The 56,288-nt window shown below is 71.6% G+C and carries 51 protein-coding genes and 3 pseudogenes (1 of these 54 running past the window's edge); 26 read left to right on the top strand and 28 right to left on the bottom strand.

All coding sequences use genetic code 11. The annotated features are described in order from the left end of the window. Together AB0903_RS24960 and AB0903_RS24955 are read left to right on the top strand one after the other, a co-directional pair. Positions 1–568 carry the 3' portion of an SAM-dependent methyltransferase gene (locus AB0903_RS24960; RefSeq protein WP_366706330.1) on the top strand. The gene continues 386 nt to the left of window position 1, outside the view, so only the last 568 of its 954 coding nucleotides appear in the window; its start codon lies off the left edge, out of view; the stop codon is at positions 566–568. A gap of 23 nt (positions 569–591) precedes the next feature. Further along, the gene (locus AB0903_RS24955; protein ID WP_366706328.1) at positions 592–1,734 is read left to right on the top strand and encodes an NADH-quinone oxidoreductase subunit D; all 1,143 of its coding nucleotides are present in this window, start codon (positions 592–594) and stop codon (positions 1,732–1,734) included. Between the two features lie 78 nt (positions 1,735–1,812). Here the strand turns inward: AB0903_RS24955 and AB0903_RS24950 are convergent, their stop codons facing one another. The 4 genes from AB0903_RS24950 to AB0903_RS24935 form a co-directional block, all read right to left on the bottom strand. Next, positions 1,813–2,916, bottom strand: coding sequence for a hypothetical protein (locus AB0903_RS24950; protein WP_366706326.1), 1,104 nt, complete (start codon positions 2,914–2,916; stop codon positions 1,813–1,815). A gap of 83 nt (positions 2,917–2,999) precedes the next feature. After that, positions 3,000–3,974: an ABC transporter substrate-binding protein gene (locus AB0903_RS24945; RefSeq protein WP_366706356.1), complete on the bottom strand. Its 975-nt coding sequence runs from the start codon at positions 3,972–3,974 to the stop codon at positions 3,000–3,002. Between the two features lie 54 nt (positions 3,975–4,028). Further along, positions 4,029–4,709 (bottom strand): ABC transporter permease, encoded by a 681-nt coding sequence (locus tag AB0903_RS24940; RefSeq protein ID WP_366706324.1) that lies wholly within the window; start codon positions 4,707–4,709, stop codon positions 4,029–4,031. Further along, positions 4,709–5,422 carry an ABC transporter permease gene (locus tag AB0903_RS24935; RefSeq protein ID WP_366706322.1) on the bottom strand — a complete coding sequence of 238 codons (714 nt, stop codon included), beginning with the start codon at positions 5,420–5,422 and terminating at the stop codon, positions 4,709–4,711. Before AB0903_RS24935 ends, AB0903_RS24940 begins: the two co-directional genes overlap by 1 nt. A 151-nt stretch (positions 5,423–5,573) precedes the next feature. Between AB0903_RS24935 and AB0903_RS24930 the strand changes: the two genes are divergently transcribed. The 7 genes from AB0903_RS24930 to AB0903_RS24900 all read left to right on the top strand — a co-directional run bounded on the left by AB0903_RS24930 (position 5,574) and on the right by AB0903_RS24900 (position 11,916). Then, positions 5,574–6,791, top strand: coding sequence for a betaine/proline/choline family ABC transporter ATP-binding protein (locus AB0903_RS24930; RefSeq protein WP_366706320.1), 1,218 nt, complete (start codon positions 5,574–5,576; stop codon positions 6,789–6,791). A 211-nt stretch (positions 6,792–7,002) separates the two neighbouring features. Then, positions 7,003–8,904 (top strand): phosphatidylglycerol lysyltransferase domain-containing protein, encoded by a 1,902-nt coding sequence (locus AB0903_RS24925; RefSeq protein ID WP_366706318.1) that lies wholly within the window; start codon positions 7,003–7,005, stop codon positions 8,902–8,904. Beyond that, positions 8,901–9,758 carry a dihydropteroate synthase gene (gene folP, locus AB0903_RS24920; RefSeq protein ID WP_366706316.1) on the top strand — a complete coding sequence of 286 codons (858 nt, stop codon included), beginning with the start codon at positions 8,901–8,903 and terminating at the stop codon, positions 9,756–9,758. Before AB0903_RS24925 ends, folP begins: the two co-directional genes overlap by 4 nt. Next, positions 9,755–10,201, top strand: a complete 447-nt coding sequence (locus AB0903_RS24915; RefSeq protein ID WP_366706314.1) for a nuclear transport factor 2 family protein — start codon at positions 9,755–9,757, stop codon at positions 10,199–10,201. The genes folP and AB0903_RS24915 overlap by 4 nt, the downstream gene beginning before the upstream one ends. 192 nt (positions 10,202–10,393) lie before the next feature. Further along, a complete protein-coding gene (gene folB / locus AB0903_RS24910; protein WP_366706312.1) occupies positions 10,394–10,753 on the top strand; it encodes a dihydroneopterin aldolase in 360 nt (119 codons plus the stop codon). Beyond that, positions 10,750–11,349, top strand: a complete 600-nt coding sequence (gene folK, locus AB0903_RS24905; RefSeq protein ID WP_366706310.1) for a 2-amino-4-hydroxy-6-hydroxymethyldihydropteridine diphosphokinase — start codon at positions 10,750–10,752, stop codon at positions 11,347–11,349. The genes folB and folK overlap by 4 nt, the downstream gene beginning before the upstream one ends. A 75-nt stretch (positions 11,350–11,424) precedes the next feature. Continuing rightward, positions 11,425–11,916 carry a DUF3180 domain-containing protein gene (locus AB0903_RS24900; protein ID WP_366706308.1) on the top strand — a complete coding sequence of 164 codons (492 nt, stop codon included), beginning with the start codon at positions 11,425–11,427 and terminating at the stop codon, positions 11,914–11,916. A 200-nt stretch (positions 11,917–12,116) separates the two neighbouring features. Here AB0903_RS24900 and folE read toward each other — a convergent pair whose 3' ends face one another. From folE to dacB, 6 genes are all read right to left on the bottom strand, one after another. After that, a complete protein-coding gene (folE, locus tag AB0903_RS24895) occupies positions 12,117–12,722 on the bottom strand; it encodes a GTP cyclohydrolase I FolE (RefSeq protein ID WP_366706306.1) in 606 nt (201 codons plus the stop codon). Positions 12,723–12,839: 117 nt separating this feature from the next. Continuing rightward, the gene (gene ftsH, locus AB0903_RS24890; protein ID WP_366706304.1) at positions 12,840–14,873 is read right to left on the bottom strand and encodes an ATP-dependent zinc metalloprotease FtsH; all 2,034 of its coding nucleotides are present in this window, start codon (positions 14,871–14,873) and stop codon (positions 12,840–12,842) included. A gap of 161 nt (positions 14,874–15,034) precedes the next feature. Then, positions 15,035–15,574, bottom strand: a complete 540-nt coding sequence (gene hpt, locus AB0903_RS24885) for a hypoxanthine phosphoribosyltransferase (RefSeq protein ID WP_366706354.1) — start codon at positions 15,572–15,574, stop codon at positions 15,035–15,037. Between the two features lie 38 nt (positions 15,575–15,612). Then, positions 15,613–16,656 carry a tRNA lysidine(34) synthetase TilS gene (tilS, locus tag AB0903_RS24880; protein WP_366706302.1) on the bottom strand — a complete coding sequence of 348 codons (1,044 nt, stop codon included), beginning with the start codon at positions 16,654–16,656 and terminating at the stop codon, positions 15,613–15,615. A gap of 242 nt (positions 16,657–16,898) precedes the next feature. Next, positions 16,899–18,050 carry a zinc-dependent metalloprotease gene (locus tag AB0903_RS24875; protein ID WP_366706300.1) on the bottom strand — a complete coding sequence of 384 codons (1,152 nt, stop codon included), beginning with the start codon at positions 18,048–18,050 and terminating at the stop codon, positions 16,899–16,901. A gap of 88 nt (positions 18,051–18,138) precedes the next feature. After that, positions 18,139–19,551, bottom strand: a complete 1,413-nt coding sequence (gene dacB, locus AB0903_RS24870; protein WP_366706298.1) for a D-alanyl-D-alanine carboxypeptidase/D-alanyl-D-alanine-endopeptidase — start codon at positions 19,549–19,551, stop codon at positions 18,139–18,141. Between the two features lie 103 nt (positions 19,552–19,654). Between dacB and AB0903_RS24865 the strand changes: the two genes are divergently transcribed. Together AB0903_RS24865 and AB0903_RS24860 are read left to right on the top strand one after the other, a co-directional pair. Continuing rightward, the gene (locus AB0903_RS24865; RefSeq protein ID WP_005314187.1) at positions 19,655–20,149 is read left to right on the top strand and encodes an inorganic diphosphatase; all 495 of its coding nucleotides are present in this window, start codon (positions 19,655–19,657) and stop codon (positions 20,147–20,149) included. Between the two features lie 139 nt (positions 20,150–20,288). Then, positions 20,289–21,968, top strand: a complete 1,680-nt coding sequence (locus AB0903_RS24860; protein WP_366706296.1) for a threonine/serine exporter family protein — start codon at positions 20,289–20,291, stop codon at positions 21,966–21,968. 75 nt (positions 21,969–22,043) lie between these two features. Here AB0903_RS24860 and AB0903_RS24855 read toward each other — a convergent pair whose 3' ends face one another. The 4 genes from AB0903_RS24855 to AB0903_RS24840 form a co-directional block, all read right to left on the bottom strand. Then, on the bottom strand, positions 22,044–22,181 hold the full coding sequence (locus tag AB0903_RS24855) for a hypothetical protein (protein ID WP_366706294.1): 138 nt from the start codon (positions 22,179–22,181) through the stop codon (positions 22,044–22,046). Beyond that, positions 22,178–22,726 carry a transmembrane transport protein gene (locus tag AB0903_RS24850; protein ID WP_366706293.1) on the bottom strand — a complete coding sequence of 183 codons (549 nt, stop codon included), beginning with the start codon at positions 22,724–22,726 and terminating at the stop codon, positions 22,178–22,180. The genes AB0903_RS24855 and AB0903_RS24850 overlap by 4 nt, the downstream gene beginning before the upstream one ends. Then, positions 22,723–23,271, bottom strand: coding sequence for a sigma-70 family RNA polymerase sigma factor (locus tag AB0903_RS24845; RefSeq protein ID WP_366706291.1), 549 nt, complete (start codon positions 23,269–23,271; stop codon positions 22,723–22,725). The genes AB0903_RS24850 and AB0903_RS24845 overlap by 4 nt, the downstream gene beginning before the upstream one ends. 247 nt (positions 23,272–23,518) lie before the next feature. Then, the gene (locus AB0903_RS24840; RefSeq protein WP_366706289.1) at positions 23,519–24,220 is read right to left on the bottom strand and encodes a VTT domain-containing protein; all 702 of its coding nucleotides are present in this window, start codon (positions 24,218–24,220) and stop codon (positions 23,519–23,521) included. Between the two features lie 132 nt (positions 24,221–24,352). Here AB0903_RS24840 and AB0903_RS24835 point away from each other — a divergent pair, with 132 nt between their 5' ends. Further along, positions 24,353–24,718, top strand: coding sequence for a YbjQ family protein (locus AB0903_RS24835; RefSeq protein ID WP_366706287.1), 366 nt, complete (start codon positions 24,353–24,355; stop codon positions 24,716–24,718). A 50-nt stretch (positions 24,719–24,768) separates the two neighbouring features. Here the strand turns inward: AB0903_RS24835 and AB0903_RS24830 are convergent, their stop codons facing one another. Continuing rightward, on the bottom strand, positions 24,769–25,527 hold the full coding sequence (locus AB0903_RS24830) for a MerR family transcriptional regulator (protein ID WP_366706285.1): 759 nt from the start codon (positions 25,525–25,527) through the stop codon (positions 24,769–24,771). A gap of 86 nt (positions 25,528–25,613) precedes the next feature. Between AB0903_RS24830 and AB0903_RS24825 the strand changes: the two genes are divergently transcribed. Further along, on the top strand, positions 25,614–27,038 hold the full coding sequence (locus AB0903_RS24825; protein ID WP_366706352.1) for a glutamate decarboxylase: 1,425 nt from the start codon (positions 25,614–25,616) through the stop codon (positions 27,036–27,038). A gap of 85 nt (positions 27,039–27,123) precedes the next feature. On the opposite strand, the gene AB0903_RS24820 is transcribed toward AB0903_RS24825, so the two are convergent. After that, on the bottom strand, positions 27,124–27,765 hold the full coding sequence (locus AB0903_RS24820; RefSeq protein WP_366706283.1) for a PadR family transcriptional regulator: 642 nt from the start codon (positions 27,763–27,765) through the stop codon (positions 27,124–27,126). Positions 27,766–27,808: 43 nt separating this feature from the next. Here AB0903_RS24820 and AB0903_RS24815 point away from each other — a divergent pair, with 43 nt between their 5' ends. Next, positions 27,809–28,510: a VOC family protein gene (locus AB0903_RS24815; protein WP_366706281.1), complete on the top strand. Its 702-nt coding sequence runs from the start codon at positions 27,809–27,811 to the stop codon at positions 28,508–28,510. A gap of 29 nt (positions 28,511–28,539) precedes the next feature. Here the strand turns inward: AB0903_RS24815 and AB0903_RS24810 are convergent, their stop codons facing one another. The 3 genes from AB0903_RS24810 to AB0903_RS24800 form a co-directional block, all read right to left on the bottom strand. Next, on the bottom strand, positions 28,540–29,094 hold the full coding sequence (locus tag AB0903_RS24810; protein WP_366706279.1) for a DinB family protein: 555 nt from the start codon (positions 29,092–29,094) through the stop codon (positions 28,540–28,542). A 134-nt stretch (positions 29,095–29,228) separates the two neighbouring features. Next, a complete protein-coding gene (locus AB0903_RS24805) occupies positions 29,229–30,686 on the bottom strand; it encodes an aldehyde dehydrogenase family protein (protein WP_366706277.1) in 1,458 nt (485 codons plus the stop codon). 62 nt (positions 30,687–30,748) lie between these two features. Continuing rightward, positions 30,749–31,669, bottom strand: a complete 921-nt coding sequence (locus AB0903_RS24800) for a helix-turn-helix transcriptional regulator (protein ID WP_366706275.1) — start codon at positions 31,667–31,669, stop codon at positions 30,749–30,751. A gap of 328 nt (positions 31,670–31,997) precedes the next feature. Between AB0903_RS24800 and AB0903_RS24795 the strand changes: the two genes are divergently transcribed. Next, positions 31,998–32,492: an ATP-binding protein gene (locus tag AB0903_RS24795; protein ID WP_366706273.1), complete on the top strand. Its 495-nt coding sequence runs from the start codon at positions 31,998–32,000 to the stop codon at positions 32,490–32,492. 181 nt (positions 32,493–32,673) lie between these two features. Here the strand turns inward: AB0903_RS24795 and AB0903_RS24790 are convergent, their stop codons facing one another. The 3 genes and pseudogenes from AB0903_RS24790 to AB0903_RS24780 form a co-directional block, all read right to left on the bottom strand. After that, positions 32,674–32,910 carry a DUF397 domain-containing protein gene (locus AB0903_RS24790; protein ID WP_366706271.1) on the bottom strand — a complete coding sequence of 79 codons (237 nt, stop codon included), beginning with the start codon at positions 32,908–32,910 and terminating at the stop codon, positions 32,674–32,676. Positions 32,911–33,186: 276 nt separating this feature from the next. Continuing rightward, positions 33,187–33,381 (bottom strand): 30S ribosomal protein S18, encoded by a 195-nt coding sequence (rpsR, locus tag AB0903_RS24785; protein ID WP_366706350.1) that lies wholly within the window; start codon positions 33,379–33,381, stop codon positions 33,187–33,189. Positions 33,382–33,414: 33 nt separating this feature from the next. Further along, positions 33,415–34,187, bottom strand: a pseudogene (locus tag AB0903_RS24780) (GTP-binding protein); the annotation flags it as partial. Between the two features lie 77 nt (positions 34,188–34,264). Between AB0903_RS24780 and rpmB the strand changes: the two are divergent. The 3 genes from rpmB to AB0903_RS24765 are packed head-to-tail and all read left to right on the top strand — an operon-like array spanning position 34,265 to position 35,331. Beyond that, the gene (gene rpmB / locus AB0903_RS24775; RefSeq protein ID WP_264245973.1) at positions 34,265–34,501 is read left to right on the top strand and encodes a 50S ribosomal protein L28; all 237 of its coding nucleotides are present in this window, start codon (positions 34,265–34,267) and stop codon (positions 34,499–34,501) included. After that, positions 34,501–34,806, top strand: coding sequence for a 30S ribosomal protein S14 (gene rpsN / locus AB0903_RS24770; RefSeq protein ID WP_366706269.1), 306 nt, complete (start codon positions 34,501–34,503; stop codon positions 34,804–34,806). Before rpmB ends, rpsN begins: the two co-directional genes overlap by 1 nt. A 39-nt stretch (positions 34,807–34,845) precedes the next feature. Beyond that, entirely contained in the window at positions 34,846–35,331 is a 486-nt protein-coding gene (locus AB0903_RS24765; protein ID WP_366706267.1) for a hypothetical protein, read from the top strand. Positions 35,332–35,436: 105 nt separating this feature from the next. Here the strand turns inward: AB0903_RS24765 and AB0903_RS24760 are convergent, their stop codons facing one another. From AB0903_RS24760 to AB0903_RS24750, 3 genes are all read right to left on the bottom strand, one after another. Then, positions 35,437–37,584 (bottom strand): FUSC family protein, encoded by a 2,148-nt coding sequence (locus tag AB0903_RS24760; protein WP_366706265.1) that lies wholly within the window; start codon positions 37,582–37,584, stop codon positions 35,437–35,439. 269 nt (positions 37,585–37,853) lie between these two features. Continuing rightward, on the bottom strand, positions 37,854–38,996 hold the full coding sequence (locus tag AB0903_RS24755) for a DUF2786 domain-containing protein (protein WP_366706263.1): 1,143 nt from the start codon (positions 38,994–38,996) through the stop codon (positions 37,854–37,856). 324 nt (positions 38,997–39,320) lie between these two features. Beyond that, on the bottom strand, positions 39,321–40,001 hold the full coding sequence (locus AB0903_RS24750) for a lipoprotein (protein WP_366706261.1): 681 nt from the start codon (positions 39,999–40,001) through the stop codon (positions 39,321–39,323). Positions 40,002–40,144: 143 nt separating this feature from the next. On the opposite strand from AB0903_RS24750, the pseudogene AB0903_RS24745 reads away from it, so the two are divergent. Together AB0903_RS24745 and AB0903_RS24740 are read left to right on the top strand one after the other, a co-directional pair. Then, positions 40,145–40,374, top strand: a pseudogene (locus tag AB0903_RS24745) (maltose acetyltransferase domain-containing protein); the annotation flags it as partial. 213 nt (positions 40,375–40,587) lie between these two features. Next, positions 40,588–42,276 (top strand): bifunctional 3'-5' exonuclease/DNA polymerase, encoded by a 1,689-nt coding sequence (locus tag AB0903_RS24740; protein WP_366706348.1) that lies wholly within the window; start codon positions 40,588–40,590, stop codon positions 42,274–42,276. Between the two features lie 264 nt (positions 42,277–42,540). Here AB0903_RS24740 and AB0903_RS24735 read toward each other — a convergent pair whose 3' ends face one another. From AB0903_RS24735 to AB0903_RS24725, 3 genes are all read right to left on the bottom strand, one after another. Next, positions 42,541–43,815: a hypothetical protein gene (locus AB0903_RS24735; protein WP_366706259.1), complete on the bottom strand. Its 1,275-nt coding sequence runs from the start codon at positions 43,813–43,815 to the stop codon at positions 42,541–42,543. Between the two features lie 77 nt (positions 43,816–43,892). Beyond that, positions 43,893–44,402, bottom strand: a complete 510-nt coding sequence (locus AB0903_RS24730) for a SigE family RNA polymerase sigma factor (protein WP_366706257.1) — start codon at positions 44,400–44,402, stop codon at positions 43,893–43,895. Positions 44,403–44,554: 152 nt separating this feature from the next. Then, positions 44,555–44,707: a hypothetical protein gene (locus AB0903_RS24725; protein WP_366706255.1), complete on the bottom strand. Its 153-nt coding sequence runs from the start codon at positions 44,705–44,707 to the stop codon at positions 44,555–44,557. Between the two features lie 394 nt (positions 44,708–45,101). Between AB0903_RS24725 and AB0903_RS24720 the strand changes: the two genes are divergently transcribed. The 6 genes and pseudogenes from AB0903_RS24720 to AB0903_RS24695 all read left to right on the top strand — a co-directional run. Further along, a complete protein-coding gene (locus tag AB0903_RS24720; protein ID WP_366706253.1) occupies positions 45,102–47,669 on the top strand; it encodes a polysaccharide lyase family 8 super-sandwich domain-containing protein in 2,568 nt (855 codons plus the stop codon). An 80-nt stretch (positions 47,670–47,749) separates the two neighbouring features. Next, on the top strand, positions 47,750–47,956 hold the full coding sequence (locus AB0903_RS24715) for a hypothetical protein (RefSeq protein WP_366706251.1): 207 nt from the start codon (positions 47,750–47,752) through the stop codon (positions 47,954–47,956). A gap of 636 nt (positions 47,957–48,592) precedes the next feature. Next, positions 48,593–48,841 (top strand): hypothetical protein, encoded by a 249-nt coding sequence (locus tag AB0903_RS24710; RefSeq protein WP_366706249.1) that lies wholly within the window; start codon positions 48,593–48,595, stop codon positions 48,839–48,841. Positions 48,842–49,174: 333 nt separating this feature from the next. Beyond that, positions 49,175–50,041: a DUF4132 domain-containing protein gene (locus AB0903_RS24705; RefSeq protein ID WP_366706247.1), complete on the top strand. Its 867-nt coding sequence runs from the start codon at positions 49,175–49,177 to the stop codon at positions 50,039–50,041. Further along, positions 50,038–54,939, top strand: coding sequence for a DNA-binding protein (locus AB0903_RS24700; RefSeq protein ID WP_366706245.1), 4,902 nt, complete (start codon positions 50,038–50,040; stop codon positions 54,937–54,939). The genes AB0903_RS24705 and AB0903_RS24700 overlap by 4 nt, the downstream gene beginning before the upstream one ends. Positions 54,940–55,077: 138 nt before the next feature. Beyond that, positions 55,078–55,371 (top strand): annotated as a pseudogene (locus tag AB0903_RS24695) (AAA family ATPase); the annotation flags it as partial. Positions 55,372–56,288 lie beyond the last annotated feature (917 nt).

Genomic DNA, 56,288 nt, shown 5'->3' with positions numbered 1-56,288 from the left:
GCTGGACAACGTCCCCGTCGACGTCGCGGAGGCGGACGCCGACGGGCAGGTCCGCCGGGTGCTGGTCCGCGACGACGGCGAGGAGCGTCTCGGCGAGAAGGTCACCGGCCCGGACGCCTCCTGGCTCGACCGCTGGTGGCCGCTGACCGAACCGGGCACCCGCGCGGAGATCGGCGTGACCAGGGACGAGGCGTGGCGGGCGGCGGCGGGTGCGCTGGGCGCGGGCCTCGCCGTGGCCGTCGACTACGCGCACACGGCCGGGTCCCGCCCGCCGTACGGCACGCTGACGGGCTTCCGCGACGGTCGCGAGGTGCGCCCGGTGCCCGACGGGAGCTGCGATCTCACCGCGCATGTGGCGCTCGACGCGTGTGCCGGGCCGGGGGCGGAACTGGTCGGCCAGCGGGAGGCGCTGCAAAGGCTGGGCGTGAGCGGGGAGCGGCCGCCGCTCGCCCTGGCGTCGTCGGACCCGGCGGGCTACGTCCGCGCGCTCGCGCGCGCCGGTGAGGCCGCGGAACTGACCGCCCGGGGCGGGCTCGGTGACTTCACCTGGCTCATGCAGCACGTGTGACGGGCTCTGAGAGACTGGTGCGCATGACGGAGACGACGGTCGGCATCGGCGGCGCTGCGGAGAGCACCGACATGGTGCTCAACATCGGGCCCCAGCACCCCTCCACGCACGGTGTGCTCCGTCTCCGCCTGGTGCTGGACGGCGAGCGCATCCGGCAGGCGGAGCCGGTCGTCGGGTACATGCACCGCGGCGCGGAGAAGCTTTTCGAGGCCCGTGACTACCGGCAGATCGTGGTACTGGCGAACCGGCACGACTGGCTCTCCGCCTTCTCGAACGAGCTCGGTGTCGTGATGGCCGTCGAGCGGATGCTCGGCATGGAGGTCCCGGAGCGTGCGGTGTGGTCCCGTACGCTGCTCGCCGAGCTGAACCGGGTGCTCAACCACCTGATGTTCCTCGGCTCCTACCCGCTGGAGCTGGGCGGGATCACCCCCGTCTTCCACGCGTTCCGTGAGCGCGAAGAGCTGCAGACGGTGATGGAGGAGATCTCCGGCGGCCGGATGCACTACATGTTCAACCGGGTGGGCGGCCTCAAGGAGGACCTTCCCGCAGGCTGGCTCGGCCGGGCCCGCCGGGCTGTCGCGGACGTCGGCTCCCGGATGGACGTGTACGACCGCCTCGTCCTCGGCAACGAGATCTTCCGCGGCCGGACCCGGGGCGTGGGCGTGCTCTCGCCGGACGCCGTGCACGCCTACGGCGTCAGCGGCCCCATCGCCCGGGCCTCCGGGGTCGACTTCGACCTGCGCCGGGACGAGCCCTACCTCGCCTACGGCGAACTGCGGGACACCCTCAAGGTGGTGACCCGGCAGGAGGGCGACTGCCTGGCCCGCTTCGAGGTGCTGCTGGAGCAGACGCGCAACGCACTGGAGCTGGCGGACGCGTGCCTCGACCGGATCGCGGAGCTGCCGTCCGGTCCGATCAACCAGCGGCTGCCGAAGGTCCTCAAGGCGCCGGAGGGCCACACGTACGCCTGGACCGAGAACCCGCTCGGCATCAACGGCTACTACCTGGTCTCCAAGGGCGAGAAGACGCCGTACCGCCTCAAGCTCCGCTCGGCGTCGTACAACAACATCCAGGCGCTGGCCGTGCTGCTGCCGGGGACGCTGGTCTCGGACATGGTCGCGATCCTCGGGTCGCTGTTCTTCGTCGTCGGCGACATCGACAAGTAGCGGCGACCCGCAGGGTGCAGTGGCGGGGCAGGCGCCTCCGCCGCCCCGCGCCCGCCGCGGGCGGCGCCAACGCCGGCGCTACGACACCGCGTTGCGCAGCTCGGCGACGTCCAGCTGCTCGGTCTCGTCGTGCGCGGTCAGGTCGATGACCTTGCCGACCGCACGGGGGCCGCCGACCCGCTGTGCGGCGAGGGTCTCCTCGCCCACCACGTCGGCGAGGTCCTCATGCTGCGCGGCCTCGATCGCCTTCTGGGTGCCCGGGGCCTCGATCGCCCTCATGGACCCGCTTCCCGCCGCGGTGGCCCCGGCGCGGCCGCCGGTGGCGGGGGCCCGGGAAGCGCCGTCGGCGCCGGTGGCGGGAGGCCGGGAAGCACCGTCGGCGCCGGTCGCCGTCCCGAAGAAGTCGAAGCCGCCCTCGGGCCGCTTCACGCGGGACCGCCGGGCGCCGTAGGGAGCTATCGCGGCCGCGGCCGGTACGGGACGGGCGGGGAGGGCGGACGACGGGCGCACACGCTGCTCGGCCCCACCGCCCGCCGCGTGCTTCCCCTGCGGCTCGTCCGCCTCCCGGGCCCGCTCCGCGATGTCCCGGCGCCGGGCTTCCTCCACGACGCGTCCCGCCTCCTGGGCCGCGGCGTTGCGCGACAGGTCCTCCAGCGCCTTGGCGGCGCGCAGGAACGTCGACGGGGTCGGCGTGGAACCGGCGGGCGGCAGCTCCTTCGTGGGTGCGGCCGCCTCGATCGCGAGCTGCCTGCGGCCCTCCAGCGCACTGGCCCGCTCCGTCTCCGCCGTGGCGTACCGCCGCAGCAGCGACGCGTGCTCGTTCCGCAGCGCGGCCAGCTCCACCCTCTTGGCGCGGAGCTTGGCGTCGAGCTTGAGGCGAAGCTCCCGGGACTCCTCGACGTCCGCCTCGAGCTCGGCGATCCGCTCCTCCGCCTTCCACTGGTCGCCGGCGCGACCGCGGGTCAGCTCGGCGACCCTGCGGCCGGCGCCGCGGTCCCAACTGCGCATGAGGACGGCGCCGGTGACGGCAGCGGCCGCCGCTGCCGCGACCAGCACGCGCAGCACGACCGCATGGCCGACGAACCACGCGCCGAGGGCGCACAGAACCGACGCTCCGGCCACTGCCGAGGGAGGCAGCAGCTTGTGCAGGGGAGGGGAATGGCGGTGGCGTCCTCGTGGCATGGCCCGAAATTTACCGTGCGTAGCCTCCGAATGGGGTGTCGGCCCGGCAAATCTCTGGTCGAGAACGCCGGGCCGCCCGCCGGCTACTTCCGAAGAAGCCCTTCCGACTCCAGATAAGCCTTCGCGACGTCCTCCGGCTTGGCCCGCTCCCCGTCCGCCTTGCGGTTCATCTCGGCGAGATCTTCCGTGGTCAGCGCCTTGGTGAGCTTCGCGAGGACATCGGCGATCTCCTGACTGCCGGCGTCCTTCGCATTGACCACGGGAAGGACGTTGTCCGCGTTCTGGAGCTTCTTGTCGTCCTCCAGGACCACCAGGTCGTAGCTCGCGAGTGTGCCGTCGGTGGTGTAGGTCAGCACCATCTGGTTCTCACCGTCCTTGACGGACTGCTTGGCCTGGGGAGTGCCGACGCCCTTGGGGTCGATGCCCGCCACGTCGATGCCGTACGTCTTCTTCAGGCCCGGTGCGCAGAAGGGCCGCACCTCGCACTCGTCACCTGCCGCGATCTTGACCTTCAGCTGCGAACCACCGAGATCGGAAAGCGTCTTGAGCTTGTTGCTCTCCGCGAATTCCTTCGTCACCGCGAAGGCGTTCTGATCGACGGCCTCCCCGGCGGGCAGCACCTTCAGTCCGCGCGGTTCGGCGAGCTCGGTGAGCGCCTTCACGGTCGCGTCGACATCGCCCGACGCGACGGGCTTCTCCTCGGACGCCTTCGGCCCGTTCACCTTCGCGTTGAGGAATTCGGCGAGCGTCGCCGCGTATTCCGGTACGACGTCGATCTCGCCCTTCTCCAGCGACGGTTCGTACAGCTCGCGGTTCTTCACCGTGGTGATCGACGTCTTGTAACCGGCGTCCCGCAGCAGCTGCGCGTACAGCTCGGCGAGCACCTTGGACTCCGTGAACGCGGCGGCCCCCACGACGAGGGTGCCCTTCTTGCCGGATCCGCTCTGCGAAGAGCCGTCCTTCTCCCCTTCGAGGGATGCGCCGCCGCATCCGGCGAGGGAGCCCGCCAGGGCCACCACGGCCAGTGCAGCGCCCGCGATGCGCGAGGTCTTGGTCATCAGGATCTCCGTCCACAGCGACATGGAAGCAGTACGAAAAGGAACGAGACGCCGTCAGCCGGACGACGGCACGGACGTGCGCAGGGGATTCAGCAGCCGGTCTGCGGCCACCAGCACCCCTTCCACCAGCAGGGCCAGCAGCGCCGCGAGCACAGCGCCCGCGACCACCTGCGGTGTGTCGTAGGTGTTGAACCCGGCGGTGATGATGCGGCCGAGACCGCCCTGTCCGACCATCGAGGCGATCGTGGCCGTCGCCACCACCTGGACGGCGGCGGACCTCAGCCCGGTCATCAGCAGCGGATACGCGAGCGGCAGCTCGACCCGCAGGAAGACCTGGCCGCCCGACATGCCCATGCCCCTGGCGGCCTCCACCACCGCACGGTCCACCTCGCGCATGCCCACGTACGCGTTGGTCAGCAGCGGAGGCACCGCGAACAGCACCAGCGCGATGATCGTCGGCACGTACCCGGCGCTGCGCAGCGGTGTGAGCATGAACAGGGCGAGGACCGCGAACACGGGGACCGCCCGGCCGGCGTTGGAGATGTTGACCGCGAGGGCGCCGCCCTTGCCGATGTGCCCGAGCCACAGGGCGACCGGCAGCGCGATCGCACAGGCCAGGGCGAGCGCCGCACCGCTGACGTACAGATGCTCGACGAGCCGGTGCCAGGCGCCGGACTCGCCGGACCAGTTGGCGCCGGTGGTGAGCCAGGTCCACGCGCCGGTGATCGCGTCCATCAGGGCTTCGCCTCCGCCGCGCGTATCCGGGTCCAGGGGGTGAGCAGCCGCTGGGCGCCGAGGAGCAGCAGATCGGCGACGGCCGCGAGCAGAACGCACAGCACGGAGGCCGTCAGCACCTGCGCCTTGAACGTGGTCTGCACGCCGTCGTCGATGAGGTTGCCGAGACCGCCCTTGCCGACGAGCGCGCCCACCGTCGTCAGCGCGACCGTCGACACGGTCGCGATCCGTATCCCCGCCATCAACGCGGGAAGGGCGAGCGGCAGTTCCACCTCCCAGAGCATCCGCGCCGGGCCGTAGCCCATGCCGCGGGCCGCTTCACGGGCCTCGGCCGGGACCGCTTCGAGCCCGGCCATGATGTTCCGCACCAGGATGGTGAGGGAGTAGAGCACGAGACCGGTCACCACCAGCGCAGCCGACAGCCCGAAGAACGGCAGCAGCAGCGAGAACATGGCCAGCGACGGGATCGTGTACAGCAGGGTGGTGAGACCCAGCACGGGACCGGCGAACCGCGGCCGGGCGCGGGCCAGCAGGGCCAGCGGGAAGGCGACCGCCAGGCCGAGGAGCACCGACGCGACGGTGATCCACACGTGCTGGACGGTCGCTTCGGTCAACTCCTCGCTGCGCGTGCGCAGATACTCGCCGCAGATCCATTCGTTCGCCGCGAGACAGCTCTGCGCCGCCCGCTCCGCACTCTCCCACCCCGGACTCATCGGCTCCCCCTTCCCCCGTGATGCCGCGCCCGTGCCCGCGCGCGTTGCCGGCAACTGTCCGCGACCCTATCCCCGGCCACCGACAATCCTCCAGGACGGCCGCATTGCAGCACCATTGCTTCCACACAGCCTTCGTCACCATGGGGAACTCATGATCCGATTCGAGCACGTCACCAAGCGGTACCCCGACGGCACCACCGCCGTGGACGACCTCTCGTTCGAGGTCGCGGAGGGTGAACTGGTCACGCTCGTCGGACCGTCCGGCTGCGGCAAGACCACCACCATGAAGATGGTCAACCGGCTCATCGAACCCACCGGCGGCCGGATCCTCGTCGACGGCAGGGACATCGCGGAGACCGACCCGGTCGAGCTGCGCCGCCGTATCGGCTACGTGATCCAGCAGGTCGGTCTCTTCCCGCACAAGACCGTCCTGGAGAACACCGCGACCGTCCCCCACCTCCTCGGCGTCAAACGCGCCAAGGCCCGTGCGCGCGCCGCCGAACTGCTCGAACTGGTCGGCCTCGACCCGTCCGTCCACGGGGACCGCTACCCCGAGCAGCTCTCCGGCGGCCAGCGCCAGCGCGTCGGCGTGGCCCGGGCGCTCGCGGCCGACCCTCCGGTGCTGCTGATGGACGAGCCGTTCGGCGCGGTCGACCCGGTCGTGCGCGAGCATCTGCAGAACGAGTTCCTGAAGCTCCAGGCCCAGGTCCGCAAGACGATCCTGTTCGTCACCCACGACATCGAGGAGGCCGTACGCCTCGGGGACCGTATCGCCGTCTACGGGCAGGGCAGGATCGAGCAGTTCGACGCCCCCGCCGCCGTCCTCGGTGCCCCGGCCACCCCGTACGTGGCCGACTTCGTCGGCGCCGACCGCGGACTCAAGCGGCTCTCCGTGACCCCCATCGAACCGGCGGACCTGGAGCAGCCGCCCGTCGTCCACCTCGCCGACCCGCTCCCCCGCGACCTCGGGGCCCGTTGGGCCGTCGTCCTGGACGCCGACGACAACCTGCACGGCTGGATCTCCGCCGAGCGGGCCCGCGGGCGCGGTGCCGTGCGCGACCACGCCCGCCGTATGGAGGCATGGCTGCCGGTCGGCGCCTCCCTCAAGCAGGCGTTCTCCACGATGCTCCAGCACGACGCGGGCTGGATCGCGGTGATCGACAAGGAGGAGACGGGCCGGTTCCTCGGCGTCCTCACCCCGGCCCGCCTGCATGAGGCGCTGCGTCGCTCGATCGACGCCGACGCGCAGGAGATCGCCCGTGCCGAGGTCGCCCTGGAGTCCATCGCGACCGTCCCGCCGGCGGACGGCGCCAAGGAGACCGTCAGCGCGGAAACCGGCACCGCGGAAACCGGCGTCAGCAAGAGCTGAGCCGGCTGCCGGGTCACGCGCCGCGGCCCGTGTGCTGGTCAGGCCCATGAGCCGGAAGTGCCTGCCGTGTCCACGAATTCCGGATGCGGATGAACCCCCCTTCCCGAAGTCCCGTCCTAGAGGGCGCGAATCGTCGGGGTCGACCGATCCGAGGGCTTGGGCACGGGGATCTCATCCGCAAGCACGGGAATCACAGGAATCACGGGAAGCGATGTCTGCAACGGTAGACGGGGACACATCACGATCGGTGCCGAACCGGGTACGCCGCCTCCTGCGAGGACCGCGGCCCGAGACGGTACCGGCCCTCGTCGGCACCGCATGCACGGTCGTCGGACTGATCGACATCGCGGCCGGGATCTTCCCCCGGTTCCGGCACAGCCACATGCACACGATCGCCGAGGTGCTGCCCGGCGCCACCGGCCCGTTCGCCGCCGCGCTCTCCCTGAGCGCGGGCATGCTGCTGCTCCTGCTCGCCCACGGGATCAAACGCCACAAGCGCAGGGCATGGCGGGCCGCCGTCGTCCTGCTGCCCGCCGGGGCCGTCGCGCAGTTCGTCTACCGCCACTCCGTCGTCGGCGTGCTGCTCTCCCTGGCGCTGCTGGTGCTGCTGCTGCGGCACCGGAGCGAGTTCGTCGCGCTGCCCGATCCGCGCAGCCGCTGGCGCGCCCTCGCCAACTTCGTTCTCATGGGCGCCGGTTCGCTGGTCCTCGGCCTGGTGCTCGTCAGCACCCACCCCGACCGGATCGTCGGCAGCCCGGGGCTCACCGACCGCCTGGAGCACGTCATCTACGGGCTCTGCGGCTTCGAGGGCCCCCTCAGATACTCCGCCGGTGTCTCCGGGACGGTCGGCTACTGCCTCGGCGCACTGGGCCTGCTGACCGCCGTCACCACCGTCTACCTCGCCTTCCGCCCCGAACACCCCGCCGCCCGCCTCACCCTGGACGACGAGCGCCGGCTGCGCGACCTGCTCGCCCTCCACGGCGGCCGCGACTCGCTCGGCCACTTCGCCCTCCGTCGCGACAAGGGCGTCGTCTTCTCGCCCAGCGGCAAGGCCGCCGTCTGCTACCGCGTCGTCTCCGGTGTCATGCTCGCGAGCGGCGATCCCATCGGTGACGTCGAGGCATGGCCGGGTGCCATCGAGCGCTTCATGGACGAGGCGAAGGCCCACTCCTGGACGCCCGCGGTGATGGGCTGCTCCGAGACCGGCGGCGAGGTCTGGACCCGCGAGACCGGACTCGACTGCCTGGAACTCGGCGACGAGGCGGTGGTGGACGTCGCGGATTTTGCCCTGACCGGGCGCGCGATGCGGAACGTGCGCCAGATGGTGAACCGCATCGAACGGGGTGGCTGCCGCACCCGCGTACGCCGCGCCCGTGACCTCACCGACGACGAGCTACGGCAGGTCCGCCGCGCCGCCGCCGACTGGCGGGGCACCGACACCGAGCGCGGGTTCTCCATGGCACTGGGCCGCATCGGCGACCCCGCCGACGGCGACGCCGTGATCGCCACCGCCCACCAGGACGGCGACGGGCCGGAGCCGTCCCCGTACGGCGACCTGAAGGCCGTCATCCATTTCGTCCCCTGGGGCACGGACGGCATGTCGTTGGAGCTGATGCGCCGCGACCGGTCCGCCGACCCCGGGATGAACGAACTGCTGATCGTCGCCGCTCTCCGAGCCGCACCCGCCCTCGGGATCGACCGGATCTCCCTCAACTTCGCGATGTTCCGCTCGGCCCTGGCCCGGGGCGAGAAGATCGGCCCGGGCCCGGTGCTGCGCATGTGGCGCGGACTGCTCGTCTTCCTCTCCCGCTGGTTCCAGATCGAGTCCCTGTACAAGTTCAACGCCAAGTTCCGGCCACGCTGGGAGCCGCGTTTCGTCGTCTTCCCGCACACCCGCGACCTGCCCCGAATCGGTTTCGCCGCGATGCGCGCCGAGGGCTTCGTCCACCTCTCCCCGCCCCGGCCCCTCGCCCGCCGCCGCACCGACCGCGGTCGCCTGCCCCGCACCCACCCGCGCCGCCGGCCGGATGCCCACGAGCCCCCGTGCCGCGTAGCCCCCGTACGCCGGGCGGGCCGTACCCGGGAGCGGACAAGCCCTAGGGTGGGGCCATGAGTACGTTGCGCGGACGGGGCACCGCCGAAGGGCTGCCGGAGTGGGATCGCTGTGCGGTCATGGGCGTCGTCAATGTGACGCCCGACTCCTTCTCCGACGGCGGCCGCTGGTTCGACACCACGGCCGCGATCAAGCGCGGTCTGGACCTGGTCGCCCAGGGCGCCGACCTGGTCGACGTCGGCGGTGAGTCCACCCGGCCCGGCGCCAGCCGCGTCGACGAGGACGAGGAGCTCCGCCGGGTCGTCCCCGTCGTGCGGGGTCTCGCCTCCGAGGGCGTCACCGTCTCCGTCGACACCATGCGCTCGGGCGTCGCCCAGCAGGCGGTCGCGGCGGGCGCGGTACTCGTCAACGACGTCAGCGGCGGCCTCGCCGACCCCCGGATGGTCCCGGTCGTGGCGGCGACGGGCGCACCGTTCGTGGTGATGCACTGGCGGGGCTTCAGCGAGGACATGAACAGCCGCGCCGTCTACGGCGACGTGGTCGCGGAGGTCGCCAGGGAGCTGCGCGCCCGGATGGAGGCCGTCGTCGAGGGCGGGATCGCGCCCGAGCGCATCGTCATCGACCCGGGACTCGGCTTCGCCAAACAGGCAGAGCACGACCTCGCCCTGGTCGCGCACCTCGCCGAGCTGCGGGCCCTCGGCCGGCCCGTGCTCGTGGCCGCCTCCCGCAAGCGCTTCCTCGGCCGCGTTCTGGCCAGAGACGGCGCACCCCCGCCGGCCCGCGAACGGGACGCGGCCACCGCCGCGGTCTCGGCCATCTCGGCCCACGAAGGCGCCTGGGCGGTCCGCGTGCACGAAGTGCGGGCCACGGCCGACGCCGTGCGGGTCGCCCGGGCCGTCGAGGGGGCCCGGTGAGCGTGACCGACACGGAGCTCGTGGAGCAGGCCAACACGGCCTTCTACGAGACGATGGAACGCGGCGAATTCGACAAGCTCTCCGACCTCTGGCTGGACGACGACATCTCGTGCATCCACCCCGGCTGGCCGGTGCTGACGGGCCGCGGCGAGGTTCTCCGCTCGTACGCGCTGATCATGGCGAACACGGAGTACATCCAGTTCTTCCTCACCGACGTGAGGGTGAGCGTGGCCGGTGACACGGCCCGGGTGACCTGTACGGAGAACATCCTCAGCGGCGGCCCCGCGGAGGACGGCGGCGAGCTCGGGCCACTCGTCGGGCAGCTGGTCGTCGCCACCAACGTGTTCCGCCGCACTCCCGACGGCTGGAAGATCTGGTCGCACCACGGATCGCCCGTTCTGACGGAAACAGACGACGAAGAAGACGAGAACAGCCCCTCTTGAGTGGGTAAGGGCCCAGCAGAGAGGTTCGCCGCCGGCTTCAGCCGGGTATACGCGGCTACCAGCCCCACGTGAGCCGCCCCCGGCCCCCGTGGGCACGTCATGTCGGTGCTCGCAGGTAGATTCGACCGCGGGCACCACGCCATCCGCATGTGGCCACGTGTCCGAGGACCTACAGAAGCAGGAGTGATTCGCGTGGATCGTGTCGCGCTGCGCGGCCTCAAGGCCCGCGGGCACCACGGTGTCTTTCCCAAGGAGCGGAACGAGGGCCAGACCTTCATCGTCGACCTGGTGCTCGGTCTGGACACCCGCCCCGCGGCGGCCGACGACGACCTGTCGAGGACCGTCCACTACGGCGTGGTGGCCGAGGAGGTCGTCGCCGTCGTCGAGGGCGACCCGGTCGACCTGATCGAGACGCTGGCGGAGCGGATCGCCCAGGTGTGCCTCAAACACGACGTCGTCGAGGAGGTCGAGGTGGTGGTGCACAAGCCGGACGCCCCGATCACGGTGCCCTTCGACGACGTCACCATCACGATCACCCGGAGCCGAGTATGAACCAGGCAGCAAGCGACCCGACCGTGCAGCCGGTGCCGTCCTCCGTCACGGAGCAGGTCGATGCCGCCGATGTCACCCTGTCCAACCCCAAGGACGCCGTGATCTCCCTCGGCTCCAACCTGGGCAATCGGCTGGAGACCCTCCAGGGCGCCATCGACGCGCTCGAGGACACCCCCGGCCTGCGGGTGAAGGCCGTCTCCCCCGTCTACGAGACGGAGCCGTGGGGCGTCGACCCCGGCAGCCAGCCGTCGTACTTCAACGCGGTGGTCGTGATCAGGACGACGCTTCCGCCGTCCTCACTCCTCGAGCGGGGCCAGGCCATCGAGGAGGCGTTCGAACGCGTCCGCGAGGAGCGCTGGGGCCCGCGCACCATCGACGTCGACATCGTCGCCTACGCGGACGTGGTGTCGGACGACCCCGACCTCACCCTGCCTCATCCCCGCGCCCACCAGCGCGCGTTCGTACTCGCCCCGTGGCACGACGTCGAGCCGGAGGCACAGCTGCCCGGTCGCGGCGCGGTGGCCGAGCTGCTGGCCGGTGTGGGCGTCGGCAGTGTCCAGCCGCGCGGCGACCTGGAACTGCGCCTGCCCGAATAGTCGTTAGGCTCGTACGGCACGGTCGCGCACGGCGGCCGTGACAGTCGGGAGCAACAGCGAAGGGCGGCATTCTCGGTGAAGCAACTACGGCTCGGTGTACTGGCCGGTCTCTTCGCCGCGGCAGGGGTGCTGTCCTGGGGCGGCGCCCGCCTGTGGGACTCGCTGGGGACGCTCCCGAGCGTGCCGCTCGCCGCCCCGATCGTGCTGGCGGCCATCGCGGCCGTCCTCGCCGCGACCGCGCTCTCGATCCGGACCCGCCTGCGCGCCCAGCGCGAACGCCGCCCCGGCGCCAAGGGCGTCGAGCCGCTGATGGCCGCCCGCGCGGTGGTCTTCGGTCAGGCGAGCGCCCTGGTGGCGGCGCTGGTCAGCGGCATGTACGGCGGCACGGGAGTGTTCCTGCTGGGCTCGCTCGACATCCCCGCCCGCCGCGACCAGGCGGTCTACGCCGGGTTCGCGGTGGTCGCCGGCATCGCGGTCATCGCTGCGGCGATCTTCCTGGAGCGGGTCTGCAAACTGCCCGAGGACGGCGACGACGAGAACAACGGCGGCACGGCGCGGGCGCTCTGAGCGCCGGCTGTGCGGCCGTTCACCAGGGCGCCCGCGCCACCTGGGCGTCGGCGAGGGCAGCCGCGGCATGTGGAGGACGCTCGTAGGCGTACGCCGACGCCGTTCACGGTCTGTCGACCTGGAGAACCACGGTACGCCGGGATACCCCCCGTCAGGTCTCCCTGGTGCCGGAGCGTATCGACCACCACGGACATGCGCGGTTATCGCGCCAGTATCAGACTCATCGCCTCTGCACGGGTGGTCGCGTCCCGCAGCTGCCCCCGAACGGCCGACGTGGTGGTCTTGGCACCTGGCTTGCGGATGCCCCGGACCGACATGCACATGTGCTCTGCCTCGATGACGACGATCGCGCCACGCGCCTCCAGGATCTTCATGAGCGAGTCGGCGACCTGCGTGGTCAGTCTTTCCTGGACCTGCGGTCGGCGGGCATAGACGTCCACGAGGCGCGCCAGCTTCGACAGACCGGTGATCTTTCCGGACTCCGCCGGGATGTACCCCACATGTGCCACGCCGTGGAACGGCAGCAGGTGATGCTCGCAGAAGCTGACCAGCTCGATGTCCTTGACCAGCACCATCTCGTCGTGCCCGAGGTCGAACGTCGTCGTCAGGACCTCCTCGGGCTCTTGCCGCATCCCGGAGAGAAGCTCGCGATACGCCCGCGCCACCCGCGCCGGGGTCTCGCGCAGTCCTTCGCGGTCCGGGTCCTCACCGACCGCGATGAGCAGCTCGCGGACGGCGTTCTCCGCCCGCTTCTCATCGAACTCGGCGATAGGGCCTTCGCCGTCCAGCGTCACCGGGTCGGTCATCTGTGGTGCCTCGTTCCTCTGCTCCGTGGCGCGAAAACGCCGCGTCTCCCAGGCTAGAACCTGGGAGACGCGGCGTTCATTCCGGGGCGGGTTGCTCCGCCGCGGCATACTGCCTGGTCAGCCTTCCGGGCGCTCTTCGGCGACCGGCTCCGCGGGAGCCTTGGTGACGTCGGTCACCGTGGCCGCCGCCGACGCCGCACCGTTCGCGGCGCCGTTGGTCAGGGCCAGTTCCTTGGGAGAGAGCACCGGCGGACGCGTGGAGGGCGTACGCCGCGAGGAGCCGGTCCACGCCGGGCGGGCCGGGCGCTTCACGATCGGCGCGAAGATCTCGGCGATCTCCTCCTTGCCGAGGGTCTCCTTCTCGAGGAGCTGGAGGACCAGGTTGTCGAGAACGTCGCGGTTCTCGACAAGGATCTCCCACGCCTCGTTGTGCGCGGTCTCGATGAGTTTCTTGACCTCTTCGTCGACCAGCGCCGCGACCTCTTCCGAGTAGTCGCGCGGATGGGACATCTCGCGGCCCAGGAACGGCTCGGTGTTGTCACCGCCGAACTTGATCGCGCCCAGCCGCTCGGTCATGCCGTACTGCGTGACCATCGCGCGGGCCGTGGCAGTGGCCTTCTCGATGTCGTTCGCAGCGCCGGTGGTCGGGTCGTGGAAGACGAGCTCCTCGGCCGCGCGCCCGCCCAGCATGTACGCGAGCTGGTCGAGCATCTCGTTGCGCGTGGTCGAGTACTTGTCCTCCTCCGGCAGCACCATCGTGTACCCGAGGGCTCTGCCGCGGGACAGGATCGTGATCTTGTGAACCGGATCGGAGTTCGGTGAGGCCGCCGCGACCAGGGCGTGACCGCCCTCGTGGTACGCGGTGATCTTCTTCTCCTTGTCGGACATGATCCGGGTCCGCTTCTGCGGACCGGCCACGACGCGGTCGATCGCCTCGTCCAGCGAGTGGTTGTCGATCAGCTTCTTGTCGCTGCGCGCGGTGAGCAGCGCGGCTTCGTTCAGCACGTTCGACAGGTCGGCGCCGGTGAAGCCCGGGGTGCGCCGGGCGACGGCGCCCAGGTCGACGTCCGGGGCGACCGGCTTGCCCTTCTGGTGGACCTTGAGGATCTCCAGACGGCCCTGCATGTCCGGGCGGTCGACGGCGATCTGCCGGTCGAAGCGGCCGGGGCGCAGCAGCGCGGGGTCGAGGATGTCCGGCCGGTTGGTGGCGGCGATCAGGATGACGCCGCCCTTCACGTCGAAGCCGTCCATCTCGACGAGCAGCTGGTTCAGCGTCTGCTCGCGCTCGTCGTGGCCGCCGCCGAGTCCGGCGCCGCGGTGCCGGCCGACGGCGTCGATCTCATCGACGAAGACGATCGCCGGGGCGTTCGCCTTGGCCTGCTCGAAAAGGTCACGGACCCGGGAGGCACCGACGCCGACGAACATCTCGACGAAGTCGGAGCCGGAGATCGAGTAGAACGGTACGCCCGCCTCGCCGGCGACGGCGCGTGCGAGCAGCGTCTTGCCCGTGCCGGGCGGGCCGTAGAGCAGCACACCCTTCGGGATCTTGGCGCCGACGGCCTGGAACTTGGCCGGTTCCTGCAGGAACTCCTTGATCTCGTGGAGTTCCTCGACCGCCTCGTCGGATCCCGCCACGTCGGAGAACGTCGTCTTCGGGGTGTCCTTGGTGATCAGCTTGGCCTTGGACTTCCCGAAGTTCATGACACGGGAGCCGCCGCCCTGCATCTGGTTCATCAGGAAGAGGAAGACCAGGACGATCAGTACGAAGGGCAACAGGGAGAGCAGGACCGAGACGAACGGGCTCTGCTTCGACGGCGAGACCGTGTAGCCGTCCTCGATCGCGCCGGCCTCGAACTTGTCCTGCAGCGTGTCCGCCAGGTCGGCACCCTGGGTGCCGATGTAGCTGGCCTGGACCTTGCTGCTGTTGTCGACCTTCTGGCCCTCCTTGAGCTCGATCTTGATGATCTGCTCGTCACCAGTGGTCAGTTTTGCCTGCTTGACCTGGTCTCTTTCGATCGCCTGAACGACCTCGCCGGTGTCAACCGTCTTGTAGCCGCCGGACGAGCCGACAACCTGCATCAGCACGACCACGGCGAGGACGGCCAGCACGATCCACATGACCGGCCCACGGAAGTATCGCTTCACGTCCATCCATACGGGGCGGTGTCGCCCCGTCCCTCCTGCCCGTAGGTAAATGCTGCTGTGAGAAAAGACAACTGTTCTTCGGACGGTACCTCAGCAAGGCCACCGGCGACCGCCTTCCCTTGCTCCAACGGCGGAAAGGCGGGCTTGGTTCCCGGTGGGCCCGTGCTTCAGCCTCCGTAGACGTGTGGGGCCAGTGTGCCCACGAACGGAAGGTTCCGGTACTTCTCCGCGTAGTCGAGGCCGTAACCGACGACGAACTCGTTCGGAATGTCGAAGCCGATCCACTTCACGTCGATCGCGACCTTGGCCGCGTCGGGCTTCCGCAGCAGGGTGCAGACCTCGAGGGAGGCCGGCTCGCGGGAGCCGAGGTTCGACAGGAGCCAGGACAGGGTGAGTCCCGAGTCGATGATGTCCTCGACGATCAGGACGTGCCTGCCCTTGATGTCGGTGTCCAGGTCCTTGAGGATGCGTACCACACCGGACGACTGGGTGCCCGCGCCGTACGAGGACACGGCCATCCAGTCCATCGTGACGGGGGAGGACAGCGCGCGCGCCAGGTCCGCCATCACCATCACCGCGCCCTTGAGGACTCCGACGATGAGCAGGTCCTTGCCCGCGTACTCTGCGTCGATCTTCGCGGCCAGCTCACTGAGCTTCGCGTCGATCTCTTCCTTGGTGATGAGCACCGACTGAAGGTCGGTGCCCATGTCCTTCTCGTTCACCCGCGTCGCTTTCTCTCGGCGGTTCAGCCTTGCCGAATGACCAGTCTGCCACCCTGCCGTCGCACCTGGACCCGGCCGGGCAGGTTGATGGCCCCCTGACCACGCCATCCGGTGATGAGCCGGTCGACCTCTTCGACGTGCCGGGCGAAGAGCGACCCGGCGGGCGCACCGGCCCGGATCGCGGCCCGGCGCAGTACCCGGCGCCGTACGGCGGGGGGCAGGACGTAGAGCTTGGCGCAGTCCAGCATGCCGCTCTCGTCGCGTACGGAGGCGTCCGCGTCGGCGGCCCATCCGTCGAGGGCGTCGGCGTCGTCGCGGGAGAGCTGGGCGGTGCGGGCGAGGGCTTCGACGACGCCTTTGCCGAGCGCCTTCTCCAGGGCGGGGAGCCCCTCGTGGCGCAGGCGGGAGCGGGTGTACGCGGGGTCGGCGTTGTGCGGATCGTCCCAGACGGGCAGCGACTGGACCATGCACGCCTTGCGGGCGGTCTGCCGGTCGATCTGGAGGAAGGGGCGGCGATAGCGGCCGGCGGTCCCTGAGACGGCGGCCATGCCGGACAGCGAGCGGATGCCGGAGCCGCGGGCGAGTCCGAGGAGGACGGTCTCCGCCTGGTCGTCGCGGGTGTGTCCGAGCAGCACGGCGGCGGCGCCGTGGCGTTCCGCGGCCTCGTCGAGGGCCGCGTACCGGGCGTCGCGGGCCGCGGCCTCGGGTCCGCCGGCGCGGCCGACCCGGACGGCGACGGTCTCGACGGGGTCCAGTCCGAGTGCGGCGAGGCGTGCGGCGACCTCGGCGGCGCGTCCGGCGGAGCCGTCCTGGAGGCCGTGGTCGACGGTGATGCCGCCGGCGCGGACGGAGAGTTTGCGGGCCTCGAAGGCGAGGGCGGAGGCGAGCGCCATGGAGTCGGCTCCGCCGGAGCACGCCACCAGGACGAGCGGCGGTTCGCCCGGGGCGGCCGGGCCCGGGGCGGAGTGCGCGAAGCGGGCTGCTTGTGCCGTCTGATCGGTGAGTACGTCGTGGAGTACGCGGCGGACCGCCAGGCGTATCGCCGCGACCGCAGGATGGGGACCCATGTCCGGTGCCCTTCGTGAACGGTTCGGGAGGGAGGGGGTGTCTCGGTCGAGTCGGGACGATCAGGAACGGCCCAGGGGACGAAGATCGCCACTCCAAGAGCAGTCACTCAGAGTGCGTCGATGGTGACAGAACCGAGCCAATACCCGAGCATTGCACGCCTATCCATAGCCCACGGTCCCTCGGACGGGTGATTGATGCGGCGTCCTTCTGCCGTCACACGTCCGCTTTTCGCGCCTGTCCTCTACGGTGCGCCCTCCCCCTTCCGGTGCACCCTTGCAACCCAGTCCGCCGGTTTGGCGATCTCCGCCTTGGTGGGGAGCGTGTTCGGCGAGGTCCAGACCCGGTTGAAGCCGTCCATGCCGACCTCATCGACCACGGCCCGTACGAAACGCTCGCCGTCGCGGTACTGACGCAGTTTGGCGTCGAGGCCGAGGAGCTTGCGCAGCGCCTGGTCCAGGCGGCTCGCCCCGCGCGCCCTGCGCTGCTGGAACTTCTCCCGGATCTCCGCGACCGACGGCACGACCGAGGGGCCGACGCCGTCCATCACGAAGTCGGCGTGCCCTTCGAGCAGGGACATCACCGCGGTCAGCCGGCCGAGGATCTCGCGCTGGGCGGGGGTCTGGACGATCTCGACGATCGAGTGGCCGCCCTCGTCCCGTTCGCCCTCCGGGCGTGCCCCGGCAAGCGACTGGGCGGCCTCGCGGAGCCGCTCCAGAACGGTCATGGGGTCGGTGTCGGTCTCGCCGAGGAACGACTGGATCTCGCCCTCGAGGTGGTCGCGCAGCCACGGCACGCCGGTGAACTGGGTGCGGTGGGTCTCCTCGTGGAGGCAGACCCAGAGGCGGAAGTCGTGCGGGGCGACCTCCAGTTCGCGTTCGACGTGGACGATGTTGGGCGCGACCAGCAGCAGCCGCCCGCCGCCGTTGCCGCCGCCGCCGGGGTCGCCGGCGGGCAGGTCGCGGGTGGCCGGGGCGAACGTCTCGTACTGGCCCAGGACGCGGGACGCCAGGAAGGACAGCAGCATCCCCAGCTCGACACCGGTCACCTTGCCGCCGACGGCCCCGAGGACGGCACCGCCCGGACCGCCGGGGCGGCGCTCCTGCATCTTGTCCAGCAGCGGCCTCAGCAGTTCGCGGAAGCCCGCCACGTTCGCCTTGACCCAGCCGGCCCGGTCCACGACGAGGACCGGGGTGTCCCGTGGCACCGTGCCTTCCGGGATCATCCGGGTGAACTCCCGGACGTGCTCCTCCGAGGACCTGGCATGCCGGCGCAGCTCTGCGACGACCGCCCGGGCCTCGTCCCGGCTCACGTCGGGACCGGGCCGCACGAAGCGGGTCGCGGTCGCCGCGGCGAGGTTCCAGTCGACCATCTCGGCACCACCGATGCTCGTCATGCGTCAACCGTACGTTCTCGGCTGCGGGTCCGGAGAGGGGTTGCCGGCCGCCAGTCCGGCCGGCGCCCGTGATCGGGGGCGGGACGGCTCAGGACACGAGGGCGCCCGCGAGGCGGTCGAGGGCGGGCTGCGCCTCGTACCGGGAGGGTGTGCCGGAGGCCAGGAACGCGAAGCCGAGGAGTCGGCCGCCCGAGGCAACGACGGTGCCGGCGAGGGCGTTGATCCCGGTGAGGGTGCCCGTCTTGGCGCGGACCAGGCCGGTACCCGCGGAGGTGTCGGACCAGCGGTGTTCGAGCGTGCCGTTGAAGCCGGCGACGGGGAGGCCGGTGAGGATCGGCCGCAGCTCGGGGTGGGCGGCGTCGCCGGCGCGCGCCAGAAGGGTGGTGAGCAGTGCGGCGGACACCTTGTCGCGGCGGTTCAGGCCGCTGCCGTCGGCGAACCGGGTCCCGGTCAGCGGTAGCTGGAGCCTCCGCAGCTGCCGGGTGACGGCTCGCTCCCCGCCGGCGAAGGACGCCTGCTCGCCGGTGGCGAGGGCGGTCTGCCGGGCGAGGGACTCCGCGATGTCGTTGTCGCTGGTGGTGAGCATCCGCTCGACGACCGACGACAGGGGAGCGGAGAGGACCTGTGCGAGAGGCACGGCCTCTGCCGGCGCCCGGCCGGGGGCGGGCGGCGTGATGCCGACTCCGCGTTCGGAGAGCAGGTCCCCGAAGACCCGGGCGGCTTCCCCTGCCGGGTCGGCGCTGCGGGTGGCCGCCCCGGTGGTGCGTTCGTCGAGGCGGCCCTGTCCGACCATGAGGGCGCTGACGGGGGCGATGTTGCCGTTGGGGCCGATGGGGTGCAGCAGGGGGCCCCGGTAGAGGGAGGCGTCGTACCGGAGCCGTATCTTCACGGCGGGCTGCCCGTCCTTGGCCGGCTCGCGCTGCCGCAAGGCACGCGCGGTCCGCTCGGCCAGTTCGCCGAGGCGGGCCCGGTCGAGGGTGGCGTCCCCGCCGCCGACGAGTGTGATCGCGTCGGCGCCCGGAGCCGCGACGACCGTGGTGGGGAGGCGGTGGTCGGGTCCGAGGGCGGTGAGCGCGGCGGCGGCCGTGGCGATCTTCACGGTGGACGCCGGGACCATCGGGGTCTCGGCCCGCTTCCCGTACAGCCGCTCCCCGGTGGTGAGGTCGACGACGCAGGCGGCGGGCGCCGCCCCGAGGCCGGGGTCGGCGAGCAGGGAGTCCAGTCTCTTCGCCAGCCCGTCGACGGGTGTGGCCGGTTCCTCCGCGGTCACGGTCCGCGGGCCGCCGAGGGCCGTGAGGACGGGGGCCGCGCTGGGCGCGGGGGCGGGCCGCTGCGGGGCGGGCGCGTGATGTGCGCCACCCGTCGGGCTGTGGGCGGCCACACGGGTCCTCTCGGCCTTACGCTGGCCCGAGTCCCAAGGCCCCGCCGCGGCAACAGCCCCGGCGGCGAGGGTGAGGCCGACCACGGCAGCACCTGTTGCAAGCTGCCACGTCCTGACCATCGGCACCTCGCACCAGCCCCTTTCGCGATCACACATGTGCGTGAGGGACACTTAACCACCAGTACTGCGTCTTGTTGTGTGTTTGATCATGGAGGAGCCACCCGTGGAGTTCGACGTCACCATCGAGATCCCGAAGGGTTCGCGGAACAAGTACGAGGTGGACCACGAGACCGGTCGGATCCGCCTGGACCGTCGACTCTTCACCTCGACCAGCTACCCGGCCGACTACGGCTTCGTCGAGAACACCCTCGGCGAGGACGGCGACCCGCTGGACGCGCTGGTCATCCTTGACGAGCCGACCTTCCCGGGCTGCCTCATCAAGTGCCGCGCCATCGGCATGTTCCGTATGACGGACGAGGCGGGCGGCGACGACAAGCTGCTGTGCGTCCCCGCGTCGGACCCGCGTGTGGAGCACCTGCGGGACATCCACCACGTGTCCGAGTTCGACCGCCTGGAGATCCAGCACTTCTTCGAGGTCTACAAGGACCTGGAGCCCGGCAAGTCCGTCGAGGGCGCCGACTGGGTCGGCCGCGCCGAGGCCGAGGCCGAGATCGAGGCGTCCTTCAAGCGCCTCGAGGCGCAGGGCGGCGCGCACTGACGCCGCACCCCTGAGCACTCCGGCGCGGGCGGGACACCTCTGGTGTCCCGCCCGTGTCGTGTGTCCCCCCTTGCCCGTGCCCATACTGGGCAGGAGCGCCGGTCGAGGGACGGTACGCGAGGGAGAGCGAGGACGACGAGTGGTGGCGGAGCCCGAGGGCCCGGAAGACCGGAAACCTCAGTCCGACGAGGCGCACAGCGCGTTCACCCCTCCGGCGGGGATGGAACAGCCGGAAGCGCCCGAGGAGGACCACCCGAGTTCCGAGTTCGCCGTTCCGCAGGGGCTGGCGCCCGAACCGGCCGCCGAGCCGGAGGGGTCCGCGTTCGCGCCGCCGAGCACGTACAGCGCGCGGAGTTCGCCGCCGGCGTTCACACCGGCACACGGCATCCCGATGGTGCGGACACACAAGGACGCGCCCTGGCAGGACCGGATGCGCGCGATGCTGAAGATGCCGGTGGGCGAGCGGCCGGTGCCCGAGTCGTCGCCGCACCGGCACGACGAGGAGACCGGACCGGCCGTCCCCCGCGTGCTCGACCTGACCCTGCGTATCGGGGAGTTGCTGCTCGCGGGCGGCGAGGGCGCGGAGGACGTCGAGGCGGCCATGTTCGCCATCTCACGCTCGTACGGGCTGGACCGCTGCGAGCCGACGGTGACCTTCACCCTGCTGTCGATCACGTACCAGCCGTCCCTGGTCGACGACCCGGTGACGGCGAGTCGCACCGTGCGGCGGCGCGGCACCGACTACACGCGGCTGGCGGCGGTCTACCGGCTGGTCCACGACATCAGCGTCGAGGAGTCGGACGTCTCCCTGGAGGAGGCGTACCGGCGGCTCGCCGAGATCCGCCGCAACCGGCACCCCTATCCCGGGTGGGCGCTCACGCTGGCCGGCGGTCTGCTGGCCGGGTCGGCCTCGGTACTGGTCGGCGGTGACGTGGTGGTGTTCATCGCCGCGGCGGTCAGTGCCATGCTCGGCGACCGTCTGGCCTGGCTGTGCGCGGGGCGCGGGCTGCCGGAGTTCTACCAGTTCGTGGCGGCCGCGATGCCGTCGGCGGCGATGGGCGTGGCCCTGTCCCTGTCCCCCCTGGAGCTGCGGGCCTCCGCGGTGATCACCGGTGGGCTGTTCGCACTGATCCCGGGACGGGCGCTGGTCGCCGGGGTGCAGGACGGGCTGACCGGCTTCTACATCACGGCGGCCGCGCGACTGCTCGAAGTCGGCTATCTGGTGGTGGCCATCGTGATCGGCGTGCTGTCGGTGCTCTATCTGGGCATCGTGCTGGACGCGGGGCTCAATCCGGAGACGGCCATCCACAGCGTGCCGCGTCCGGTGCCTCAGACACTGGCGGCGATGGGCCTGTCGCTGTGCTTCGCCGTGATGCTCCAGCAGGAGCGCAGCACCGTGGCGCTGGTCACCTTCAACGGCGGTATCGCCTGGGTCGTCTACGGCGCGCTCGCGGACATCGGCGGGGTCTCGCCGGTCGCCGCGACGGCGGCCGCGGCAGGACTGGTGGGCCTGTTCGGGCACATGCTCTCGCGATACCGCTTCGCCTCCGCGCTGCCGTACGTCACGGCCGCCATCGGTCCGCTGCTGCCCGGTAGCGCCACGTACTTCGGTCTGCTGGAGATCGCCCGCGGCAACACCAACGTCGGGCTGACATCGCTGAGCAAAGCGGCGGCGCTGGCGCTGGCCATCGCGATCGGGGTGAACCTGGGTGGCGAGATCTCCCGCCTGTTCCTGCGGATCCCGGGTGTCACCGGGGCGCTGCCCGGCGTGGAGACCCCCGGCGGACGCCGCGCGGCCAAGCGGACCCGCGGCTTCTAGCCGCCGCTCCGGTGTGCCCCGAGGCACCGGCGGCGGCTTGAGACATCCGGCGGCCGGGTGAGCCGGTTCGGTTGCTCAGGTCAGCCAAAGGCCGACTCCGACCAGCAGGGCTGTGCACGCCAGTGCCGTGAGCAGGAAGACGGTGCGCCTTCCTGCACCGCGGCGCCGGAGAGCAAGGGCCAGTGGGCCCACAGGGGGGATCTTGTCGTTCATGGCAGTCTCCTGGACGAGGTCGATGCCGGACCGGACGCACTCGGCGGTTCAGGGGCGGGCTGCCGCAGGGCGTCCCGCAGCCGCAGCAGCTCGCGACGGTGGGACCGCGCCCGGACCAGGACGAGTCCCGCCGCCCCGATGAGGGCGGCACCCGCCAGGGCGGTGGCCAGTGTCCCGGCGGTGGTGGCGCGTACGGCGGCCAGTGCCGTCCCGGCGATGCCGGTCACCACGGTGACCGCGAGCCCCAGCCGGGCCCCCAGCACCCGGTCCCGGGCGAAGAGCGGCCGGCGCCTGCTCAGGACCCGGCCGGCGAAGGCGGCCCAGGCCAGCCCGACGGCGATCAGCCCGGCGAAGGCGGCTTGGGTGCGTGCGGGAAGCGGCAGCGGCTCGGTCGCCCACAGCACGGCGATCAGTGCGGCCCCGCATCCTCCCGCCAGGCCCACGGCCACGTGGCGCATCCGGGATCCCAGCGAGACCTCCGCCGCCAGCGCGCGCTCCAGTTCCTCCGGGACGCCCCGCAGAGGTGCGGGGTCGTGCTCACTCATGCCTCGTATCCCCTCTCGACGAGGATGCTCCGCAGCATGCGGCGCGCGCGGTGCAACCTGCTCTTCACCGTGCCGGGCGGTACGCCGAGCACCTCGGCACAGCCGGCCAGAGGCAGATCCTGTAGGTGGAACAGGATCAGCACCTCACGTTCCAGGGGCGGCACGCCGGTGAGGCCGGCCTCGACCTGCATCGTGGTCAGCACGCCGCTGAGGGAGACGTCGTCATCGGCGACGGCACCCGCCTCCTCCATGGAGGTTTCGGGAGCCTGGTACGCCTGCCGCAGGTGGTCGGTGACCGCGCGGCGGGCGATGGTGAACAGCCACGGGGCGAACCGCTCCGGCTGCCGCAGCCGCGGCAGTCCGCGCACCACGGCGACCCAGGTCTCCTGGGCCAGGTCGTCCGCGAGATGCGGCGAGCCGACCATGCCACGCACGTAGCGCCACACGGGGGCGTGCCACAGCTGCACCAGTTCGCGGAGGGCCTCTCGCTCCCCGAGTTGGCAGCGCACCACCAGGAGCCCGTCGTGTCGCCCGTCACCGCTCACCCGCACTCCCCGTCTCGCGTCTTGTGTCACCGGGACAGTCGGTACGAGGGGCGGAAAGGTTCACCGGATGCTTGAGCGACGGGCCGGGCCGGTTCCCGCACCGAAGAGCGCCGCCTGGTGCGGTGCCCGGGTCACCGCCGGTCGCCGCACGCTGCCCGGGGCGCCACCGGCTCCCACCCGGCGTCCGAAGCCTTCCGTGGTCGGAAGCGGGGCCGGGACAGGAGCCGTGGCATCAGCCGCAGGGACGTCAGCGCTTGGCGTGACGGCCGCCGCGGGGCGACGGCGGGATCTCGGTGTCGGAGGCGGCGCCTTCGAGGGCCGCCGCCTTCTTGCCCTGGGAACGGGCCCGCAGGACCTCGATCACGATCGGCAGGACCGAAAGGAGGACGATCAGGATCAGGATCGCCTCGATGTTCTTGTGGACGAAGTCGATCTTGCCGAGGGCGGCGCCGAGCAGGGTGACCCCGGCTCCCCACAGGATGCCGCCGACGATGTTGAACGTGACGAACGAGCGGTAGTTCATCCGGCTCACACCGGCGATGATCGGCGTGAACGTCCGCACGATGGGCACGAAGCGGGCCAGGACCAGGGACTTGGGGCCGTACTTCTCGAAGAACTCGTGCGCCTTCTCCACGTTCTCCTGCTTGAAGAATCTGGAGTCGGGGCGCTTGAAGAGGGCCGGACCGACCTTGCGGCCGAAGAGATAGCCGACCTGGTCGCCGATGATCGCGGCGAGCACGATGAGGGTGCAGACCAGCCACAGCGGCTGCTTGATCACGTCGGTGGTCACCAGCAGCCCCGTGGTGAAGAGCAGCGAGTCGCCGGGGAGGAAGAACCCGATCAGCAGACCGGACTCGGCGAAGACGATGGCCAGCACACCGATCAGGCCGAAGGTGGTGATCAGGTAGTCCGGGTCGAGCCAGCTCGGTCCGAGCGCAAGGGTGTTCACGAGGTCCGGGCTCCTGTGGTGTGAGTCATCGGCATGGTCGGCTGACCAAAGCTATCAACGCATCCGGGTGACGCCGGGTTCCACCGGATGAAGCGGATGCGGGACGGACGGCCACCCACGAAGCTGTTCACCATGGGAATCGAGGAGTACGGCGGCGGGCAGGGCCCGCACTCCGATGTGCTGGTCGTCACGACGAACGACATCCCGGGCTTCCACGTCGAGCAGGTGATCGGGGAGGTCTTCGGACTGACCGTACGCTCGCGTCACCTGGGCAGCCAGATCGGGGCCAGCCTGAAGTCGATGGTCGGCGGCGAGCTCAAAGGGCTCACCAAGACCCTGGTGGAGACCCGTAACCAGGCCATGGAGCGCCTGATCGAACAGGCCCGCTCCCGGGGCGCGAACGCGGTGCTCGCCTTCCGCTTCGATGTGACGGACGCCTCGGACGTCGGCACGGAGGTCTGCGCCTACGGCACGGCGGTGGTGATCGCCCGGGTGTGACGGCGGGGCCGGGCCCGGGGCGCCGCGCCCCGGGCCCGGCCGTACCCGGCTCAGAGGTGACGGATCGCGTTCGCGAGGACCGCCTCCCGCTGATAGGCCGCGAGGCCCGGCTCGGCCTGGTCGATGGTGCGGGTGAACCGCTCGTCCGACACGTACATCTCGGCGAGGCAGGTGTGGATCTCGTACGTGCAGTCGTAGTGGTTGCGGCCGATCCACCGGCGATGCTCCTCCGCGACGTCCATCGCCGCCTCGGACTCCGGCTCCTCGCCGGCCTTCATCAGCGTCACGAAGCGGTGGGTGATGTCGTCGGCCTCGCGCTGGATGCGCTGCCAGTCCTCCTTCGTGTACGACGCCGTACGGCGCCGGGACTCCTCGTAGGCGTCGGTGTGGCCCCAGCGCTGCTCGGCCTCCTCCGCGTAGGCGTCCGGGTCGAAGTCACCGAAGACCTCGAACTTCTCCTCGGGCGTCAGGTTGATGCCCATCTGCTTCGCCTCCATGGCTCGCTCCACGGCGGCGGCCATCTCCTGGAGCCTGGTGATCCGGGCGGAGAGCAGTGTGTGCTGCCGCCGCAGGTGGGACCGCGGGTCCGCGTCCGGGTCGTCCAGGAGGACCGCCACCTCCTCAAGAGGAAAGCCGAGCTCCCGGTAGAACAGGATCTGCTGCAGCCGGTCGAGGTCGGCGTCGTCGTACCGCCGGTGCCCCGATCCGCTCCGCCCGCTCGGGCGCAGCAGTCCGATCCCGTCGTAGTGGTGCAGGGCGCGCACCGTCACTCCGGCGAATCGGGCGACCTGTCCAACGGACCAGCTCATCGCTTCCGCTCCTTCGTTTTCCGTGACGAGCCCCAGCGTGCTGCCTCACGTTGCGTGAGGTGCAAGTCCATATGAGCCTGAGCCCTATGGCACTCCACCAGGGCACCACCGGAACCGAGGACCACGGACCGGAGCGGCGCAGGCTGTCGGTCAACCCCTTCTTCGGGCTCGCCGACCCGGTCGCGCAGATGACGTCGGCCCCGCCCACACACCGGCTGCCGGACGGCCCGATGCCGCCTCCCACCGCGTACCAGCTGGTGCACGACGAGCTGATGCTCGACGGGAACTCCCGGCTCAATCTCGCCACCTTCGTCACCACCTGGATGGAGTCGCAGGCAGCGGAGCTGATGGCGGAGTGCCGTGACAAGAACATGATCGACAAGGACGAGTACCCGCGCACGGCCGAGTTGGAGCGGCGCTGTGTGGCCGTGCTGGCCGACCTGTGGCACGCGCCGGACCCGGCCGGCGCGGTCGGCTGCTCGACCACCGGGTCGAGCGAGGCGTGCATGCTCGCCGGGATGGCGCTCAAACGCCGCTGGACGAACCGGAACGCCGATCGGTACCGGAGCGGGGCCCGGCCCAATCTGGTGATGGGCGCCAACGTCCAGGTCTGCTGGGAGAAGTTCTGCAACTTCTGGGAGGTCGAGGCGCGGCTCGTGCCGCTGGAGGGTGACCGCTTCCACCTCGATCCGCAGGCCGCCGCCGAGCTGTGCGACGAGAACACCATCGGTGTGGTGGCGGTGCTCGGCTCGACCTTCGACGGTTCGTACGAGCCGGTCGACGAGGTCTGCGCCGCGCTGGACGCCCTCCAGGAGCGCACGGGTCTCGACGTCCCGGTCCATGTCGACGGCGCGTCGGGCGCGATGGTCGCCCCCTTCCTCGACGAGGAACTGGTGTGGGACTTCCGGCTGCCGCGGGTGTCCTCCATCAACACCTCCGGGCACAAGTACGGGCTGGTCTACCCGGGCGTGGGCTGGGCGCTGTGGCGTTCTCCCGAGGCGCTGCCCGAGGAACTCGTCTTCCGGGTGAACTACCTGGGCGGTGACATGCCGACGTTCGCCCTCAACTTCTCCCGGCCCGGTGCGCAGGTCGTCGCCCAGTACTACACGTTCCTGCGGCTCGGGCGGCAGGGCTACCGCGCCGTCCAGCAGACGGCGCGGGACATCGCGACGGGGCTCGCCGGGCAGATCGAGGCGCTGGGGGACTTCCGGCTGCTCACCCGTGGGGACCAGCTGCCGGTCTTCGCCTTCACGACCGCGCCCGAGGTGACGTCGTTCGACGTGTTCGACGTGTCACGGCGGCTGCGGGAGAAGGGGTGGCTGGTTCCCGCGTACACCTTCCCGGCGAACCGGGAGGACCTCTCGGTGCTGCGGGTGGTCTGCCGCAACGGGTTCTCCGCGGATCTGTCGGCGCTGCTGCTGGACGATCTGCACATGCTGCTGCCAGATCTGCGCCGCCAGCCGCACCCCGCGAGCGCGGACCGGGAACCGGCCACCTCGTTCCATCACTGACGCCGCCCGGCGTCCGTCGTTCCGCCGCCGATGCCGCCGCGCGGCGTCCGCCGCCGGCGCTGTGGGATCCGCCCGTCCGGGCTTCTCAGTGGGAGTCCCCCTCATGGGGTTCGCCCGTCGCGTACGGGTTCTCCTCGCCTTCCGCGAGCACACCGACGAACGGCTCGCCCTCGCCCGCGAAGGTGTACGCCCCGGCCTCGATCCGCCGGATCAGGCCACGGGTCCACTCGGCACCGGAGTCCGCGGACGAGACCCACAGGTTCATGATCTCGCCGATGTGCCCGAGGGACTCGGGCCCTTCCTCCGGCGTGTAGTACTCGGTGACCGAGGCGCGCCACTGCTCGATACCTCGCACCCGCTGCTCCAGCAGCTCGACGGCTTCCGCCCTCGGCAGGTCGACGACGAAGCCCAGGGCCGCGGAGAGCACGTCCATCTTCTGGTCGTACGCCGTCAGGGATTCACGGAGCAGAGCGAAGTACGCCTGTGTGCCCTTCTCGGTGACCTCGTACTCGGTACGCGGCGGGCCGCCGGCGGTGGAGGGCGCGATCTCGTGCGCGTGCAGCAGTCCCTGCTTCGCCATCTGCTTGAGCGCGTGGTAGATCGAGCCCGGCTTGGCATTCGACCACTCGTGGGCTCCCCAGTACTCCAAGTCGTTGCGTACCTGGTACCCGTGCGCCCTGCCGTGCTGGCGCACGGCTCCCAGGACCAGCAGACGGATGGCTGACATCACCCGGCTCCCATTCTATTCAACTTTGACTAGAGTACCTGTCATGACCGAGAGGACCATCCCGCTCCTGCCCTGCCGGACGATTCAGCCGGTGGTCGATTTCTACACCGCTCTGGGCTTCGCGACGACCTTCTTGCAGAAGAGCCCCTACCCGTACGCAGTGGTCGAGCGCGGCCCCGTTCAATTGCAGTTCTTCGGCATGAAGCGGTACGACCCGACGGAGTCCTACTCCGGCTGCTACGTCGTCGCCGACGACGTCGACGCCCTCCACGCGGAGTTCCGCGCCGGGCTCAAAGCGGCCTACGGCCGGATTCCGTCCCGCGGCCTGCCGCGCATCGGCCCACTGAAGGACATGTCGTACGGGATGCGGCAGTTCCTCATGACCGACCCGGGCGGCAACACCATCCGGGTCGGGCAGCCGGTCGACGACGACGGGAGCCTTCGGCCGGTTCCCAGGGAGACGTTCGCCCGCGCCCTGCATCTGGCCGATCTGATCGCCGACTCCAAGCAGGATCCGGCGGGCGCGGCGAAACTCATCGACCACGCGCTGGCGCGGGAGGACGAGCGCCCCACCGCCGTACAGCACCTGAGGCTGCTGGTCCTGCGCGGCGACATCGCGCGGCGGCTCGGTGACGAACCGCTCGCCGGCCGGCTGCTGGAGCAGGCGGCCGCGCTGCGGCTCGGCGCCGGGGACCGGGAGGCGGCACAAGACGCCCTTGCCCGGCTCGCCGAGCTGCGCGCCTAGCCGGGGGCCGGGCCGGGGCCGGGCCCCGTTCAGCCGTTGTCGCCGCTCCGGCCGCTCTCCAGGGCGACCAGGTCGAAGGCGCCCTTGCCGTCCAGGGACTCGCGGATGATGTCCGCGTGACCCGCGTGCCGGGCGATCTCCTCGACCAGGTGCATCATCAGCCAGCGCATCGAGACCCGCGCGTCCTCGGGGAACCAGGGCGCCGGCGGCAGCGGGAAGGTGTCGTCCAGGCTGGGCACCGCGCGGACGAACTCCTCGGTCTCCTTGGCGACCGCGTCCCAGAAGGCCAGCATGCCGGGGACCGTCTCGTCGCCGACCAGCCGGAAACCGTCGTCCCAGGTCTCCTCGTCACGCTGCTTCTCGTTCGGCCGCTGCTGGGCGAGTCGCAGCCAGTTCAGCTCCACTTCGGCCACGTGCTTGAGCAGCCCGGACAGGGACAGTTCGCTGGCGCTCGGCCGGCTCGCCGCCTGCTCCTCGGTCAGGCCGAGGACGGATCGCCGGATCGCGCCGCGCTGTGCCTCGACGAAGGAGAGGAGCGCGCCGCGCTCGTCGCCGTGAGCCTCTGCGGGAACGTGAGTGACCATGGTGTGCGCCTCCGGTTGGTGATCTCCGGGAGAGAACCGTCCGTCCTCCCGCCGGCACCTCACACGCTACGGGCCCTTGCGGTCAGTTTCTGTCCGCAAGGGCCCCGCGCCCACGAATGATTCTCCGGTCCGACTCAGAACGGGAACCGCGAGCGCCCGTGCTGCACCGAGATCCACTTCTGGGTGGTGAACGCGTCCAGCATCGCGTCGCCGTTCAGTCGGCCGACCCCGGACCGCTTCTCGCCGCCGAAGGGGACGATGGGCTCGTCGTACACGGTGCCGTCATTGATGTGGATCATGCCGGTGTCCACGCGCTTCGCGAGCCGCACGCCGCGCTCGACATCGCCGGTGTGTACGGCGCCGCTCAGGCCGTACGGCGAGTCGTTGGCGATCCGGACGGCCTCGTCCTCGCCGTCGAAGGGGATGATCAGCGCCACCGGGCCGAAGATCTCCTGGGACAGGACGGGCGAATCGGCCGGGAGGCCGGTCAGCACCGACGGAGAGACGAGATTGCCCTCGGTGGCGCCGTGCAGCAGGGCCGTCGCGCCCGCCTCGACCGTCTGGTCGACCAGCGAGGAGACCGCGTCGGCCTGCGAGGAGTTGATGAGCGGCCCGATGTGGGTGGCGGGGTCGGCCGGGTCGCCGACCTTGAGGGTCCGCACCTTGGCGACGAACTTCTCGGTGAACTCCTTCTCCACCGAACGGTCCACCAGGATGCGGTTGGCCGCCATACAGACCTGGCCCTGGTGGACGTAGCGGCTGAAGACCGCCGCGTCGACCGCGTAATCGATGTCGGCGTCCTCGAGCACGATCAGCGCACTGTTGCCGCCGAGTTCGAGGACGGCGTGCTTGAAGTTGGCCGCGCAGACCGTGGCCACATGGCGGCCCACCTTGTCGGAGCCGGTGAAGGAGATCACCTTCGGAACGGGGTGCGCTATGAGCGCGTCGCCTATCTCGGCTATGTCCGTGATCACGACGTTCAGCAGACCCGCCGGCAGCCCCGCGTCCTCGAACACCTTGGCCACCAGCGAGCCGCCGCAGATCGGGGTGTTCTGGTGCGGCTTGAGGACGACGGCGTTGCCGAGGGCGAGTGCCGGGGCGACCGACTTGATCGACAGCAGGAAGGGGAAGTTGAAGGGGCTGATGACTCCGACCACACCGACCGGGACCCGGTAGAGCCGGTTCTCCTTGCCGTCGACCGGCGAGGGCAGGATGCGCCCCTCGGGCCGCAGCGCCAGATTCACCGCCTCGCGCAGGAACTCCATGGCCAGGTGGAGTTCGAAGGCCGCCTTGAGGCGGGTGCCGCCGAGCTCGGTGACGATCGCCTCCGAGATCTCGTCCTCGCGGTCCTCGATGATCCGCAGGGCCCGCTCGAAGACCGTCCGGCGGGCGTACGGGTTGGTCTCGGCCCACTCCCGCTGCGCGCGCTGTGCCGCCCGGTAGGCGAGGTCCACTTCGTCGGCCGTGGCCACGGGGATCGAGGCGAGCTTCTCACCGTCGTACGGATTGAAATCGATGATGTCCCAGGAGCCGCTGCCGGGCCTCCACTCGCCGTCTATGTACTGCTGGGCCAGGTCGGTGAAGAAGGCCATGTGATCCCTTACTCCAGAGGCATGAGCACGGAGGTCTGATGTGGCGTCATCGTACTTATGTTTCAGGTGAGTTGGAGCAGCCCTCGGAGAAGGTCGCGCGTCTCGGACGGATCCGGACTGTCCTCGGTCAGCCGCTCCATCACCCGCTCGTACTGCGCGACCTCTTCGCGCTTGTCCACGTACAGCGCGCTGGTCAGCTGCTCCAGGTAGACGATGTCGGAGAGGTCCGACTCCGGGAAGCGCAGCATGGTGAAGGCGCCGCTCTCGCCCGCGTGTCCGCCGAAACCGAACGGCATCACCTGGAGCGTGATGTTGGAGTGCTCGGAGACCTCGATGAGATGACGCAACTGGGCCTGCATCACCGCCCGGTCGCCGTACGGTCGGCGCAGGGCCGCCTCGTCCAGCACGACGTGCAGGTGCGGGGCGCGCTCGGAGACCAGCGTCTTCTGCCGTTCCAGGCGCAGCGCGACCCGGCGGTCGATCTCGGCCGGCGGGGCGTCGGGCATTCCGCGGACGACGACCGCGTGCGCGTACGCCTCGGTCTGCAGGAGCCCGTGCACGAACTGCACTTCGTAGATGCGGATCAGCGATGCGGCGCCCTCGAGCCCGATGTACGTCTGGAACCAGCCGGGCAGCACGTCGCCGAAGCTGTGCCACCAGCCGGTGACGTTGGCCTCCTTGGCGAGCCCGAGGAGGGAGGCGCGCTCACCGTCGTCGACCACGCCGTAGAGGGTCAGCAGGTCCTCGACGTCACGCGCCTTGAAGCTCACCCTGCCCAACTCCATACGGCTGATCTTGGATTCGGACGCGCGGATGGAATAGCCGGCCGCCTCTCGAGTGATGCCCCGCGACTCCCTCAGCCTTCTGAGCTGTGAACCCAGCAGGATGCGCCGCACCACCGAACCTCCGCCCGGACCCTCGGTGCGGTTCTGCGCCCACGCCCACTCGGCCTCTGCTGCCGCCACGACTTCGAGCCTCCCCATCCCTGTTGCGCTGCGCTTCGTTCACTCGTTCTGTTCGCTCGTTCCGATGCTGCCGGGAGTCCCCCCGAACTCCAAGAGGCGGATTCTGCCACCAAAACGCTTCAGCGCGTACTCGTCCAGTTACTGAAACGAGAAGACCCGGCCCTGAGGAGTACAGAAAATTCATGGAAGAAATGAGCAACAAACGGCACGGGGCCGGACAGGTCCGGCGCGTGCACGTGCATCTGCCCTTGCATCTGCCCTACGCATTGGGAAGCATGGTTGCCGCGCCACCTGCGTACTCGTTTGTGTTGTAGCGTCACAGCCGCGATTCCCGGGAGTGCCTCGCATGGGACCGAATGGATCCACCATGCTCGAGCCGTTAAGGCAGGGGCTTCCTCCGATCGACCCCGCGGCCGTATCGAGTTCGGCCTCGTGCGCTCTTCCCGCCCGCTTCGACGCGGTCCGCGGCGCCCGCCGGTTCACCGAGAGCACGCTGGGCAAGTGGGAGCTGGAAGAACGGTTCGACGACGTCGCGCTGGTCGTCTCCGAGTTGGTGACCAACGCCCTGCGGCACGCCCTGCCTGCGGAGAGCGCGTCGCACGGGCCCGTCAAGGAGGCGCCGGTCCGGCTGCATCTGATGCGGTGGACCGGCCGCCTGGTGTGCGCGGTGCGCGATCCGAGCCATGACGGCCCCCGGTCGCGGGAGGCGGACGAGGACTTCTCCGCCGAATCCGGCCGCGGTCTGCTCCTCGTCGACTCGTTCAGCGACGGCTGGGGCTGGCATCCGCTCGCCGGGTCACGGCACGGCAAGGTGGTCTGGGCGCTGTTCCGCGTGGGTTAGGCGCTCTGCGCGAAAGCGCCGGACCGTGGAGGCTCCCCCGGGCCCGGCCGGGCCGCCTGTCGTCCGCCGTCGCACTGCGCGGCTCCGACGCAGGCACAGGCTCGCTCAGGCCGAGGCTCACGCAGGCACAGGCACAGGCTCACACGGGCTCAGGCTAGGTCAGGCACAGGCTCACACGGGCTCAGGCGACGAGATGGTCGAACTCGCCGTCCTTGACACCGAGAAGCAACGCCTCTATCTCGGCGGGCGTGTAGACGAGCGCGGGCCCGTCAGGGTGCCGCGAGTTACGCATGGCCACGCCGCCGCCCGGCAGTCTTGCGAGCTCCACGCACGAACCCTGCGAATTACTGTGCCTGCTCTTCTGCCAGACGACCCCCTGAAGCTCCGTGGCCGCCATGCCGTTGTACACGTGGTGCACAAGTCGCTCCCGGGGTGCAAGGTGCAGCTGTCAACTATCCGGGATCATAGCTGCGTTCACATGCAGATGCATGAGGCGGATGCGCCTGCAGATGCACGTGCACGCGGTGTGGTGTCGCGGTTACAGCTTCAGTTCCTGGATATGGAGACGTCTGCCCCCGGCGATCGGTGCCATACCGGGGAAACCGGTTTCGGCCATGCCCGGCCTGCGCGCCGGAACCGACCCGTTCAAGGGCCCGGACCCGCGCCCCGTTCAACGACCCGAGGCGGCGGAGACTTACGGCAGCAGCGCCGTCTCCCGAGCGTTCTTGACGGCGCGAGCCAGGTGGCGCTGCTGCCACGCGGTCACTCTTGTCACCCTGCGGCTGCGGATCTTCCCTCGGTCGGAGATGCTCGCGCGCAGTAGATCGGTGTCCTTGTAGTCGATGTTCGTGATGCCGGCCCGGTCCAGCGGACCGGCACGGGGTTTCAGCGGCTTGCGGGCTTCTGAGCGACGGGTGGCATGTCAGACCTCCAGGAGGGAGTCGAAGGCGGGCGGCAGCCGCTTCCAGGCATCCCGGCCCGCGGCGTACTCGGCGTCGGTCAGCAGGCAGGACTCGAGGAGTTGATCCAGCCCGTCCCGGTCGAGTCCCGGCGAGGTGAACACCAGATGCCGGCAGCAGTCGCCGTGCTCGGGGTGCCAGTCCAGCGCGGCAGCCGCCCTGCGCACCGGCGGAACCATCTCCCACGCGGCGTCCGGCAGCGAGGCGAGCCAGGGACCCGCGCTCTCCACGCAGAGCGCTCCGCCGGCCGCGTCCCAGGCGAACAGGGTGTCCGGCCGGTCGGCGAGCCAGAACCGGCCGCGACTGCGGGCGGCGGCACAGGTCAGGTCCTCCAGCGCTTGAAAGAGCCGCTCGGGGTGGAAGGAGCGGCTGCGGTGCCACACATAGGTGACGACGCCACAGTCGTCCGCCTCCTGCGGCAGCAGCGCACTGGCGGGATGCTGTGCGGCAGCGGCCGCTTCCACGTCGAACCCGGCGAACGCCGCGGCGGCCAGTTCGTCGCTGTCCACGGGACGCGGCGGGCCGTCGGGTGCAGCCGGCTCAGCAGCGCGTGGTCCTCCTCGTCGGCCTCTGCGGCGTCCACGACGACGATGACCGGGGCGTATTCCAGCTGGCGCGCCCAGGTGTCGGCGATCGCGCGGCGGTCCGTGGCGGCCGCGGCGAGGCCCGCGTCCGACAGGTCGTCGCCGTTGCCGAGATACGGCAGCAGCAGCGTCGGGTCGACGGCCGTCATCACCGATGGCGAGCCATGGGGTTAGAATAAATGGAAATGATTTCCATTACCAATGCAGCTGCCACGAGAGGTGCATCACCATGTCCGCCCACTGCATGCTGACCGGGGCCGTGCCCGGCTTCGGCAATCGGATCTCGCACTCCCACCGGCGCACGTCCCGCCGCTTCGACCCCAACATCCAGCGCAAGCGCTACTGGCTCCCGAGCGAGGGCCGCCACGTGCGCCTCACGCTCAGCGCGCGGGCGGTCAAGACGATCGACGTGATCGGCGTGGAAGCCGCCGTGGCCCGCATCCGTGCGCGGGGAGTGAAGGTCTGATGGCGAAGAAGAGCAAGGTCGCACGCAACGAGCACCGCAAGGCGGTCGTCGAGCGGTATGCCTCCCGGCGGGCGGAGTTGAAGGAGATCCTCCGCAGGCCGGACACGAGTGAGGCGGACCGGCGGGCCGCGCAGGCCGAGTTGCGGCGTCAGCCGCGTGACGCCAGCCCCACGCGCGTCCGCAACAGGGACGGCGTGGACGGCCGACCGCGCGGCCATCTGCGGAAGTTCGGGCTGTCCAGGGTGCGGATGCGCGAGCAGGCCCACGCCGGATTCCTCCCCGGAGTCCGCAAGTCCTCCTGGTAGCTTGGCGCGGTCCTGCTACCGATCAGGGGGATCGATCACATGCGCAAGCTCGTACGGACCACGGCCGCCGCGGCGGGCCTCGCCGCCGCCCTCGCGCTCACCGGATGCGGCGGCGGCGGGAGCGACGACGCGAGCAAGGACACCGCGCCCTCCGCCTCGCCCACGACGGGCGGCGACGACGGTGACGGCGACGCCGGCCGAGGCCGCGACGTCGAAGGCACCTGGGCCGACACGAGCGGCAGCGCCGGCCCCGTCGCGCTCAGCGTCCAGAACGGGACGGCGACGCTCGTCGCGGAGGGGCACACCTGTCACGGCGAGGTGCGGGAGACGGACAAGCAGATGCTGGCGCTGAAGTGCGCGGACGGGGACACCGACCGCACGACGGGCACGGTCGAATCCAACGACGGCACGACCCTGGTCGTCTCCTGGGGCTCCGGGAAGAAGGACACCCTGAAGAAGGTCGATCAGGGTCAGCTCCCCGACGGCCTGCCGACCGGCATTCCGACCGACTTTCAGGTCCCCTGACCGTCACGGGACCGAGTTCCAGGTCCCCTGACCGTCACGCCTCACAGGTGACGCCTCGTCACGTCACGTCACGTCACGTCACCGGGTCACCGGGCCGCGGAACCCTCACGGGTCCGCGGCCCGTCCGCGTCCCGGCCCCGCGGCGAGGGCCGCCGCCAGCGCGTCCAGCGCCGCCAGGAGCTGGACGGCGCCGCCCCGCAGGACCGCGTCGGCCGCCTCCTTGGTGCCCCACCGGTCCACGACCTCGTGGAGGGCGTCCCAGTCCGGCACCCGGTGCTCCCGGATCGCCACCACGGCGTCCTCCGTGGCGTGCCGCAGCACCTCGGCCAGCGCGGCGGCGGCGGGAACGGGCTCGATGCCGTGGCCCGTCCGGTACTCCGGCAGATGAGCCTCGATGAGCATGGCGACCCGGCCGGCCTGCGCGAGGGCGCGCCCGGCCTCCTCCGCCGTGTCGCGGGACAGCACCCGGGAGCGCACCGGCTCGTACCTCGCCTTCTCCAGCGCCTCCCGCCAGGCGATACGGGCGTCGCGCGAGGCGAGCAGCGCCTGGCGGACGTCATCCGGCCGGGGCGGGTGGGCCGGGTCCGCCCGGTCCGCCGGGACGGCCCGATTCGGCAGGTCCGCGGGGTCAGCCGGGTCCGCCGGGTCCGCGTAGCGGTCGAGGACGGCTGCGGCGTAACGGCCGTCGGCGAGCAGCCAGTCCGCGAGACGGTGGTGCAGACGCGGCGTCTCCCACGCCGGGTACACGGCGTACGCGAGCATCGCGAGCAGCCCGCCGAGGAGCGTGAGCAGCACCCGTTGGGGCACCGTCTGGTCCCAGTCCTCCCCGCCGGTGCCGAGCAGGAAGACCACGTAGGCCGAGATGAAGACGCTGGCCGCGGCGTAACCGGTGCGCATCACGAGGAACATGCCGAAGGCACACAGGACGGCGATGCCCGCACTGACATAACTGCCGGGATCGGCCGCCCGCACCACCGCGGTCGCCGCACCCACCCCGACGAGCGTGCCGCACAGCCGGGCGACGGAACGGCCGTACGTCTGCGAGAAGTCGGGGCGCATGACCATGACCGCCGTCAACGGCGCCCAGTAGCCGTGACCGAACGGAAGCGCCGTGCCGAGCAGATAGCCCGCGGCCACGACCGCCGAGGAACGGATCGCGTGCCGCAGGACCGGCGAGCCGGGACGCAGTTCGCCGCGCACCGCGCGCAGGGCCACGGGCAGCAGCCGCAGCAGGCCCTGCCGCGTCCGGTGGCCGGAGTCGGCGGTGCCCGCGCCGCGGGCCGTGGCGACGACGTCGTCGAGCAGCGCGGTCAGCCGCAGGGCGGCGCGACGGGGCGGTCCCGACAGGAGGGCGCCGCTGTCGGGCGTCCGCAGAGCGGCGGCCGCGGCCGCCGGCACCGCTGCCGCTTCCCCGTGGCGCACGGCGTGCGCCGCGGTGTCGAGCACGGTGCCCGCCGCGTCGAGAAGTTCGCGCACCCGGTCACGCGCGGGACCCTCGTCGGGGACACCGACGGCCGGGTCGGCGAGGGAGGCGAGCACCGGCCTGATGCGTTCGGCGACCCCTCGGGTGCCGTGCAGTTCGGCCGGCCTGCGTCTGGCTTCCCTCGGGGTGACGGCCGCGGCGCTGCGGGCCTGCATCAGCGGCGCCGGATCGAAGGCCGCGGTCGGGTCGCGGCGCAGCCGGCGCGCGTAGTCCGCCTCCGCGGCGAGCGCGTCGGCCAGCGCGTCGCGCTGCGCACCCCAGCGGCGTACGGGGAAGATCACGACGAGCAGTGCCTGTGCGATGCCGCCGGCGGCGATCACGGCGGCATGACCGGCCGCGGCGGCAACCGAGGTGGGCAGGGTGACCGTCACGAGCATGATGGCGACGTTCGAGGAGGCGATGATCCCGACGGTCGGCCCGACGGCCCAGGAAAGACCGGCGAGGAAGGTCCACAGTGTCAGCAGTGCCAGGAACAGGGCGATATGGGCACCCGTCACATATCCGAGGAAGGTGGAGACGGCCAGCGTCGCACCCGAGAAGAGCGCCAGCACGGGCCGCGGGCGCCAGCTGCGCTGGAACGTGGCGATCGCCGCCTGGAAGGCGCCGAAGGCGGAACTGACGGCGACGGCCGGCCCGAAGAGCACGAGCGCGGCGCCGAAGACGAGCGCGAGCCCGGCGGCGGCACGGGCGGCGATCAGGGGCTCCAGCCGCTGCCGCTCGATCTTCAGGCCCGAACGGGCGGTCTCCTTCAGCGCCCGGAGCCAGCTCATGGGCCGAGCGTAACGGCCTTGAGGGACATTTCGCCGAGGGGCGGAGCCGAGGGCGACGCCGCCGGCACCGGGCGGCGCCGACCGCGCACGCCCGGCGTTTCGCGCGCACCGGCGGCTGTCTCCCTTACGCAAGCCGCCCCTTCGCACGCCGCCGGGCCGCCGTATCCGGCACAGGCAGCCCGCCGCCCCGGCCACCACATCAGCCCACGCCTGCCGCCGGGCCCAGCCGCCTCCCCACACAGGAGCGCCAAGCCCGGCCGCCTCCCCCGCTACCGCCGGGGACGCCGCTCGACACCGCCCGTCGCCGGGGCGGGGCCCCGCCGCTCGGCCCGGTCGGCCGCGGCCCGGCCGTCGTGCCAGCCGTCCGGGTCCGCCGCACCGCGCACGCGCGTGGTCGTGGTCTCGGGGAACATCCGGTCGGCGTGGGCGGTCACGGCCACATCCCGGGAGGCCAGGACCGGCAGCAGGTCCGCCGTGACCACCTCGTCGGCAACCGCCGCAAGGTGCTCGCCCAATCGGCTCGCGTACGCCGTCCAGAAGGACTGCCGGAAGGTCTTCGTGCGCCTGCGCCCGCCCGCGCGCTGCGCGGACTCCGCCCCGGCCAGGGCCGTCGCGCCCTGGACGAGCAGTGAGGTGTGGAGCAGCTCGACCGACTTGAGGTCGCTCTCGAAGCCGACGACGGTCGAGAACGCGAAAGAGCTGTTCCACACCGCGCGGCAGCGGTTCGCGCCGGCCACCGCGTCGAGCAGGACCGCTTTCGCCGTCTCGTACGGGGGCTCCACGCCGATCCGGCACGCCGACGGGGCGTCCGGACTGTGCGTACGAGCGGACAGCAGGGCCTCGTCGACGCTGTGGCGTGCCATGAGTTCCTGCGCCTTCGCGGTGAGTGCCTCGGCCTCTTCCGGAAATCCGGTGGCCTCCGCCTTCGCCAGTAGCGCCCGGATACGGCCGAGCATGCGCGGCTCGTGCGGTGACGCGCGCACCGAGGACAGGGGTTCGCCGGGCACCGGGCCGACCGGCTCGATCGCGGGGAGGCGGGCCAGCAGACGGTACAGCTCCAGCAGGGCCGTGGCATGTGAGAAGCGGTCCGACCGCGGTGGCCGCAGGACCGCCGCCTCGGCGAGCTGCGCCCGGAAACGGGGCGTCAGGCGGGAGCCGTAGCGCTTCGTCTCCGCGGCGATCAGCCCGGCGGCCAGGCGTTCGTGCGCCTCGCCGAGGTCGCGGCGGACCAGCCGCAGGACGTCGGCGGGCTGCCAGCCGCGCTCCCAGGCCCGCCGTACGAACTCCTCGCCACGCCGGTCGCGCTCGTCGTCGGCGGACGGGTCGGCGGCGAGCAGGGACGCACCGGTGTCGAGCGCCTCGTCGCTCTCCGCGCAGAGCGCCGCTGCCAGCGCTTTCTCGACCGTACTCATACCTCGGATGGTCGCACGGGCGCGGCCCGCCCGGCCGCTGGGTATGGCCTGCCCGACCGCTCCCCCGGGCTCCCCAGCGGTCGCGATCCGGGCCGCCGGGACCGGAAGTCCGGTCCGGCCGGACCGGTGCCCGGAGGCAGAAGCACGGGGTCTTCCCAGCGCGGCGAGCGAAAGGGAAGCGCTCGCCTGTGCTCTGGGTCACCCGTCAGGGCCGTGCTCTTCGCCGACGAGCCGACCGGTGCGCTCGACACCGGGCAGGCCGGCGATACCGTCGACACGGACGAGCGGCGGGCGGGGCCGCCCCCGCCCGCCCCTGGCACCGGGTCAGGAGCCGCGTACGGTCTTCTTGGCCAGCTCGTACGCCGGGAGCATTTCCTCGTGTTCCCCGGAGTCCAGCCCACCGAGGTCGACGACCACCACGCCCTTCGGCGTTGCCACGGCGAAGGCCCGCTCCTTCTTCGGCTCGTCGAGGATCACACTGGTGTTGACGTACGTGACCTCGGTCGCGTCGTACGACCCTGCCTTGGTCACCGTGTACGCCTCCTCACTGCGGTGCTCGCCCCCGGCCGCGACGAACGCCTCCAGCGCCTTGCGGGTGTCGCCGCCGGCGCCGGTTCCCACCCACACCCGGATGAAGCCGATGTTCCCGGCGGGCTTCGCGTCGATCTCGCACACGAGCGAGACCGGGCCCCGTTCGAAGAGCGCGGCGAACTCCTCGTCCTCAGGAGCCGTCACGGCCTCGGGCTTCCAGTGCTCGGCAAGATCGAAGGTGACCGGCATGGGGCACGGTGAACCGGCGGCACCGACCTGGCCGCCCCCGGCCGGCTCCTTCTCCTTCCCGGACGTCTCCTTGTCCTTCGCCGCCGTCTCGCCCTGCGGGACCGCCGAACCGCCGGCCTTCTCGGCGGGCGACGGCTTCGTCTCCGCGGAACAGGCGGTCACCGCCCCCATGGTCAGCGCCGCCACCGCCGCCCCGAGGGCCGCGCTCCGTACCTGTCTCCGCATCGCACCGCGTACCGCACCGCGTACCACCGAACGTCCCCACCCTGTCCAAGAACCCGCCACCGCCATCGGCGGCGTAGCAGGATCAATCCTACGGAGCGGGGCGTCGAGGGAGGGACCGGCCGGCGGCCGAGAACAAGGACCGGATGCCGGCGGGCGACTGGTACCGGCTGGACGACGAGGAGCTGGGCGCGGACACGCTGCGCCGCGCCCGACTCTGCGCCGCCTACAACACGTACAGCGGCGGCGGCGTGATCGTCTGCCCGGGGTCACCATCGGCGAGAACACCGTGGTGGGCGCGGGGTCTGTGGTCGTCAAGGACCTGCCGCCCGGGGTCCTCGCCGTCGGCAACCCGGCCCGCGTCGTCCGGAGCCTCACCCGGTGGCGAACGGCCGGTACGGCGGCCACCGGCCGGGCGTGCCGGCGGTACGGCGGCCACCGGCCGGGCGGACGCAGGGCAGCCTGCCCGCCGGGCGGTCGCGGGACAGCCCGGCGGTCGCGGGACAGCCCGGCGGTCGCGGGACAGCCGGGCGGTCGCGCGAAGGCCACGGCGGCGGCGATGTCCGACCCTGCTGCCACACTCGGTTCCATGGGCGGACGGTGGGCTCTGGCGGCGGCCGAAGGGGGAGGGGCTCGGCTCGTCCCCCTCGGCCCCGACGGCCTGCCCGCAGGGCCGGTCCTGGAGGAGCCGGACCTGGTGGAGGCGGTCCGGTCCCGGCCGGATGTCGGCCGGTGGGTGTGGCGGTCCACCGCGGAGGTCTGCCCCCGGCTGCTCGCGGCAGGCGTCCGCGTCGAGCGGTGCTACGACATCGAGGTCGCCGAGCTGCTGCTCCTCGGCCACGAGGGGCGGCTCGGCGAGCCCCGCTCGGCGGCGGCGGCCTGGGCGCGCCTGCGCAACGCTCCCGTGCCGCCCGACCCTCCCGCGCGGGCGGCCGAGCCCGGCTCCCAGTCCTCCCTGTTCGAGCCGCAGCCGGTCACCGTGCCGCTGGAGGCGCTGCTGGAGGTCTACGCCGAGCAGCAGCGAAGACACGCGGCCACCGAGCACCCGGGGCGGATGCGGCTGCTGACGGCCGCCGAGTCCGCAGGGATGCTGGTGGCGGCGGAAATGACCCGCGCGGGGCTCCCCTGGCGGGCCGACGTGCACCGGGAGGTGCTGCACGAACTGCTCGGAGAGCGGTACGCGGGCGGTGGGGAGCCACGGCGGCTGGCGGAGCTCGCGGACCAGGTGTCGGCGGCCTTCGGCCGGCGGGTGCGGCCGGATCTGCCGGCGGACGTGGTCAAGGCGTTCGCCCAGGCCGGCGTGAAGGTGCGCTCGACCCGGCGCTGGGAACTGGAGGAGATCGACCACCCGGCCGTCGAACCGCTGATCCGGTACAAGCAGCTGTACCGGATCTGGACGGCGCATGGCTGGGGCTGGCTGCAGGACTGGGTTCGGGACGGCCGCTTCCGGCCCGAGTACCTGCCGGGCGGTACGGTCTCCGGCCGCTGGACGACCAACGGCGGCGGGGCGCTTCAGATCCCGAAGGTGCTCCGGCGTGCCGTCGTCGCGGACGAGGGCTGGCGACTCGTCGTGGCCGACGCCGACCAGATGGAGCCGCGGGTGCTCGCCGCGATCTCACGGGACGACGGCCTGATGGAGGTCGCGGGCCACGACGGCGACCTCTACACCGCCCTGTCGGACCGCGCCTTCGCCGGCGACCGCGCCCATGCCAAGCTGGCGCTGCTCGGCGCCGTCTACGGCCAGACGTCGGGCGACGGCCTGAAGAACCTTGCGGCGCTCCGCCGCCGATTCCCCCGCGCGGTGGCCTATGTGGACGACGCCGCCAAGGCGGGCGAGGAGGGCAGACTCGTACGGACCTGGCTGGGGCGCACCAGCCCCCGGGCCGTAGGAGCGGAGGACGGCGAAGAGGCCGGCATCCCCCAGGAGCCCCTGGAAACAGCGGCCTCCGTGGATCCCGGGTTCACACCCGGCTACGCGTCGCCGAACGCGCGGGCCCGGGGCCGTTTCACCCGGAACTTCGTGGTGCAGGGCAGCGCCGCCGACTGGGCGCTGCTGATGCTGGCGGCGCTGCGGCGGGCGACGGCCGGGATACGGGCGGAGCTGGTGTTCTTCCAGCACGACGAGGTGATCGTGCACTGTCCCGCAGAGGAGGCCGGGGAAGTGGCGGAGGCGATCCGCTCGGCCGGTGAGCTGGCCGGGCGGATCGCCTTCGGGGAGACGCCGGTGCGGTTCCCGTTCACGATCGCGGTGGTGGAGCGGTACTCGGACGCGAAGTGAGCCGCTCGGCGGATCCCGTCGCCGCGCCGCCGCACGTCCGGCCGCACAGCGTCCGCGGGCGGGTCGCCGCTTCCGGCAGGCCGCGGGCCACCCGGGCGCCGGTGGTCCGGCTGTCAGGGCGCCGGTGGTCCGGCCGTCCGTCCCACCGCCGTGCCCTCTCGCCGCCGTGTCCTCCCACCGCCGTGTCCTCCCACCGCCCTGCCGTCCCACCGCCGTGCCGTCCCACCGCCGTGCCGTCCTGCCGCCGTGCCGTCCTGCCGGAGGTCATTCGGCCGCCGTGTACCACTCCCCGTCGAGGACGATGGTCTTCATCTGCTCGATCGTCAGCACCGGCTCCGCGCGGCTGGCGTCCTGGCCCTGGCCCGGTGCGTTGAAGGCCGTCATCACGACCCGGAAGCCGTCGGGGCGCAGGGTGTCCACCGTCCAGCCGACGGCGCCCGCGCCGCCCTTCCGGTCCGGGTCGTTCTCCTTCTTCACCATGATCTTGGTGCCGTCGGGGAGGGTGGTGACGTCGCCGGTGAAGCGGCCCTTCAACAGGTCCTGCATACCGGTCTGGGCGTTGACCTGGATGAAGCTCGCGCCCTGGCCGTCGTCGGCGACGACGAACCCGTAGCCGGGGCCGCCCTGCTGGTCGACGATCTTCAGGTGCGCGGGGAGCAGTGACCCGAGGACCTTGTTCACCGGGGTGCCCGGGAACTGCCCGGGCTCTGGGCTCTCCTTACGGGGCTCCCCGAGCCGCGCGCCGATCGTGCGCCACGCCTCGGCGGTGACCAGGGCCTTCATCTGCGCGGCGGTCAGCGGCGGGGCCGGCCGGCTGACCGCCGCGCCCTTCTCGGCGGGTGCGTTCCACTCACTGGCATCGACCTTCACACCCTTCGGTGTGACCAGGGTGGCCCGCCACAGTTTGGTGTCCTCACGCCGGTCCGGGTACTCGTAGCCCTGGAACAGGAGGTACCGGGAGCCGTCGGGCAGCGTCTCCTCCTTGCACCCGTCGTGCTGCACCAACGCCTGCGACGGACACGTCACGGAATCCGCGGCACTCCTCCCCGCCGGGTCGACGACGCTCACGCCGAGGCCCATCGCCGCCGCGCCCCTGCCGTCGTCGAACACCAGTGAGACAGAGGGGCCGTGCAGCCCCTCGGGGCCGTCGGTGATGCCCGTGCCGTCCTCGCGGGTGGTCGTTCCCTCAGGTAGCAGGCCCTTGAAGATCTCGATCATCTGTTCCTTGGTGACACTGCCGGTCTCGACCGAAGCCGGGCCCGAGGGCGTGGCGGGGGCCGAGGGAATGGCGGGGGCCGAGGGAATGGCCGCGGCCGAGCCCGTGCCGTCGCCCGACCCGAGCGAGCCGGTCGCGTAGCCGCCGCCCACCCCGACCACGGCCAGGGCCAGGACGCTGCCGGTCACGGCGGCCGCCCGGCGACGGGCCAGCCGGCGACGGCCACGGGTCAGGCCGCCGTCCACGAGGCCCGGCCGGTCGGAGGGCCGGAAGGTGTCTCCGGTGCGGCGCAGCGCCTCACCGAGCTCGTCCTCAAAAGGCATGGGGAACCACACTCTCTGGTCGCAACATTACGGAACGAAGTGTTCGAACCCGCGTAGGGGCTGCTGAAGGCTGGGCGCTAGCGAGCCGCGAACTCGACCAGGCTGCCGCCCAGTTGTTCACGGAGTTTGCCGAGTGCGCGCACGGCTCTGGTGCGGACGGCGGCCGAGCTGACGTTCATCGCGTCGGCGGTCTCCTCGATACTGCGGTCCTCCCAGTACCGCAGCACGACGACCGCCCGGTCCTTCGGCGAGAGCCGGTCGAGCGCTCCGAGGAGCGCGAGGCGCAGCTCGGGGTCGTCGCCGGAGAGCAGAGCGGAGTCGGGCAGTTCGCCGACGGGGCGTTCGGAGGCAGAGCGCCGGCGCCGGTGGGTGAGGAACGCGCGGACGAGCACGGTCTGGGCGTACCCCGCCGGATTGTCGATCCGGGAGACGCGGCCCCACACCACATACATGCGGCCGAGCGTCTCCTGTACCAGGTCCTCCGCGAGGTGGGTGTCCCCGCCGGCCAGAAGGCAGGCGGAGCGGTAGAGGTGCGCGGCGCGGTTCGCCGCGAACTCCCGGTACTCCTCGGTGCGGGACACTCTCATCCCTCGGTCACTCTCCCCCGTACGTACCGACGACCCCTTCACCTCATTGACGCGCCGGCCTCCCCGTAATGTTTCAACCCACTTGCCGGCCCCGCTCACCCGCCCCGGGACTTCAGGTCCTGGCAAGCCGGTGAGCTGCGCCGGGGCGCCGCTCAGGGGAGCAGCTTCAACGGCTCGTACTGATGCGGCCTGCCGCCCGTCCACTCGACCCGTGTGGGGTCCTCGAGGCTTTCCGCCTCAACCGCCGTCTCCCCCGCGCGGCGGACCAGCTCCAGCACCTCGTCGTCGGAGTGCGCCAGCCCCATGATCCGCCCGCGCACCGTCACCCGGCGCCCGCCCGAGGGCGAGATCCGGTGGACGACGATGGGCGGCTCCCTGCCATGCCTCCAGCGTGCGCCCCGGACAGCGCCCGCGACCAGTCCCGCAGCGGCTCCGGCTCCGGCTATAGCTTCCGGCTTCCGGCTTCCGGCTTCCGGCTTCCGGCCACGGATCCCGGCCCCGACTCCCGCCTCGGCCCCGACTCTCCGGACTCCGACTCCCCTGGCCCGACTCCTCCGCCCCGGCTCCAGCTCCGGTCCCGGTGCCGTATCCCGTACCGGCGAGGTCGCCGCGCCGGTCGGCGGCCGGGCCGTTGACACGTAAGAACACCGTTGCTTGGCTGGCCGCAAGCGCTTTCCGGCCGAACCATGGAGCGTTCAGGTGGAGTTCTCGCGTCGCTGCGTACTGTCCGCGATCCCCGCGGCGACACTGCTTGCCGTGGCACGGCCCCTGCGAGCCGAAGCCGCGCCCCGGCCCGGTCCCGCCGAGTCGGCGAAGGCGGCCGTCGGCCATGCCACGCTGATCCGCAACACGGTCGCCGTCTTCGCCGGCACCGCCGAGGCCAACGCGCGCCCCGAGGTGGCCCCGAAGCTCGACTCCATGATCCGCACGGCCCGCTCCCGGCTCGCCGCGATGGACGGCGCCGGACCGGGCGAGCTCTTCCAGGGCGTCCCTCTGGGCACCAGCGAGGCCAACCTGAGCAGGTCGTTCCAGTATCTGTACGAGATCGCCCTGGCCACCCGTGTCCCCGGCTCCACCGGCGCGGAGCTGCGCGACGACCAGCCGGTGCAACGGCGGGTCGTCGACGGTCTGGCGCGCCTCCACACCGAGTACTACGGCGACGGATCGAAGGGGTACTACGGCAACTGGTTCCACTGGGAGATCGGCATCTCCACGCATCTCACCCGGACACTCGTCCTCCTCCGGGACCAACTGGCGGCGTACCGGCCCCATCTCGCCGCCGCCTGTGCCGTGTCCATGGACGGGTACCTCCGCAACGGCAAGGACGGCGACGTCGACCTCGGCTCGCGCTTCCACACCGGTGCCAACCTCGCCGACATCACGACGAACCGGATTCTCCAGGGTGCCGTGCTCGGTGACGACGCCCGGATCATGAAGGCCGTCGCCGACCAGCTCACCATCTTCGCGCGGATCGACCCGTACGACCTGCGCCACGGTGTCACCGACGGCTTCTACGCCGACGGCTCCTTCGTTCAGCACGCGTCCGTCGCCTACACCGGCTCGTACGGCAAGGGCCTGCTCACGCGCATCGTCCAGACCGTGAAGATCCTCGACGGGACGGCCTACGTACCCGTCGCCGACCTGGTCGGTGTCGTGCAGGGCTGGGTGGCCGACGGCTTCGCCCCGCTGATCTTCGAAGGCTGGATGACGGAGGTCGTCAAGGGGCGCGCCGTCTCCCGGACCGGCACCGGCTACGCGGACGTCGCCGCCGTCGTGGAGGCCGTCGTAGACATCTCCGGATACGCCGCCGACAGGGACGCCGAGGCCCTCGCAGGCTACGTCAAGTACGTCCGGCAGACGTCGCGGGCGGACCTCGACCCGGTCTCGTTCACCTCACCCGTCAGCATCGCCCGCTACGCCGGCATCCTCGACTCGGCGGTCCCCGCGAAGGACCTCGTGCCCGACGCCTCCCACACGGCGTTCAACGCGATGGACAGAACCGTCCACCGACGGCCCGGCTACGCCTTCGCGCTGGCCCGCAGTTCGGACCGGATCAGCAAGTACGAGTACATGAGCGGCGAGAACCTGATGCCCTGGTTCCAGGGCGACGGCGCCCACTACCTCTACCTCGCCGGCCAGGACCAGCGGCAGGCGTTCGGTGTCGACTACTTCACCGTCGTCCCGCCGTACCGGCTGGCAGGCGTCACCGCCCCGGTGGAGAGCCGCCGCACCGTCCCCGAGCTCTACGGCACGCTCTGGTACGACAACCCCGAGCGCGGGTTCACGTCGTCCTCCGAGTCGCAGAACACCTACGTCTACTTTCCCCGCGGCACCGCACCCTACTCCGGCGGCGCCCGCCTCGGCGCGTACGGAGCGGCCGGGCTCGTCCTGTCCGACGACGCCGCGTACGCGGCCCGGCACGCGGGTGAGCTGCCCGACGACTTCGTCGCCTACCGGGGCGCCCGCGCGACGAAGTCGTGGTTCATGCTCGACGACGAGATTGTCGTCCTCGCCGCCGGTGTGTCCGGTCAGGCGGGCCGGGCGGTGACCACCACGGTCGACAGCCGCATCGCCGCTCCCACCGCCCCGGTCACCCTCACCGGCGGGCTGCGCGACGGAACGCCGTGGCAGGACACCGGTACCGCCCCGCCGGCCTGGCTGCGCTACGCCGACGCCGACCAGGGGACCGCGGTCGGGTACGTCTTCCTGTCCGGCCCCGCACCGACCGCCGCGCTCGGCACGGTCACCCGCAGCCGCCGCGCCGTCCGGCTGTCCAACCCGGACACGGCGGTCACCAAGCAGGTCTTCACGCTCTTCTACGAACAGGACGCCGGCTCCCGCCCCGCCTCCATGGCCCACGCCCTCGTCCCCGGCTCCTCCGCACGGCAGTTGGCGTCCTACGCCCGCGGCCCGCTCTCCGTGCTGGCCAACACCGCCCACCTCCAGGCGGTCAAGCACTCCGGCCTCGGCATCGTCGCCGCCAACACCTTCGGCCCCGGAGTCCATCACGCGGAGCTCCTCGCGATCGACGGCCCGGCGTCCGTACTGCTCCGCACGGCGGCCGACGGCACCGTCTCGCTCGCGGTCTCCGACCCGACGACGCGGCGCCGCACCGTCTCGGTCACCCTCCACGGCCGGACCCTGCGCACCATCTCCGCCGACGAAGCCGTCCGCGTCCGCCGCGTCCCCGGCGGTACCCGCCTCGACGTCACCACACACCACGCCTACGGGCGCAGCTTCACGGCGACGCTGCGTCAGTGGCCCTGACTTCCCGTGCGCTCCCTGCGGGTTGCGCGAGTTGCAGCTTGAAATCGCCATGGACGAAGCGGTCCCACAGGGGTGGACGCATGAGCGAAGCGGCAGCCTCGGCACCCCGCCGGCGTCCGGACCTGCTGGACGACGGCGTCCGCGCCGCCTACGGGCTCTCGACGGAACAGGCGCACTCTCTGCGGCAGGCAAGGATCGGACACTGCTGGTGGGCGGCCGTCAGCCAGGTCTCGATGTCCTCGTTGAACCGCCGCACCTGTGGAGCGTCGCGGATACGACGAGGATGATGCCGGTCATGGGCCATGACGGGTACGCCGACTTCGCTCTGCTCTCGCTCCGGCACGAGGGCGACGACCGCGTCCGCGTCTGGTACCGCGACAAGGCTCCGGACCGGATGGGTGGCGGCATCCCCTTCGTGGAGTTCCTGCGCGAAATGCTCGACCGCGCCCGGCAGGAGGATCCGTTCCCCGACGGGACATGGCCGGGACGCGGCGCCCCGTGCCGACCGATCGCCCTCCCCGTACGGGCCCAAGGCCCTCCCCAGTCCCGACCTCGACCCCATGGGGCCGAGCACGTGGGGATTCACCTACTACGTCCGGCGAGGGCATCGGTAGAACTACCCCATCGGCTACGGAAACCCGCGGTACCGGGCCTGATCGCGGCCTACAGCCGACTTTGATGTGCTCTACGTGGTGAAGGGCCGGTCGGCCGGAAGGCCCGGCCCCCTGTCAGACGTACGTCCTACGGTCCTCACTGTGAGTGAATCGATGAGTGAATCCCTTCTTGCTGACGTCACCCCTGCCCATGGCGGCGACGCCCTGGAGCAGGCCGCCCTGGTCCGTTCTCTGATCGCGCCTGCGGCCCGGCGACCGACGTCCCGGCCGCGGCCATCGATTTGCTGGTCGCGGAGCTGGCCGCGACCAGTGCCGATCCGGAGGGGTACGGGATGGAGCCCGGGACCGGCTTCTGCTTCAACTCCCCCGGAACGGCTGATCGTCCCGACACTCCACCGGCTGCCCGCCACCCCCCGGCACTCCGCACTGGACGCAGCCGTACAGACCCTCGCCGGTATCGAGTACCAGGACCGGGTGCCATGGGGAGTGGCCGCGGATCGGGTCGTCCTCGCGCTCGGCGATGCCGAACCCGGCAGCGCGGACACGCTGACGGCCTGACAGCACGCCGTGCTGCGGGCGCTGCTGACCGGTGCCCGGTGACCGGATCTGGGCATCGGGGCAGTTGGACCTCCACCTGTCCTCGGAGTACGGGCCCCCGACACCCCGGACGCGCTGGAGGAAGGCTGGACCGTGCGTGACCGGCGTCGGCCGGGGGCCGATTGTCGTTGGCCGCCGCTGACGTCGAAGACACCGATGAGATGACGGCCAGAATCCCCGGCAGCTCTGTGCTGCGCTGCCGGGGCGCTGGATGACCGAAGTGCGGCACTGCTGAATCGCTCTGTAGTGCTGGATCGCGGGATTGCTGAACTCGATGACGGAAGGCGGGGCCCGGTGGGCTGGTTGTCGGCGGGCGAGGGGTACGAAGTCGCCCTGGCGGGTGGGAAGGTGACGGCACGCTCGACCTCGGGGCGGGCCTCGGGCCGGGAGCTGAAGTCGCTGCCCAAGGCGCTCAAGGACCATCCCGAGGTGGATCGGCTGCGGCGCTTCGCCGAGTGGCTGGACCGGCATGCGACAGCGTGTGCGGCTCAGGTGGACACCTGGATGGTGTCGTCGCTGCCCGTACCGACCGCGCTACTGGCCCGGGTGTGGCCCGACGAGGCGTGGCAGGTGGCGCTGCGCGATCTGGTGGTCGTCGGTGAAGACCCGGACGAGCCGGGTTTTCTGCGGGATGCCACCGAGGCCGGTGAGCTGCGGATCGTCACCCTGGACGGCGAGACCGTACGGATTTCCCCGGAGACGGTGACGATGCCGCACCCGGTGCTGCTGCCCGACCTCGAGGAGCTGCGGGAATTCGCCGCCGAGCTGGGCGTGATCCAGGAGGTCGAGCAGATCCACCGGGCGACCTGGGTCAGGCCGGACGGCCTCGCGGAGACGGCGACCGAGGTCGACGAGTTCGCCGGAGGGAAGTTCTCCTCCCGGTTCCGCCTCGCTGGGCGGGCCACCTCCCTCGGCTACCGGATCTCGGGCGGCTGCGCCACCAGCCGGATCCGGGACGCGGGGCGGACGGTGGAGGCGTCGGTGTGGATCGGGGAGCCGTACTGGGACGGCGAGACGGAGACCGGCGCGCTCAGCTGGCACGACGAGGACGGCCGGTCGCTGCGGCTGCGCGAGGTCGGCCCGGTTGCCTGGTCGGAGGGTATGCGGATGGCTTTTGCCCTGTACGCGGGGCGCCAGGTCGAGGAGGGCACGGACGCATGAGCAGCGGTATGAGGGCAATGGTCGGCCCGGATGAGTTGCCGGAGGCCGGTGCGGTGCTGCCGCATGGTACGGAGGTGGCCGGGGAGCGTACGGTCGCGCTGACGGCGCGTGCGTACCGTCATCCGGGGCTTGAGGGCCGGACGGTGGTGCGACTGGTCCCCGACGACCTGGGCGCGGCGGAGGACCTGGCGGCCGGTTTCCTGGGGCTGGAGCCGGTCGGGGAGCCTGCAGTGGTGGGCCTGGGGCTGCGGCAGGCGCTCGGCTTCCCCCAGTGGGTGCTGGTTCACCATCCCGAGGACGGGCACCACGCGCTGGCCGTCGTACCCGAGCTGGAGCGTGCCGCCCGGCAGGCGAAGGCCAGGCCGAAGGCCGCCGCAGACGCCTTCCACCAGGTGGCAGAAAAGCTCGCCGCCTCCGTACCGCACTTCCTGCCCACCTTCTACGAGCAGGCCGGGCGGGTCTACCTCGGCGTGGACAACCCGGCGTACGCGGGGCAGATGTTCAACCGGGCGCGCAAGGCGGATACCGAGCACGGGCTCACGGTCGACGAGGACCGGCTGGACGCCGTCTGCCTGGAGTTCGCTCTCGCCGGGGTACTGCAGGCGAAAGCACTGTCGACGTATGCCAAGGAGCTGGCCGACCGGGTCCCGCCCGAAGAGGCGTTGCACCGCTTCGTGCGGCTGTCCGTACGGCGCACGGCGGGCGGGCTGCCACCCTCCGGGACGATGGCGACCGACCTGCGGCGGTTGGCCAAGGCCGTGGGTCGGGACGCGGAGGCGACGGAGCAGGCGTATCTGGCGGAGCTGCTGGAGCTCCCGGCCACGATGCGGGCCGCCGCCTCCTGGTGGAAAGCGCATCGTGGGGCCCTGGTGGCGCTGGGCGGACGGGAGCCCGCGGTACGCGGCACGCTGCTGAACGTCATGCCACGGGGCGACGACGGTCAGCTGCCCGCCCTGTGGCTGGAGATCCTGGAGAAGGCCGGCGCCACCGCCGGTCTCGGCGACGGCGAGGTGCCCGAACGGCAGCGGCCCGCCGACGGCACGGCGGGCTGGTTCCGGCGCTTCCTGGCCCTGCGGAGCACTTCCCGCCGGGCCCAGCCACGGCTGCCGCTGCTGTACACACTGACGGAACGGGTCGCCGACCGGCTACGCGTCGAAACCACCGCCTCGGGTGAGGCGCTCGACGCCCACCGTGACCTGGATCTGCTGGACCTGCTGCTGTCGCTGAAGGTGCCGGTCGCGGACCCCGGGCCGAGTCCGGAACTGCCCCTGGAGGGCTGGGGTCGTGGCGAAGGGCAGCGGGACCTGCTCGCCGTGGCGGCCGATGCCCGGTTCCGGCCGGCGTTCGGCCGGGCCGCCGAACTGCTCAGCCATCAGGAGGGCCGTGACGCGGTGTCGGCACTGGTCCGGTCCCCGGGTGGGCGGACGATGCTCGCCCACTGGGTTCGTGAGGTCGCCCGGCGCACCCTCGACGCGGGCCTGCCGCAGTTCCCGGGCGCCGTGGAACGCCTGTGGTGGCTGCCTGGAGAGGCCCTTGCCCTGGCACAGGAGGAGGTACGGGAGGCCACCGGGACCGACCGCGCCGCCGCCCTGGCGCGGACCCTGCGGGGAGGGCTCTTCGACGAACTGGGCTGGCCCGCCTGGGAGGAGGCGGTCGCCGACCTCACGGCGGGGAAGGACCCCGACGAGCTGGTCGTCGCGGACGCCTGGCCGTACCTGATCGCCGCGGGCCCGTCCCGGGCCCGGGTGATCGGAGCCGAAGGCGCCGTCCTGTTCCACGATCTGCGGATCCCCGCCGGCGTGGTCAACCGGTGGAACACACCGGGCTTCCACTACGTGGACGGCGAACTGCTCGTCCACTGGCAGTCGCCCCAGGGTCTGCGCGGGTACTGGCACACCACGGCCGACCGCACACGACTTCTTCAGGGCGACCACCGCCACGGATGGCAGGTCCGGTTCAACCACAGCAACAGCCCGGCCCTGCCGCTGCCGGGCGGCGGACGGACCACCGGTGGCGGGGTGCTGCACCGGGGTGACACGACCGTGCCCGGTGACCTGCCGGTCATCAGCGACGGTACGTCGTACTGGGTGATGTGCACGGAGGACGAGGGCCGCTTCTGGCACGCGTACGACCCCGCCACCGGCGAGTACGGGCACAGGCACATGCCGGGCTTCTTGGCCGACGCCGTCCGCGACGCGCCCGAGGACAGCGCCTACGTCGAGGGGTGGCTGCTGCCCGCGTACACCGACGAGGCGGGCCCGGTCGGCGTACCGGTGGACGGTCTGCTGGGCTGGCGCGTGGTGCGGCTGCCCGACGGATCGCTGCGCGGCGAGGACCTGGCCGGGCGCTCGGTGACCGTGCCGGGCGCGCCTGACGGGCCGGGCACACCGGTGCGCGCACTGACCCTGCCCGGCGACGAGCGGCCCCGCGGACTCGTGGCGTACAGCACAACGGTCCTGCTGCTCGACCCGGACGGCGTCGTCACCGCCGAGGCCCGGCCGGGCCGGGGATACGACACGTACACGGCGGGCACCGCGCTGCTGCCGCCACTGCACTACTGGCACTGCCTGCGGCCCCGCGACCAGGAGGGCTCGGCAGCCCTGCGCCGGGTCGACCGGGACACCGCGGCGGCGCTGCTGAAGGCGGCGGGCGCCGCCGGTGAGCACGAGGCCCTGCGCGCTGTGGTCCGCGAGCTGCTGCCCCGCATCACCCACAGCGCGCTGGTGGCCGGGGTCGCGGGGGTGGTGCGGTACGCCGCCGAGCAGCAGGCGTCGCTGGACGAGGTGGCGGCGAGGCTCGCCGCGGCGCTGGGCGACGGCGGCCGCGACGAGGAACCGGCGGGTCCCACCGACGAACTGCTCGTCGACGCGCTGGGCGGCCTCGCCGACGAGTCCCACTGGTACCACGGGGACAACGCCTTCCGCCGCCTCCTGACCATCGGCCAGGCGGTGCGCGGCGCCCTGGAAGCCGCCCCACCGGCAGGGCCCGCCGTGCGCACACATCTCGACGGGCACCGGCTGCCGGACGGCAGGCCTCGGTGGGACAGGCTGCTCGACCAGTGCGCGGCGGTGGCCTTCCGGGCAGCGGCCCCGACGACACGGCCCCAGCACCGGGACGCCCTGCACGAACTCCTCCGCGAGATCGACGCACTGGGGCTGGCCGCGGTCGCCGAATCCGCCCGGTGGCACTGGTTCTCCCTGCACCTCGACGCGAGCCACCTGACCGAGCCGAACGGCGAGCGGCGCTCCACCGGTTGGGAGCGGTTGCTGACGCTGGACGGAGGTGCCTTCCTCGCCGTCGTGGACCACGGGGTGTTCGACGAGAACACCGGCTGCCGCTTCACCGCGCTCTTCCACGACCCCTCGGGCCGCTTCGAGGTGCCCGCGCCGTACACGGTGCGGTCCTCCGGGCCGGTCGGCGAGGCGGGACGGGATGCGGGCTGGTTGACGGCGTTCCTGGCGGAGCTGGACGCGCGCGGCCCCGCGCCCTCGTTCCCGGAGGCGGCGATACGGGAGTTCGCCCGGCTGACCGGAGTCAGCGAGGGCAAGGCCGCCCTGGTGGTGGCGGGCATGCCGTACTACGGGCACCATTTCGCCTCCGTACCGGGCAAAGTCCTCACCCGGCACGGGCTGCAGCAGGCCGACGTCGACGTCGCTCTTGAGGATCTGCGCGACCTCGACGCCGGCGTCCGGCGTGCGGTGGTCGCGGCGCTGCTGCCCGCCGAGCCCGCCCGGCTGTGGACCGACGGCCCGGACGTCGCCGCCGCTGCCGAGGTGTGGACGCGCATGGTGGGGCGGCGGCCCGACGCCCCGGCGGCGCTGGTCGTCGAGACCGCGAAGGCGCTGCGGACCAAGTGGGAGCCTCGCCATGCGCTGCCGGCGATACTCGACCCGGCCTCCGCACCCGAGCTGAGCCGCGACCTGGCCTGGACGGTCAGCGACTACCGCGTCACACAGGTCGACCGGCACGCTACCGGCTTCACCGCCACCACGTTCCTCAGCACCATGACGCTGCTCGCATGGCTGTCCCACCGGCTCCCGCCGGGGGATCCGGTGCGGGCGGCGCTGCCCGGCGCGCTGGCGGCCGTACGGGGCCGGCTGGCCAACCCGGAGCTGCTGCTCGGCCTCCGGATCGGAGTACCGGAGGACTTCCGCCGGGCAGCCGGCGCCCCCACCGAGGCCGGCGAGGGATTCGAGCGGTACGGCGCGCTGGTATTGGACACCCGGGGCGGCCACCTGGTTCCGGCGGTCCGCCCGGCCCTGATGGACGCGGACGGAATTGATACGTATCTGCCCGTGCTGCGCGGCGGCAGCCCGCCGTTCGACACCGAGGCGGCGCTGCGGCTGGCCCGCGACCCGCGGTTCGAGGCCGCTCTCGCCGACCCGGGCGACCCGGTGGCGGGGAGCGGGCAGCGGGACGAGGGCGGCACGTGGTGGCCGCAGGACCCGGCCCGGTCCGTGCCGGAGCTGGTCGCCCAGGCGGCGAAGGAGTACGGCATCGGCGAGGACGCGGCCGTGCTCCATCTCATGCTGCTGGCCATGCCCGACCCGACCGACGGCAACACGGCCAGGTGGACGCGGTGGAGTCCCGCCCGCCTCAGGGCTGCCCGTGCCGAACTGGCCGCCACCGAACTGGTGGTGGAGGCGAAACGCCCTCGTGCCGGCCGCTCGCTGTTCCTGCCCGGCGGCTGGGCGGACCTCATCCGTCCGACGCTGCCGCTGGAGCGGTGGAAGCTGCCGCTGTTCGGGAACCTCGTCGCAGGCGAGCACACACCGCTGGGCGTGGTGGTGCCGGTCGAGCCCGCCGCCGACCTGTACCGCAGGGCCTGGCAGCGGGTCCGGGACGGTGACGAGCCCTGCTTCGAGGAGCTGAGGATGCCGCGCGGCAGGCGCCGCTGAGTGACGACACGGGCGGTGGCGGCACGGCTCGCGACCCACACGGGAGAAGGATGCCCGATGGCCCCGGCGCGAACGGCCACATACCGCGGACAGCCACCCGATGCGCCGGGGCCGTTGCCGGCGTTGCCGTCGACGTCCGGCGAACGCGCCCTGGTGGAACGCTGCGTGGTCGCCCTCGTCGGCGAGCGCGGTCCGCTGCTCGCCGACGAGCCCGGCACCGCCAGGCCCATGCACTTTGAACACTGACCGCCACTGTCTGCGGCACCAGCGCCCTGACCGTCCAGGGCACCGCGGGCACCCGAGAACGCCTTCCGCCATGGCTGGAACTACGCCCTGCTGCTGGCTCAGAGGCCGACCCCGCAGGCGCCGGCCGACTCCCCGGCGCCCATCGCCATGCGCACCGGGCGGGTCGCCCGGATCGAGGAGGCCACCGCTGCCCGCCCGAGGCGCAGGACCACCGGGCGCACCGAGTGCACGGACGCCGAGTTCTCGATGCCCTTGCTCCGATCGGCTACTGCATGCGCTCACGCCAATCACCGCCAGGACCCGAGCCGGACATGAGATCTGTCTGGACCGGACCGTCCCGACGACGCCTGTCGCCCCATCGGAGACCGGTGGATTTCGCCCATCACCCAGGAGCAACAAGAGTCCCCTGATGGAGCGTCACGCAGGGCTGTCCACCGGTTGTCCACCGGGACCCTTTGCGCAAGCATGATCCATCCCCTACGAGCGACCAAAGAGCCAGGTCAGAGCATCACCAAGGCCACCCAAGACAAGAAACTCCAGGTCAAAGGCTTGACCTGGAGTTCACTGTGGAGCCGCCTTCGGGATTCGAACCCGAGACCTACGCATTACGAGACCATGAGCGTTCGTGTCGTGTGGTGCCTCTTCGTGCTACGTGATGACGTTTCGCCTGAGCAGAGCACGTGCGACAGGTTGACCTGTGCCACCCCGTGATGCGCTGTCCGAAGGCGTCTGTCCACCGACTGTCCACCGACAAGGTTGTCGCCGGGCCACCAGTAGGGCTATGCCTGGGCTCCCGACGACGCGTTCGCCCGATCGGAGAGGCGAACGGAAGCCACTGTAGGACCTCCACGAGCAACCCTTCCAGGGGGTTCGGGAGCAGGCGCTGGCCGCTCGGGGAGCAGCAGCCGGGGTGCCCGGCCCCCGCGGCCCCGCTTGCACTTCCGCTCGAGGGAGACCCGAGCAGCGGTCCGTAAAGAGACGGCAGCAGGCCGTCAGGAAGGAAGGCCTCTCTCCCCGCGCGTGAAGGACGGATGACTGTGCAGCAATACCCCCAGGCAGGGCTGACCGAGGACGCGTTCGCGGAGGTCCAGCGCGCCTTCGAG

The sequence above is a fragment of the Streptomyces sp. NPDC048389 genome, assembly GCF_040706335.1.
Taxonomy (GTDB): Bacteria; Actinomycetota; Actinomycetes; order Streptomycetales; family Streptomycetaceae; genus Streptomyces.
Note: the sequence above shows the minus strand (reverse complement) of the source record. Positions and strands in the feature narration are given on the sequence as shown.

Coding starts and splice junctions, on each gene's coding strand:
- dacB (WP_366706298.1), bottom strand. CDS start 19,551: ATGGTCAGGACGTGGCAGCTTGCAACAGGTGCTGCCGTGGTCGGCCTC.
- ftsH (WP_366706304.1), bottom strand. CDS start 14,873: ATGGACGTGAAGCGATACTTCCGTGGGCCGGTCATGTGGATCGTGCTG.
- AB0903_RS24955 (WP_366706328.1), top strand. CDS start 592: ATGACGGAGACGACGGTCGGCATCGGCGGCGCTGCGGAGAGCACCGAC.
- AB0903_RS24945 (WP_366706356.1), bottom strand. CDS start 3,974: ATGACCAAGACCTCGCGCATCGCGGGCGCTGCACTGGCCGTGGTGGCC.
- AB0903_RS24700 (WP_366706245.1), top strand. CDS start 50,038: ATGAGCAGCGGTATGAGGGCAATGGTCGGCCCGGATGAGTTGCCGGAG.
- AB0903_RS24715 (WP_366706251.1), top strand. CDS start 47,750: ATGAGCGAAGCGGCAGCCTCGGCACCCCGCCGGCGTCCGGACCTGCTG.
- AB0903_RS24825 (WP_366706352.1), top strand. CDS start 25,614: ATGGCACTCCACCAGGGCACCACCGGAACCGAGGACCACGGACCGGAG.
- AB0903_RS24795 (WP_366706273.1), top strand. CDS start 31,998: ATGGGACCGAATGGATCCACCATGCTCGAGCCGTTAAGGCAGGGGCTT.
- AB0903_RS24830 (WP_366706285.1), bottom strand. CDS start 25,527: ATGAGCTGGTCCGTTGGACAGGTCGCCCGATTCGCCGGAGTGACGGTG.
- AB0903_RS24760 (WP_366706265.1), bottom strand. CDS start 37,584: ATGAGCTGGCTCCGGGCGCTGAAGGAGACCGCCCGTTCGGGCCTGAAG.
- AB0903_RS24855 (WP_366706294.1), bottom strand. CDS start 22,181: ATGAACGACAAGATCCCCCCTGTGGGCCCACTGGCCCTTGCTCTCCGG.
- AB0903_RS24800 (WP_366706275.1), bottom strand. CDS start 31,669: ATGGGGAGGCTCGAAGTCGTGGCGGCAGCAGAGGCCGAGTGGGCGTGG.
- AB0903_RS24940 (WP_366706324.1), bottom strand. CDS start 4,709: ATGGACGCGATCACCGGCGCGTGGACCTGGCTCACCACCGGCGCCAAC.
- tilS (WP_366706302.1), bottom strand. CDS start 16,656: ATGGGTCCCCATCCTGCGGTCGCGGCGATACGCCTGGCGGTCCGCCGC.
- AB0903_RS24725 (WP_366706255.1), bottom strand. CDS start 44,707: ATGGGGCTGGCGCACTCCGACGACGAGGTGCTGGAGCTGGTCCGCCGC.
- AB0903_RS24740 (WP_366706348.1), top strand. CDS start 40,588: ATGGGCGGACGGTGGGCTCTGGCGGCGGCCGAAGGGGGAGGGGCTCGG.
- AB0903_RS24875 (WP_366706300.1), bottom strand. CDS start 18,050: ATGACGAGCATCGGTGGTGCCGAGATGGTCGACTGGAACCTCGCCGCG.
- AB0903_RS24810 (WP_366706279.1), bottom strand. CDS start 29,094: ATGGTCACTCACGTTCCCGCAGAGGCTCACGGCGACGAGCGCGGCGCG.
- AB0903_RS24820 (WP_366706283.1), bottom strand. CDS start 27,765: ATGTCAGCCATCCGTCTGCTGGTCCTGGGAGCCGTGCGCCAGCACGGC.
- AB0903_RS24735 (WP_366706259.1), bottom strand. CDS start 43,815: ATGCCTTTTGAGGACGAGCTCGGTGAGGCGCTGCGCCGCACCGGAGAC.
- AB0903_RS24835 (WP_366706287.1), top strand. CDS start 24,353: ATGGGAATCGAGGAGTACGGCGGCGGGCAGGGCCCGCACTCCGATGTG.
- AB0903_RS24935 (WP_366706322.1), bottom strand. CDS start 5,422: ATGAGTCCGGGGTGGGAGAGTGCGGAGCGGGCGGCGCAGAGCTGTCTC.
- AB0903_RS24950 (WP_366706326.1), bottom strand. CDS start 2,916: ATGCCACGAGGACGCCACCGCCATTCCCCTCCCCTGCACAAGCTGCTG.
- folK (WP_366706310.1), top strand. CDS start 10,750: ATGAACCAGGCAGCAAGCGACCCGACCGTGCAGCCGGTGCCGTCCTCC.
- folP (WP_366706316.1), top strand. CDS start 8,901: ATGAGTACGTTGCGCGGACGGGGCACCGCCGAAGGGCTGCCGGAGTGG.
- AB0903_RS24815 (WP_366706281.1), top strand. CDS start 27,809: ATGACCGAGAGGACCATCCCGCTCCTGCCCTGCCGGACGATTCAGCCG.
- hpt (WP_366706354.1), bottom strand. CDS start 15,574: ATGGGCACCGACCTTCAGTCGGTGCTCATCACCAAGGAAGAGATCGAC.
- AB0903_RS24750 (WP_366706261.1), bottom strand. CDS start 40,001: ATGCGGAGACAGGTACGGAGCGCGGCCCTCGGGGCGGCGGTGGCGGCG.
- folE (WP_366706306.1), bottom strand. CDS start 12,722: ATGACCGACCCGGTGACGCTGGACGGCGAAGGCCCTATCGCCGAGTTC.
- AB0903_RS24730 (WP_366706257.1), bottom strand. CDS start 44,402: ATGAGAGTGTCCCGCACCGAGGAGTACCGGGAGTTCGCGGCGAACCGC.
- AB0903_RS24765 (WP_366706267.1), top strand. CDS start 34,846: ATGCGCAAGCTCGTACGGACCACGGCCGCCGCGGCGGGCCTCGCCGCC.
- rpsN (WP_366706269.1), top strand. CDS start 34,501: ATGGCGAAGAAGAGCAAGGTCGCACGCAACGAGCACCGCAAGGCGGTC.
- AB0903_RS24925 (WP_366706318.1), top strand. CDS start 7,003: ATGTCTGCAACGGTAGACGGGGACACATCACGATCGGTGCCGAACCGG.
- AB0903_RS24755 (WP_366706263.1), bottom strand. CDS start 38,996: ATGAGTACGGTCGAGAAAGCGCTGGCAGCGGCGCTCTGCGCGGAGAGC.
- rpmB (WP_264245973.1), top strand. CDS start 34,265: ATGTCCGCCCACTGCATGCTGACCGGGGCCGTGCCCGGCTTCGGCAAT.
- AB0903_RS24930 (WP_366706320.1), top strand. CDS start 5,574: ATGATCCGATTCGAGCACGTCACCAAGCGGTACCCCGACGGCACCACC.
- AB0903_RS24805 (WP_366706277.1), bottom strand. CDS start 30,686: ATGGCCTTCTTCACCGACCTGGCCCAGCAGTACATAGACGGCGAGTGG.
- AB0903_RS24850 (WP_366706293.1), bottom strand. CDS start 22,726: ATGAGTGAGCACGACCCCGCACCTCTGCGGGGCGTCCCGGAGGAACTG.